The organism is Xanthobacter sp. SG618 (assembly GCF_012932745.1).
Taxonomy (GTDB): domain Bacteria; phylum Pseudomonadota; class Alphaproteobacteria; order Rhizobiales; family Xanthobacteraceae; genus Xanthobacter; species Xanthobacter flavus.
On the sequence record NZ_JABBHL010000011.1, the window covers coordinates 112,190 to 168,110 of the forward strand.

Annotated in this window: 52 protein-coding genes and 1 other RNA gene (2 of these 53 cut by a window edge); 35 read left to right on the forward strand and 18 right to left on the reverse strand. The window is 68.3% G+C overall.

The features are described 5' to 3' along the window. The 10 genes from FHT36_RS23410 to FHT36_RS23455 all read left to right on the forward strand — a co-directional run. A protein-coding gene (locus tag FHT36_RS23410) for a flagellar basal body L-ring protein FlgH (protein ID WP_169124864.1) crosses the window boundary here: on the forward strand, positions 1–303 show its end. It extends 435 nt beyond the left edge of the window; 303 of the gene's 738 nt are visible here — the last part of the coding sequence; the start codon falls outside the window, past its left edge; the stop codon is at positions 301–303. A gap of 4 nt (positions 304–307) precedes the next feature. Next, positions 308–817: a flagellar basal body-associated FliL family protein gene (locus tag FHT36_RS23415; RefSeq protein ID WP_169124865.1), complete on the forward strand. Its 510-nt coding sequence runs from the start codon at positions 308–310 to the stop codon at positions 815–817. Between the two features lie 116 nt (positions 818–933). Then, positions 934–1,641, forward strand: a complete 708-nt coding sequence (gene fliP / locus FHT36_RS23420) for a flagellar type III secretion system pore protein FliP (RefSeq protein WP_169124866.1) — start codon at positions 934–936, stop codon at positions 1,639–1,641. Positions 1,642–1,833: 192 nt separating this feature from the next. Beyond that, positions 1,834–2,877 carry a flagellin gene (locus FHT36_RS23425; protein ID WP_169124867.1) on the forward strand — a complete coding sequence of 348 codons (1,044 nt, stop codon included), beginning with the start codon at positions 1,834–1,836 and terminating at the stop codon, positions 2,875–2,877. Between the two features lie 305 nt (positions 2,878–3,182). Beyond that, positions 3,183–4,850 carry a flagellar basal-body MS-ring/collar protein FliF gene (gene fliF / locus FHT36_RS23430; protein WP_169124868.1) on the forward strand — a complete coding sequence of 556 codons (1,668 nt, stop codon included), beginning with the start codon at positions 3,183–3,185 and terminating at the stop codon, positions 4,848–4,850. Next, entirely contained in the window at positions 4,847–5,512 is a 666-nt protein-coding gene (locus FHT36_RS23435; RefSeq protein ID WP_169124869.1) for a hypothetical protein, read from the forward strand. Before fliF ends, FHT36_RS23435 begins: the two co-directional genes overlap by 4 nt. Before the next feature lie 12 nt (positions 5,513–5,524). Continuing rightward, positions 5,525–6,658: a flagellar motor protein MotB gene (locus tag FHT36_RS23440; RefSeq protein WP_169124870.1), complete on the forward strand. Its 1,134-nt coding sequence runs from the start codon at positions 5,525–5,527 to the stop codon at positions 6,656–6,658. Positions 6,659–7,641: 983 nt separating this feature from the next. Continuing rightward, entirely contained in the window at positions 7,642–8,973 is a 1,332-nt protein-coding gene (locus FHT36_RS23445) for a chemotaxis protein MotC (protein ID WP_169124871.1), read from the forward strand. Then, entirely contained in the window at positions 8,970–10,409 is a 1,440-nt protein-coding gene (locus tag FHT36_RS23450; protein ID WP_169124872.1) for a flagellar hook-length control protein FliK, read from the forward strand. The genes FHT36_RS23445 and FHT36_RS23450 overlap by 4 nt, the downstream gene beginning before the upstream one ends. Further along, positions 10,357–11,196: a lytic transglycosylase domain-containing protein gene (locus FHT36_RS23455; RefSeq protein WP_246702407.1), complete on the forward strand. Its 840-nt coding sequence runs from the start codon at positions 10,357–10,359 to the stop codon at positions 11,194–11,196. Before FHT36_RS23450 ends, FHT36_RS23455 begins: the two co-directional genes overlap by 53 nt. Before the next feature lie 241 nt (positions 11,197–11,437). Here FHT36_RS23455 and FHT36_RS23460 read toward each other — a convergent pair whose 3' ends face one another. Then, on the reverse strand, positions 11,438–12,136 hold the full coding sequence (locus FHT36_RS23460) for a protein phosphatase CheZ (protein ID WP_169124873.1): 699 nt from the start codon (positions 12,134–12,136) through the stop codon (positions 11,438–11,440). A gap of 181 nt (positions 12,137–12,317) precedes the next feature. Here FHT36_RS23460 and FHT36_RS23465 point away from each other — a divergent pair, with 181 nt between their 5' ends. Then, complete coding sequence (locus FHT36_RS23465; RefSeq protein WP_024276855.1) at positions 12,318–12,725, forward strand: response regulator; 408 nt, start codon at positions 12,318–12,320, stop codon at positions 12,723–12,725. Between the two features lie 416 nt (positions 12,726–13,141). Here the strand turns inward: FHT36_RS23465 and FHT36_RS23470 are convergent, their stop codons facing one another. From FHT36_RS23470 to FHT36_RS23480, 3 genes are all read right to left on the reverse strand, one after another. After that, a complete protein-coding gene (locus FHT36_RS23470; protein ID WP_169124874.1) occupies positions 13,142–14,263 on the reverse strand; it encodes a CVNH domain-containing protein in 1,122 nt (373 codons plus the stop codon). Between the two features lie 74 nt (positions 14,264–14,337). Beyond that, positions 14,338–15,306 carry a CVNH domain-containing protein gene (locus tag FHT36_RS23475; RefSeq protein ID WP_169124875.1) on the reverse strand — a complete coding sequence of 323 codons (969 nt, stop codon included), beginning with the start codon at positions 15,304–15,306 and terminating at the stop codon, positions 14,338–14,340. A 78-nt stretch (positions 15,307–15,384) separates the two neighbouring features. Further along, on the reverse strand, positions 15,385–16,047 hold the full coding sequence (locus FHT36_RS23480) for a CVNH domain-containing protein (protein ID WP_169124876.1): 663 nt from the start codon (positions 16,045–16,047) through the stop codon (positions 15,385–15,387). A 151-nt stretch (positions 16,048–16,198) separates the two neighbouring features. Here FHT36_RS23480 and FHT36_RS23485 point away from each other — a divergent pair, with 151 nt between their 5' ends. From FHT36_RS23485 to FHT36_RS23530, 10 genes are all read left to right on the forward strand, one after another. Continuing rightward, a complete protein-coding gene (locus tag FHT36_RS23485) occupies positions 16,199–16,819 on the forward strand; it encodes a ribonuclease D (RefSeq protein ID WP_169124877.1) in 621 nt (206 codons plus the stop codon). 177 nt (positions 16,820–16,996) lie between these two features. Further along, entirely contained in the window at positions 16,997–17,905 is a 909-nt protein-coding gene (locus FHT36_RS23490) for a hypothetical protein (protein ID WP_169124878.1), read from the forward strand. Between the two features lie 20 nt (positions 17,906–17,925). Then, complete coding sequence (locus tag FHT36_RS23495) at positions 17,926–18,558, forward strand: LptA/OstA family protein (protein WP_169124879.1); 633 nt, start codon at positions 17,926–17,928, stop codon at positions 18,556–18,558. Between the two features lie 214 nt (positions 18,559–18,772). Beyond that, a complete protein-coding gene (lptB, locus tag FHT36_RS23500) occupies positions 18,773–19,864 on the forward strand; it encodes an LPS export ABC transporter ATP-binding protein (protein WP_246702408.1) in 1,092 nt (363 codons plus the stop codon). Between the two features lie 37 nt (positions 19,865–19,901). Next, a complete protein-coding gene (gene rpoN, locus FHT36_RS23505) occupies positions 19,902–21,467 on the forward strand; it encodes an RNA polymerase factor sigma-54 (protein ID WP_169124880.1) in 1,566 nt (521 codons plus the stop codon). 138 nt (positions 21,468–21,605) lie between these two features. After that, positions 21,606–22,856 carry a DUF2254 domain-containing protein gene (locus FHT36_RS23510; RefSeq protein ID WP_169124881.1) on the forward strand — a complete coding sequence of 417 codons (1,251 nt, stop codon included), beginning with the start codon at positions 21,606–21,608 and terminating at the stop codon, positions 22,854–22,856. 240 nt (positions 22,857–23,096) lie between these two features. Continuing rightward, entirely contained in the window at positions 23,097–23,444 is a 348-nt protein-coding gene (gene rplU / locus FHT36_RS23515; protein ID WP_169124882.1) for a 50S ribosomal protein L21, read from the forward strand. 21 nt (positions 23,445–23,465) lie between these two features. Then, positions 23,466–23,738, forward strand: coding sequence for a 50S ribosomal protein L27 (gene rpmA / locus FHT36_RS23520; protein ID WP_169124883.1), 273 nt, complete (start codon positions 23,466–23,468; stop codon positions 23,736–23,738). 147 nt (positions 23,739–23,885) lie between these two features. Next, a complete protein-coding gene (locus tag FHT36_RS23525; RefSeq protein ID WP_169124884.1) occupies positions 23,886–24,515 on the forward strand; it encodes a GNAT family N-acetyltransferase in 630 nt (209 codons plus the stop codon). A gap of 106 nt (positions 24,516–24,621) precedes the next feature. Further along, the gene (locus FHT36_RS23530) at positions 24,622–25,155 is read left to right on the forward strand and encodes an RNA pyrophosphohydrolase (RefSeq protein ID WP_169124885.1); all 534 of its coding nucleotides are present in this window, start codon (positions 24,622–24,624) and stop codon (positions 25,153–25,155) included. Positions 25,156–25,159: 4 nt separating this feature from the next. Here the strand turns inward: FHT36_RS23530 and FHT36_RS24240 are convergent, their stop codons facing one another. From FHT36_RS24240 to FHT36_RS23595, 13 genes are all read right to left on the reverse strand, one after another. Then, positions 25,160–25,966 (reverse strand): group III truncated hemoglobin, encoded by an 807-nt coding sequence (locus FHT36_RS24240; RefSeq protein ID WP_210257954.1) that lies wholly within the window; start codon positions 25,964–25,966, stop codon positions 25,160–25,162. After that, positions 25,963–26,148 (reverse strand): hypothetical protein, encoded by a 186-nt coding sequence (locus FHT36_RS23540; protein ID WP_169124886.1) that lies wholly within the window; start codon positions 26,146–26,148, stop codon positions 25,963–25,965. The genes FHT36_RS24240 and FHT36_RS23540 overlap by 4 nt, the downstream gene beginning before the upstream one ends. A 129-nt stretch (positions 26,149–26,277) precedes the next feature. After that, entirely contained in the window at positions 26,278–28,362 is a 2,085-nt protein-coding gene (locus tag FHT36_RS23545; RefSeq protein ID WP_169124887.1) for a HAMP domain-containing sensor histidine kinase, read from the reverse strand. Continuing rightward, the gene (locus FHT36_RS23550) at positions 28,355–29,755 is read right to left on the reverse strand and encodes a sigma-54 dependent transcriptional regulator (RefSeq protein WP_169124888.1); all 1,401 of its coding nucleotides are present in this window, start codon (positions 29,753–29,755) and stop codon (positions 28,355–28,357) included. Before FHT36_RS23550 ends, FHT36_RS23545 begins: the two co-directional genes overlap by 8 nt. A 219-nt stretch (positions 29,756–29,974) precedes the next feature. Next, a complete protein-coding gene (locus FHT36_RS23555) occupies positions 29,975–31,675 on the reverse strand; it encodes an OFA family MFS transporter (RefSeq protein ID WP_169124889.1) in 1,701 nt (566 codons plus the stop codon). Between the two features lie 293 nt (positions 31,676–31,968). After that, on the reverse strand, positions 31,969–32,805 hold the full coding sequence (locus FHT36_RS23560) for a molybdenum storage protein subunit alpha (RefSeq protein WP_169124890.1): 837 nt from the start codon (positions 32,803–32,805) through the stop codon (positions 31,969–31,971). Between the two features lie 11 nt (positions 32,806–32,816). Further along, positions 32,817–33,629: a uridine kinase gene (locus tag FHT36_RS23565; RefSeq protein WP_169124891.1), complete on the reverse strand. Its 813-nt coding sequence runs from the start codon at positions 33,627–33,629 to the stop codon at positions 32,817–32,819. Positions 33,630–33,938: 309 nt separating this feature from the next. Then, positions 33,939–35,510, reverse strand: coding sequence for a 2-polyprenylphenol 6-hydroxylase (gene ubiB / locus FHT36_RS23570; RefSeq protein ID WP_169124892.1), 1,572 nt, complete (start codon positions 35,508–35,510; stop codon positions 33,939–33,941). Positions 35,511–35,541: 31 nt separating this feature from the next. After that, complete coding sequence (gene ubiE, locus FHT36_RS23575) at positions 35,542–36,342, reverse strand: bifunctional demethylmenaquinone methyltransferase/2-methoxy-6-polyprenyl-1,4-benzoquinol methylase UbiE (protein WP_169124893.1); 801 nt, start codon at positions 36,340–36,342, stop codon at positions 35,542–35,544. 115 nt (positions 36,343–36,457) lie between these two features. After that, complete coding sequence (locus tag FHT36_RS23580; RefSeq protein WP_169124894.1) at positions 36,458–36,664, reverse strand: hypothetical protein; 207 nt, start codon at positions 36,662–36,664, stop codon at positions 36,458–36,460. Positions 36,665–36,886: 222 nt separating this feature from the next. Further along, a complete protein-coding gene (locus tag FHT36_RS23585; protein ID WP_169124895.1) occupies positions 36,887–40,390 on the reverse strand; it encodes a PAS domain-containing hybrid sensor histidine kinase/response regulator in 3,504 nt (1,167 codons plus the stop codon). A 106-nt stretch (positions 40,391–40,496) separates the two neighbouring features. Next, positions 40,497–41,198 carry an alpha/beta hydrolase gene (locus tag FHT36_RS23590; RefSeq protein WP_169124896.1) on the reverse strand — a complete coding sequence of 234 codons (702 nt, stop codon included), beginning with the start codon at positions 41,196–41,198 and terminating at the stop codon, positions 40,497–40,499. Positions 41,199–41,267: 69 nt separating this feature from the next. Beyond that, positions 41,268–41,681, reverse strand: a complete 414-nt coding sequence (locus FHT36_RS23595; RefSeq protein ID WP_246702412.1) for a MarR family winged helix-turn-helix transcriptional regulator — start codon at positions 41,679–41,681, stop codon at positions 41,268–41,270. Between the two features lie 220 nt (positions 41,682–41,901). Here FHT36_RS23595 and FHT36_RS23600 point away from each other — a divergent pair, with 220 nt between their 5' ends. Further along, a complete protein-coding gene (locus FHT36_RS23600; protein WP_169124898.1) occupies positions 41,902–42,330 on the forward strand; it encodes an organic hydroperoxide resistance protein in 429 nt (142 codons plus the stop codon). 274 nt (positions 42,331–42,604) lie between these two features. Here the strand turns inward: FHT36_RS23600 and ffs are convergent. After that, positions 42,605–42,703: signal recognition particle sRNA small type (ffs, locus tag FHT36_RS23605), an RNA gene on the reverse strand. Between the two features lie 121 nt (positions 42,704–42,824). Between ffs and FHT36_RS23610 the strand changes: the two genes are divergently transcribed. The 13 genes from FHT36_RS23610 to FHT36_RS23670 all read left to right on the forward strand — a co-directional run. Then, a complete protein-coding gene (locus FHT36_RS23610) occupies positions 42,825–44,927 on the forward strand; it encodes an AAA family ATPase (RefSeq protein ID WP_169124899.1) in 2,103 nt (700 codons plus the stop codon). Between the two features lie 166 nt (positions 44,928–45,093). Further along, complete coding sequence (locus FHT36_RS23615; protein WP_169124900.1) at positions 45,094–46,200, forward strand: hydrogenase small subunit; 1,107 nt, start codon at positions 45,094–45,096, stop codon at positions 46,198–46,200. Further along, positions 46,197–48,011 (forward strand): nickel-dependent hydrogenase large subunit, encoded by a 1,815-nt coding sequence (locus FHT36_RS23620; RefSeq protein ID WP_169124901.1) that lies wholly within the window; start codon positions 46,197–46,199, stop codon positions 48,009–48,011. Before FHT36_RS23615 ends, FHT36_RS23620 begins: the two co-directional genes overlap by 4 nt. A 12-nt stretch (positions 48,012–48,023) precedes the next feature. Further along, positions 48,024–48,779 (forward strand): Ni/Fe-hydrogenase, b-type cytochrome subunit, encoded by a 756-nt coding sequence (gene cybH / locus FHT36_RS23625; RefSeq protein ID WP_169124902.1) that lies wholly within the window; start codon positions 48,024–48,026, stop codon positions 48,777–48,779. Between the two features lie 410 nt (positions 48,780–49,189). Beyond that, positions 49,190–49,909 (forward strand): HyaD/HybD family hydrogenase maturation endopeptidase, encoded by a 720-nt coding sequence (locus FHT36_RS23630; protein ID WP_169124903.1) that lies wholly within the window; start codon positions 49,190–49,192, stop codon positions 49,907–49,909. A gap of 3 nt (positions 49,910–49,912) precedes the next feature. Continuing rightward, positions 49,913–50,245, forward strand: coding sequence for a HypC/HybG/HupF family hydrogenase formation chaperone (locus tag FHT36_RS23635; protein WP_169124904.1), 333 nt, complete (start codon positions 49,913–49,915; stop codon positions 50,243–50,245). Beyond that, a complete protein-coding gene (locus FHT36_RS23640) occupies positions 50,245–50,649 on the forward strand; it encodes a hydrogenase (RefSeq protein ID WP_169124905.1) in 405 nt (134 codons plus the stop codon). The genes FHT36_RS23635 and FHT36_RS23640 overlap by 1 nt, the downstream gene beginning before the upstream one ends. A 12-nt stretch (positions 50,650–50,661) precedes the next feature. After that, a complete protein-coding gene (locus tag FHT36_RS23645) occupies positions 50,662–51,516 on the forward strand; it encodes a hydrogenase expression/formation protein (RefSeq protein WP_169124906.1) in 855 nt (284 codons plus the stop codon). 8 nt (positions 51,517–51,524) lie between these two features. Continuing rightward, on the forward strand, positions 51,525–52,421 hold the full coding sequence (gene hybE / locus FHT36_RS23650) for a [NiFe]-hydrogenase assembly chaperone HybE (RefSeq protein ID WP_169124907.1): 897 nt from the start codon (positions 51,525–51,527) through the stop codon (positions 52,419–52,421). After that, positions 52,418–53,392 carry a nickel-dependent hydrogenase large subunit gene (locus FHT36_RS23655; RefSeq protein WP_169124908.1) on the forward strand — a complete coding sequence of 325 codons (975 nt, stop codon included), beginning with the start codon at positions 52,418–52,420 and terminating at the stop codon, positions 53,390–53,392. Before hybE ends, FHT36_RS23655 begins: the two co-directional genes overlap by 4 nt. Then, entirely contained in the window at positions 53,385–53,726 is a 342-nt protein-coding gene (gene hypA / locus FHT36_RS23660) for a hydrogenase maturation nickel metallochaperone HypA (protein WP_169124909.1), read from the forward strand. The genes FHT36_RS23655 and hypA overlap by 8 nt, the downstream gene beginning before the upstream one ends. Then, positions 53,726–54,721 carry a hydrogenase nickel incorporation protein HypB gene (gene hypB, locus FHT36_RS23665; RefSeq protein WP_169124910.1) on the forward strand — a complete coding sequence of 332 codons (996 nt, stop codon included), beginning with the start codon at positions 53,726–53,728 and terminating at the stop codon, positions 54,719–54,721. The genes hypA and hypB overlap by 1 nt, the downstream gene beginning before the upstream one ends. Further along, positions 54,718–55,921, forward strand: partial view of a sigma-54 dependent transcriptional regulator gene (locus FHT36_RS23670; protein ID WP_169124911.1) — the 5' portion only. It continues 272 nt past the right edge of the window; the window shows 1,204 of its 1,476 coding nt (coding positions 1–1,204); the start codon lies at positions 54,718–54,720; its stop codon lies off the right edge, out of view. Before hypB ends, FHT36_RS23670 begins: the two co-directional genes overlap by 4 nt.

Here is a 55,921-nt window from a genome sequence, read left to right on the forward strand (position 1 = left end):
AAGGGCAAGGGCAATATCGATCGGTCCGAGAAGCTGCGCCTCTCGGTCGCCGTGGTGGTGACGGAGATCCTGCCGGACGGCAATTTCGTCATCCGCGGCTCACAGGAGATCCTCGTCAATTACGAGGTGCGCGAGCTGACCATCGCCGGCATCGTGAACCCGCTGGACGTATCGTCCACCAACATCATTCCCTACGACAAGATCGCCGAAGCCCGCATTTCCTATGGCGGACGCGGCCGGCTCACGGACGTGCAGCAGCCCGCCTGGGGCCAGCGCATCTATGACGTCGTGACGCCCTGGTGACGTGATGGCGACCGCAGCCCCCGCCAAAGCCCTCGCCCCGAACGGAGCGCCGGAGAAGAAGCCGGGGCTCCTCATGCCCCTTCTCATCGTCACGCTGCTGGCGCTCGCCGCCGGGGCGGGGCTCGGCCTCCAGCTCGCCGGCACCGTGGAGCAGGCGGTGACGAAGAAAGTGGCGACCGAGCCGGAGAAGAAGCCGGCGCCGCCGCTGCGCCATTCCGGCGACCTGGCCCTGAAGGACTTGAAGCCGGTGGTGGTGAACCTCGCCGCGCCCTCCTCCACCTTCATCCGCGTGGAGGCGGCCATCGTGTTCAAGAACGGCGCGCTGGTGAACCCGGACGTGACCGCCGCCGAGCTGCGCGAGGACATCATGGCCTACATGCGCACCCTGGCGCTGAGCCAGCTCGAAGGCCCGAGCGCGCTCCAGCACCTGCGCGAGGACCTCAACGAGCGGGCCCGCGCCCGCTCCGACGGCAAGGTGGACGAACTGATCCTCTCCACGCTGGTGGTGCAGTGAGGGCGCCCGCGCGCCATCCGGCACTCGTGTCGGCGCTCCTCGCGACATTGCTCCTCTCCGCCGGGCCGGCCTTTGCGCAGGGCGCGGCCCAGGGCATAGCGCAGGCGGCATCGCAGATGCCTGCGCTGGAACAGCTCCTGCCCGAAGGCGGCGGCAGCACCGCCGGGCGGGTCATCCAGATGGTGGCCCTGCTCACCGTGCTGTCGGTGGCGCCGGGGCTGCTCATCATGGTCACGAGCTTCACCCGCTTCGTGATCGCCTTTTCCTTCCTGCGCTCGGGCCTTGGCCTGCCCTCCACGCCGGCCAACCTCGTGCTGGTCTCGCTCTCCCTGTTCATGACCTTCTACGTGATGGGGCCGACCTTCGACCGCGCCTGGCAGGACGGGGTGAAGCCCCTCACCGAGAACCGAATGGGCGAGGAAGAGGCGCTTCAGCGCATCGCAGACCCGTTCCGCGACTTCATGCTGACCCACGTGCGCGGCAAGGACCTGAAGCTGTTCGCCGACATCGCCTCCCGAGACAAGCCTGCGGAGGAGGCCGCGAATGCCCCGGCAGCGCCGGAAAAGGCCGGGGAAGAGAAGGTACCCATGCGGGTGCTCATTCCCGCCTTCATGATCTCGGAGCTGCGCCGCGGGTTCGAGATCGGCTTCCTGATCGTGTTGCCCTTCCTCATCATCGACATGATCGTCGCGACGCTGGTCATGTCCATGGGCATGATGATGATGCCGCCGGCGGTCATCTCCCTGCCGTTCAAAATCCTGTTCTTCATCCTCATCGACGGCTGGAACCTGTTGGTCGGGGGGCTGATCCGCTCGTTCTTCTGAGGGCGGCAGCCCGCGCAAGCCTCGCGCAAGCTTGCGCGTTTAACGTCTCTTCCATGGCAGGTTGACCGGCTCCGAAAGGGCCGGGTGCCGGACCCCGAACGGGCCGGCCATCCAAAGGCATGACGCCGCCCTGCCATGCCGGTGTGAGCCCGGCATGTCCCCCTTCATTCCAAGTCACAGAGGGACATTCCCATGACCAGCCTGATCACCAACAACTCCGCCATGGTCGCCCTGCAGACCCTGCGGACGATCAACTCCAACCTCGACACCACCAACGCCCACGTCTCCACCGGCAAGCGGATCAACTCCGCCAATGACGGCGCGGCCTACTGGTCCATCGCCACCACCCTGACCTCCGACAACGGGGCGCTCGGCGCGGTGAAGGATGCCATGAGCCTCGACAAGAACTCGGTGGATGCCGCCTCCAGCGGCGTCAACGCGGTGGTCGCCTCGCTCGCGAAGATCAAGAACAACCTGACGGCCGCCCTCTCGCCGAACGTCGACCGGGCCAAGCTGCAGACGGAAATCTCGTCCTACGTCAGCGAAATCAAGACCACCGCCGACAACACCGTGATGAACGGCAGCAACTGGCTGTCGGTGGATACCAGCGCCTCGGGCTTCAACGGCACCAAGAACCTGCTGTCGTCCTTCTCGCGTACCGGCTCGACCGTGACGGTGGGCTCCACCTCCATCGACACCGGCTCGTTCACTGTCTACGACGCCTCCACGACGGGCACCTCCACCGGCACCTCCACCACCCTCGACAAGGCCGTCACGGCCGTGGCGACGGCGGCGAACGTCACCGCCGGAGCGACCGTCACCGTGGATACGACCGCGGGTAGCCTCAAGGGCTTCATGGACACCAAGTACGTCATCGGCGGCACCGCCACGGCCGGCACCGAAGCCATCACGGACTTCGACGTGTCCGGCCTCGGCAACACCGATGCCGACCTCGCGAAGATCCAGGCCTATGTGAAGATCGTGGACGCCACCATGCAGCAGTTGCAGAACGGCGCCACCACGCTCGGCACCACCTCGACCCGGCTCGACTCGCAGCAGACCTTCGCCCAGAGCCTGATCGACCTCAACACCTCGTCCATCGGCACCCTCGTGGATGCCAACATGGAAGAGGAGTCGACCAAGCTGAAGGCCCTGCAGACGCAGCAGCAGCTCGCGGTGCAGTCCCTGTCCATCGCGAACAGCTCTTCGCAGAACGTGATGACCCTGTTCCGCTGATCGCGTCCGCCGCCGCGCCTCCGGGCGCGGCGGTCCGCGCGCCGGCGCCGCTCCCTCCGGCTGCGTTCCGGCGCGCTCTCCCTTTCAGCGTCCCCCCGACGCCTCCCTCGGCCACCTCCGCCCCCGGAGCGTGGCCACTTTTTTGCGCGCGTGCTCCCCCGCGGGAGCGGAGCTTTCCCGCAATGCTCAGGCAAGTTTGACCGTCGAGATTGCCGGCTAAGGCACATGAGCGCCCGCAAGCGCGTGCCCGGTCCCTGTCCCGGCCCCGCATAAGCGGACCGGCCGCAATCAGACGAGATCCGCCGATGATCGGCAAAGAGCAGTTGGAGCAACTCTGGCGCAACCTGCGCGACCTCGGCGTCCGGCGCCTGATCGCGCTGGCGCTGATCGGCCTCACCGCGGTGGCGGCGGTGGCGCTCGGCGCCTGGTATCTCGGCCAGCCGGAGCGCGAGCCGCTCTATGCCAACCTCACCCGCGAGGACGTGAACCGCATCGGCGGTGCGCTGAAGGACGCGGGCATCCCGTTCGACGTGAATGCGGACGGCACCACCGTCCTCGTCTCCCATTCCGACACCGCCCGCGCCCGCATGCTGCTGGCGGTGAAGGGCCTGCCGCAGAGCGGCAACACCGGCTACGAGCTGTTCAACGACGTCCGCGCCTTCGGCCTCACCTCCTTCATGCAGGAGGTGACGCGGGTGCGCGCGCTGGAAGGCGAGCTTGCCCGCACCATCCAGACCATGAAGGGCATCAAGGCGGCGCGGGTCCACATCGTTCTGCCCGAGCGCGGCTCGTTCCGCCGCGACCAGCAGAGCGCCTCCGCCTCCGTGGTCATCCGCACCGAGACGGCGGAGGACGCCTCCACCGCGCAGGCCATCCGCCACCTCGTCGCCGCGGCCATTCCCGGCCTCAAGATGGACCAGGTGACGGTGCTCAGCACCGAGGGCGCGGTGCTCTCCTCAAGCGAGGACGGCGCCAGCGCCGCCGCCGGCAAGAAGGCCATGCTCCAGCAGCAGGTGAGCCGCGAGACCGAGGAGAAGGTCCGCCGCACGCTCGCGCCCTATATCGGCCTCGGCAATTTCGAGGTGCAGGTGTCGGCCCGCCTCGACACCGACCGCGTCACCACTTCCGAGACCACCTTCGATCCCGCGTCCAAGGTGGAGCGCTCCGTGCGCGTGGTGAAGGAGCTGGGCCAGAGCCAGAACAAGACCAAGCAGCCCAACACCTCCGTGCAGCAGAACATCCCCGGCCAGACGCAGCAGGGCGACGGCGGCACGGATTCCAACGAGAACTCCTCCCGCCGCGAGGAACTGACCAATTTCGAGGTCTCCACCCGCACCGTGCAGACCGTACGCGAGGCCTTCGTGGTGCGCGGCCTCTCCATCGCCGTGCTGGTGAACAAGGAACGCCTCATGGGCGCGGCCGGCGGCGCCGATGCCATTCCGGTAGAGCAGCAGCTCTACGAAGTGGAGCAGCTGGTCGCCTCCGCCGCCGGCTTCGACAAGGAGCGTGGCGACAAGCTGAAGGTCGCGGCGGTCTCCTTCGCCAATGGCGGGGCGGCGCTGGAGCCGGTGCCGCCGCTGCCGTGGTCCGAGCTACTGCTGCGGCAGGCCGGCACCATGATCAACGCCGCCACCATCCTCATCGTCGCCGGCCTGGTGATCTGGTTCGGCCTGAAGCCCGCCGTGCGCGCCATCCTCGCCCGCCCCGAGCGCGACGAGGTGGAGGATGCCGAGACCATCGAGGCCGCCATGCTGGCGGGTGGCGCCCCGCTCGCCGCCGTCGCCGGCCCGTCCATGGTGTCGGGCGAGGGCGCGGCCGGTGAGGAAGCGCCGGGTGCGCTGAGCCTGATCGAGGATCTCACCAGCCGCCTCAACCGTTCGCCGCAGAAGCGGCTGGAGCAGATCGTCGAATTCGATGAGGAGCAGGTCGCCGCGATCCTGCGCCAGTGGCTGCATCAGGACGCCCGGGCATGAGCACCACCGCCCTTCTTCACCACCTGCCCCATTTCGGCGTCGCGCCGCGCGGCCCGGCCAAGGGCTCCACGCCGGTGAGCGCCGTGCCGCCCGTTCCGGCGATCACGCCGACGCCCGCCTTGCGCCCGCACGAGCACCCCGGCGCCGAGGCCATCCGCGCGGCGGCCGAGGAGGCCCGCCGTGTGGCGCTGAAGGAGGCGGCCATCGCCCTCGCCGCCTGCGAGCAGCAGCTCGCCGATGCCGAGGCCGCCTTCGCCGCGCGCCTCGAAGAGGAGATCGCCGAGGCCCGCGCCCGCTGGTGCATGGAGGAGGGCGACCGGCTCGCCGGCCTGATCGGCACCGGCCTCGACGAAGTGGAAACGCGCATCTCCGAAGCGCTCGCCGCCGTTCTGCGCCCCTTCGTAAGCGGGGCGGCCCGCGCCCGCGCTCTGGATGAGCTGGCCCGGCGCGTGCGCGACCTTCTGCGGGCGGGAGCAGCGGGGCCGGCCATCACCATCACCGGATCGGGGGACCTTGCTGCGGCGCTGCGCGCGCAGCTCGCCGACGTGCCGGGAATCGTCCTCGCGGAAGGCTCGGCGAGCGACCTTCGCATCACCTGCGACGACAGCGTGCTGGAGACTCAGCTCTCCGGCTGGGCGGCGGCCGCCGCCCGCGGCAACTGACGGGAGAGCGCCATGTCCGGCAAGGAGGGTCACGGCGAGATCATCATCGTCAAGCGCCACGACGATGACGAGCACGAGCACCATTCGAGCGCCTGGAAGGTGGCGCACGCCGACTTCATGACGGCGATGATGGCATTCTTCCTCATCATGTGGCTCATCAACGTCACCGACAAGGACACGCGCAAGGCCATCGCCAACTACTTCAACCCGGTGGACCTCGCCTCCAGCATCACCGACGTGCGCGGGCTCAACGATCCCGAGGACACCAAGGCCAAGGGCACGTCCTCGGACGGCGACAAGCAGTCCAGCCTGAAGAACACCACGGGTCGCGAGACCGGCGCGGGCGACGACCGCCAGCAGGGCGACAAGGAGCGCGCCGCCTTCCGCGATCCCTATGCGGTGCTGAACAAGCTGGCGGGGGATGCCGATGCGCGCCCGGGCGGCACATCCGACGCCGCCGTCGGCGATACCGGTTCTCCCGGCACGGGGGCAGGCGACGTGAACCGGGATCCGTTCGATCCCACTTACTGGCAGATGTCTTCCGGGCGGCAGGCCCGCAACCCGCAGGCCAAGCCCTCCAAGGTCGACCAGCCCGCCGGTCGACCCGACGCCACCACCGCCGCGGCGAAACCGGGGGAAGCAGAGAAGGCGCAGGCGGCCGCGCAGGCCGCAGCAGCCGGCAAGGCGGCGCGCGATCTGGAAGGCGAGCTGAAGCAGGTGGTCGCCGCCACCGTGGGCACGGCCGGTGCCGCCCCGCGTGTGGATGTGCGCGCCACGAAGGAAGGGCTCGTCGTCGATCTCACCGACGATCTCGACTTCTCCATGTTCCCGGTGGGCTCGGCCGTGCCGGATGCCCGCTTCGTGCGGGCCATGGGCGAGATCGCCAAGAAGCTCGGCGCACGACCGGGGGAGATCGTCATTCGCGGCCACACCGATGCGCGGCCGTTCCGCTCGGACACCTACGACAACTGGCGGCTCTCCAGCGCGCGGGCGCAGATGGCCCTCTACATGATGGTGCGCGGGGGCCTCGACGAGAAGCGCGTGACCGCCATCGAGGGCCTCGCCGACCGCAACCTCAAGAACACCGCCGATCCGAACGCGCCGCAGAACCGGCGCATCGAGATCCTGCTGAAGGCGCCCTCATGATCCGGCCCGGCCTTCTCCTCCTCCTTGCCGGATCGCTGCTGCTGCCCGGCACCGCCCGCGCCGAGGACGACGCCGACCCGTGGGACGGCCTGCGCGGCGAGGCCGCCGCCCCCGCGCGCCCCGCTGTGACCAGACCTGCGCCCGCGAAGCCGGCCGCGCCGAAGCCCGCCGCACCGAAACCCGCGGCGGGGACGACGACCTCCGGCGCCGCGGCCCCGGGCACGCCTGCGCCTGCGGCGGCCAACGCCGACAAGCCGGTGCCAAAGCCGGTCGCGCCCAACACTGTCGCACCGAAACCGGCACCGACGGCGGCCGCCCCCGCGTCAGCGCCGCCTGCCGCAGCTCCCGCCCAGCCCAAGGCCGCCGCGACGCAGAATGCAGCGGTGCCCTCCGGCACCTCGCCGAGGCCTCCCACTGCTGAAGCAAGCCCCGGCACCGCCGCCGCCCCGAAACCCGCTGCGCTGCCGCCCGCCCCCAAGCCCGTGGCATCCCCGGCACCGGCCGTGCGTCCGCCGGGCGCTACCTCCCCGGCGAGCTCGGCTGCGTCGGGAACATCCGTCCCGGCTGCGGCACCCAAGCCCACAGCAGCAACCCAACCGGCGGCGACAAAACCTTCACTCCCATCGAATCCCGTCGCGGCAACCAAACCCGCGACGCCACCTCAGGCCGCGCCCGGACGGACGCCCGACTCGGCGCCCGGACCGGCCCCCGCACCGGCCCCACGTCCCGCCGTGGCGCCGTCCGTGCCCGCATCGGCGGTCTCCGCCTATGCCCCCCTTGGGCCTTTCCCTATGCCGCTGCCGCCCCGCCGTCCCCTGCCGTCCGAGCCAGCGGTGCCGATGGCACCTGCGCAGGCTCCGACCGCTGCGCCGGTTCTTGCGCCATCCCCCGTCGCGGCGGAGGGGAGCGGAAACCCGGCCGGAACGCCGGCTCCCCTTCTCGCCGACACGACCGCGGCCGGCGCGCCCCCGGCGTCCGAGCCCATGGCGCCCATCACGGAGCCCGTCCCGACCGCCGCTCCCGCCGCCCATGCCGCTGCCGAGCCGTCTCACGACGCCCATTCCACCCCTGCGCCCGCGCAGGATCAGCCGGCCGAGCCCTCGCCCGCCCACGCGGACGCATCCGGGCCCCACGCCAGGTCCGCCGAGGCCGCGCCCCCTGTCGGGCGCACCGATATCTATCCCGTCACGCTGGTGCGCCGCCTCCAGCGGCTGCAGGATCTCATCGCCGCCGGCTCCACCGCCGGCATCGCCCAGCAGCGGGCGATGATCACCGAGATGGACGCCGCTTTCGGCGATGCCGATCCGTCCGTCTGGCAGGATCCGGCCAATGCCCGGGCGCTGGTCATGTATTTCCTCGGCGGCGGCAATCCGGCCGTGCTGCGCGCCATCATCAACCGCGAGCCGAAGCCCAACATCGACGAAAAGCTCCTCACCGGCAGCCTGCTCTATCTGGAGGGCCGGGAGGAGCCGGCCCTGCGCCAGCTCGGCGAGATCGACGCGCGGAAATTGCCCAACGGCATCGGCGGGCAGATCGCCCTTGCCCAGGCGGCGCTCACGGTACGCTCCGACCCGGCGAAGGCTTCGCGGCTGCTGGAGGTGGCGCGCCTCCTCATGCCCGGCACGCTGGTGGATGAGGCGGCCCTGCGCCGGGCCGTGCTGGTGGCGGCGCAGGCCGGCGACCTCGACCAGTTCGAGCGGCTGTCGGGGCAATATTTCAGCCGGTTCCGCCATTCCGCCTATGCCGGCAACTTCCGCCAGCGCTTCGCCGCCGCCTTGAGCCGCATGAACGTGCTGGCGACGCCGGACGGCCTTTCGCGGCTCGACGCCCTGCTCGCGCCCCTCGACGAGGATGCCCGGCGCGAGGTCTTCCTCCTGGTGTCGCGCTCGGCCATCGTCGAGGGCAAGACCGCGCTCGCCACCACCGCCGCCGAGCGGGCCATGATGCTCGCCCCGGCCGCGAGCCGCGATGCCGAGCGCGCGCGCGTCTATCTCAGCGCCGCGCAGGCGGCGACGCCGGATCGCTACAAGACGGCGGAGGAGGCGTTGAAGGCCATCGACCGCGCCCGCCTCGACCCCTCCGACCAGGCGCTGCTGGAGGCCGCGCGCCGCACCGCGGAGCTGATCCGCCGCGCCGACGAGGCGCCTTCCCAGACCACTTCGCCAGCCCCCGCGGCAGCCCCGTCCGCTCCGGCGGTGGTCGCCAGCGCCCAGCCCGCCCGGACGGCGGGAGACGAGAAGCCCTCGGCGGCGCTGACGAAGGCGCAGGCGAAGCTCGGGGAGATCGACTCCCTTCTGAAGGATGCGCCGCGATGAGGACCGCCGACGTCGCCTTGGCGGCCTTCGCCCTGAACCCCGACACCGCCGCCGGCCGCGAGCCGCTGCCGCAGGACGGCCCACCCTTCGACGACCTGCTCAGCCTGATGGAGGATGCCCGCCCCACGCCCCGCCGCGAGGAGGAGGCGCCCCGCGAGGATGCAACGGAGCCACCTCCCGCCGAGCCCCCGACCCGCCCCCCGGCGGTTGGCCTCGACCGGCTGCTCGCGCGCTGCGAACGCCCCGCCCCGCAGCGCGGCGGGATCGACGCCGCCCCCGCTCCGCGCGGCGCGCTGATCCTGCCGCAGCAGCAGACACGCCCCATCGACGCCGCCGAGACTGAGGTCGAGCCGCCCGCCGACACCCCCGCGCCCGACACACCTCTCCAGCCAGCCGCGATCCCGCTCCTTGCGATGCCGACCGCGCCAGTCATGGACGCCAGGGACACGCCGGCCACGGACATCGCGCCGAGCCCTCAGGCGATACCGGCTCCCGTTCCGCTGGCCGCGCCGACGGGTTCGGCGGAGGCGCCGCCGCCGATGCTGCTCGTCGTGCTGCGGCAGGAAACGCATTTCGCGCCGGTACGCGCCTTCACCCCGCCCGCAACCGCGCCCCTGCCCGTGGCGCGGGCCGACACGCAACGCGAGACGTCCACGAGCGAAGCGACCGACACGCCCGCGGTGGACGCCCCTCCCCGGCACCTCGACCCACGCGAAAACCGGATGCCCGTCCGGCCGCTGCCCCCGCGCGCCGCGCCCGATGACGCGCGGGGTGACCAGCCCCAGCCCCGTGGCACCGCCCCGGACCACAGCCAAGCGCCCGCCCGGCCCACCGCGCCCGTGGCGGAACCGCCGAAGCTCCAGCCCACCATCAAGGCGGAGGCATCCCCCGCGCTGCCCTTCGCCAGCCTTGCGCAGGTCGGCCGCGCCATCGCGGCGGAGGTGGCCCAGATCGATCCCGCCGCGGCGAGCGCCCCGGCGGGGAGCGCGGTCCAAGCCCCCGACAGCCCCAAGCCCACCGGCCCGGTGCGCGTGCTCGACATCGCGCTTTCGCCGGAGACGCTGGGGCGGGTGGTGGTGCACATGCGCCTCACCCCGCACGGCCTCTCCGTGCGCCTCAAGGCGGACAACCCGGCCACCGCCGAACTTCTCGGGGCCGAGAAGGACCATCTCTCCGCCATCCTCAGATCGGCCGGACTGCCGGACGTGGAGCTGGAGGTGGGCGGCCCTGTCCTGTCGCAACTCGATGCACCGGTGCGCAGCCTTGCCGCCATGGAGGGCCCGCCCCGGCAAGAGCGCGCGGACGAGGGGCAAGGCGGCGGTCGCGGCAACACCGACCCCGGCCGGCAGGGCCGGAACAGCCGGCAGGACAGGACATTTACCGATGACGACTCTGCGCCTTCTTTTGCTGACGAGCCTCGCGCTGGCGCCGGCTGAGGCGCTCTGCGGCGACGCATCCGCCGCGTTCGGCCCACCCGTCGCCGACGAGACGGGGGACATGGCCGCCGAGCCTCAGCCCCCGATGTCCGCCCCCTCTGCCCCCACACGGCCCATCTGGGGGGAACGGCACGCGCCTGAGCCGCGGCAACCGGCGCCCCAAAAGGCCGCACCGGCGCCGCCCGTCTCAGGCCAGGCGACGGCTTCACCGCCGAAGAAAGACGCCGGCCGAAAGCCCGTCCCCCAGGGCATCTGCGAGCGCGAGCTGGCGCGGGCGGCGGCGAAATTCCAGATCCCGCTGCAGATCCTCTACGCCGTCGCGCTCACCGAGAGCGGCATGGGCAGCGGGCTTCAGCCGCTGATGCTGCATATCGAGGGCAAGGACCATATCCCCGCGACACTGCCTGAGGCGCTGAGGCTGTTCCACGAAGCCAACGGGCGCGGCGTCAAGCTGATCGACATCGGCTGCATGCAGGTGAACTGGTACTGGCACCGGCACGAGTTCAATTCGCTGGAAGAGATCTTCGATCCGCGCCTCAATGTGGAGCAGGGAGCCCGCTTCCTACAGGTCCTGCGCAAGCGGCACGGCAGCTGGACCATGGCGGCCGCGCGCTACAATGCAGGCCCCAAGAACACGGTGGCGCAGCATCGCTATGTCTGCCGGGTGATGAAGAATCTGGTGGCTGCGGGCGTCGGCCAGTGGACCGGGACGGCCGAAGCCTTCTGCGCGGCGCCGCCGGTTCCGGCGGCCGCAGCGCCCCCGGCCGGGGCCGGTCGGCTCTACTGAGCCAGGCTGCCCACGCCCCGGGGCGGAGCGAGGCCGAAGTGGAAAGTCACACACCGTGAGGACCGGGGTCACCCCCGCTCCCCCGTCATCGCCCTCCGCACCCCCGGCATCGCTCACCCACTGCGTCGTCGCCCGGCTTGTGCGGGCGATCCACGGCGCGGCTGGAGGGGTGCGAAGCGGGAGAGGGCCGGACGGCGGACGCGTGGATCGCCCGGACGAGCCGGGCGATGACGGCGGCGGTTCAGGCGAAGAGGCTGTCGATGTCGTCCTGCGAGACCACGCCTTCGTCGCTCCTGAGGGCAGGGCCATTGAGCAGGGCCTCGTCGCCCTCGCGGGGGATGATGCGCGCGCCCTGCGCCACGAGGTCGGCGCCGCCCCAGATGTCGGTCATGCGCGCCACCCGCTCCTCGATGAACAGCAGCAGCTTCACCACCTTGCGGATGCGCTGGCCGGTGATGTCCTGGAAATTGCAGGCCTCGAAGATTTTGGTCGTCTCGTTCTGGATCTCGGAGGCGAGGTCCGCCGCATCGCCGGTCAGCAGCGTGTGCATCTGGAGCATCAAGGCATCGACGCGCTCGGCAGAGGAGAGGATGGCCTCGGTGGCCTCCTCCGTGTCGGTGACGACCGCCTCCAGTTCGCTGGTGGCGCGCAGCAGCTTCTCGCCCCGCGCGCCCTCGGCGTGCAGGCTCGCAATCTCGTGCTTGGTGTGCTGGATCGCATCCTGGATGGTCTCGATGCCGGCCCACAGCACGTTGCGGTCACGCTCGCGATCAACAGCGGGATCGCGCGCCTTGAACCGCGAGATTTCTTCCCGCACCTCGGCGAGCTCGCCGAAGATGCGACGCAGATGGTCGTCGAGGCCATCCACCGCGAAGAGGTCGACGGCGGCGCCGGCGGAACTCGGGGTCTCAATCCTGAAGGGTCGCCGGGCAGCCGACATTAGGGCCTCCTGAAAGCACTATGCTTGCACCCTCCTATAAATCGTCCGCCTTGATTGCGGAAGACGACACGAATTCTTGATGCAAGCCTCGCACAAGCCCGGGACATCAGAACATTTCTCGTCGTTGCGCTCGCCAAACATGGAAAGAGCGCGTTCATCGTCCCCGTTTCTGGAGTGTGTCATGGGGGTTGATCTTGGGATGCCCGTCCTTGTGGTGGACGACTACAAGACCATGGTGCGCATCATCCGAAACCTTCTGAAGCAGATCGGCTTCGAAGATGTGGACGAGGCCTCCGATGGCACCGAAGCGCTGGCCAAGCTGAAGGAACGCAGCTACGGCCTCGTCATCTCCGACTGGAACATGGAGCCGATGACCGGCTACGAGTTGCTGAAGCAGGTGCGGGCCGACGGCGCGCTCGGCCAGATCCCGTTCATCATGGTGACGGCGGAAGCCAAATCCGAGAACGTGATCGCCGCCAAGAAGGCCGGCGTCAGCAACTACATCGTCAAGCCGTTCAATGCCCAGACGCTGAAGGGCAAGATCGACGCGGTGTTCGAGAACCTTGGTGCCGAGGTGGCGGTCGACTGAGCCTTTTAGGCTCCCGATCCGGTCAGCCGGCCGCGCCGCGACGACAATGGTCGCGGCCGCCGGCCTTCGCCGCACGGAGCGCGGCATCGGCCGCCACGAACGGGCCGCCCAGGCCGCAGTCCCGCGCGGTGGCGCCGCCGGTCTTCGCGGTGAGGCGTCCGCCCGAGGGTGAGGAAGATTTTCCGCCCTCAACGCCGCCAGGAGCGCCGCGCCCAGCGCATCACATCCCGCCTATTCGGTCTCAGGATGACCGCGAATTCCTCGCCGCCAGTACGTGCGATGAGGTCCAGCGTGCCGGCGCGGTGCCGCGCGAGCAAGCAGCACCGCATCCCCGCCTTGATGGCCCACAGGTCGTTCACCACCCTTGAAATGATCGGCGCGAAAAGCCGGCAGGGACCCGCCGGCGAACCCACCCGCTACCGGCAGGTCAGCCGGCCATTGTCGTTGGCGATGTCGCGGCCGGGGCTGCACCAGGAGACGGCGGTGGTGGCTTCGGACCAGCGGCCGTTGCGGTCCTGGCAGGAGGCCTTCAGCCAGCCGGCCACCACGCGGATCTCGCGGCAGCTCGCCATATAGGAGCCGGGCGGCGGACGGTCGCTGAAGCCGGAGGAACCGCCGCGCGAGCAGCGCAGGTCGCTGTTGTCGTTGTAGATGTCCGCCCCCTGCAGGCACTGGGAGAGCTGGAGCGGCACCGAGGTGCGCCACGTGCCGCCGCGGTCCTGGCACATGGCGCGCAGGAAGCCGCCGCTCACCGTCACGTCCCGACAGGTGGAGCGATAGGAGCCGTAGGGTGCGGGCGTCGTGTTCCAGCCCGATCCGGCTGACGACGCGGAGGAGGCGCAGCGCAGGATGCCATCGTCATTCACCACCTCGCGGTTGCTGCACCAGGAGAGATAGAGCGACGAGGAGAGCCATGCGCCACGGCGGCTGAGGCAGGTGCCGCGCAGGGTGCCGGATTCCAGCGATATCTCGCGGCAGGTCTCCTGATAGGAGCCGGGCGGCGGATAGTCGCCCGCGTGCTGGGAGGTGAAGGAGCGGCAGGCGAGCCGGCCTTCCACATTGGCGATGTCGGCGCCCAGCGGGCAGCCGGTGAGGGAGAGGCCGGCCTCGCGCCAGTTGCCCCAGCCGTCGCGGCAGGTGGCGGAGAGCCAGCTGCCTTCGAGCCGCAGGTCGCGGCAGGTAGAGGTGTAGGTGCCGGCCGGCGGGCGCTGGACCACGGGCGGCGGGGCCGGCGGCTGGGGCCGGGGCGGCGGCGACGGGGCGAGCGTGCCGTAGAGCGATCCCGGTGCCGGGGTCTCCTTGCAGATGAGCTGCCCGTTGCGGTTGGCGATGTCGCCGTCGCAGGAGGGGAAATCATCGAGGCGCGACACCACCCACTCGCCGGCGCGGGTTGCGCAGAACGCGGCGAGGTCCCGCCCCCAGCGCACCTGCACCTGTCGGCAGCTCTCCAGATAGCTGCCAACCGGAATGTCGCCGGCCGCCGCGGCCGGCGTGGCGGACAGGCACAGCAGGGCTGCCGCCCAAACCCGGAAGTTCATCATGCGGCATCCTTCGCACGAGGATTGAGGATGAGGCGCGGCCCCGCGGGCGGCACCGAACTACCGCAGCGAACCTAACGGCATGTCAGGCGCCCGTCCACATTGGCGATGTCGTGAGAGCCGCCCGAGCACCAGCTGGCGAAGGTGCTGCTGTTGGTCCACGTGCCCGACGTGCTCTTGCACGAGGCCTTCAGCCAACCGGCGGACATGCTGATATTGCGGCAGGTGGCGCGGTAGGAGCCGGAGGGAAGGGAGCCGCCCCAGCTTCCGCCACCGCTTCCGCCGTTTCCACCCCAGCTTCCGCCGCCCCATGTCTTGTCATCCGGTACGGGCGAGCCCTCCGGCCGGCAGGTGAGGCTGCCGCCCTCGTTGCGGACGTCGCGGCCATGGCCGCACCAGGATGTGGCGAGCGTGGTGGGCACCCAGCTGCCGAAGCTGTTCCGGCAGGTGGCCCGGATGAGCCCAGCGGCATAGCTGATGTCACGGCAGGACGCACGGTAGGAGCCGGCCGGGGGCCGGTCGCCGCTGAAGCCGGAGCCGCCGCAGGAGAGCCGCCCATCCTCGTAGACGATGCCCTTGCCGGGAATGCAGCCGGCCGGCATCAGGCTCGCATCCCGCCAGCCGCCCCCGTCGTCCCGGCAGGAGGCGCGCAGCCACGGGCCATCCATGCGGATGTTGCGGCAGGACGCCTTATAGGGCCCTGCAGGGACTTGCTGGAACGACGGCGTGGGCGAGGGGGCGATGCCGCCGGGGCCGAGGATGCCTCCGCCGCCGCCGGCCGCGCAGGTCAGCCGCCCGTCCACATTGGCGATATCGCCGCGGCAGGCGGGGAAATTGTCGAGGCGGGTCACCACGTCCCGGCCGGCACGGTTCGGGCAGAAGGCCGCGAGGTCGTGTCCGAACCTCACCTGAACCTGCCGGCAGCTGTTGAGATAGCTGCCCGGAGGCACCGACTGCGCCGCGGCGGGCGAGAGGCCCGCCGCCAGCATCCATCCCAGTGCCGCCAGCGCCCCGCCCAGCAGCCTGTCACGCGCCCCCGCCATGGCATCACTCCCCGACCGAATCGATCGGGGCGATGATACCAGTGACGAAAGGTTAGCTCACCTCGCGATACGCGAACCTCAGAAGCAGGCGAGGTTGCCGTTCTGGTTCGAGATGTCGCGGTAGTTGCCGCAATTGTTCATGTTCAGCGCGGTCGGGTTCCACGAGCCGTTCACCCGCTGGCACTGGGCGCGCAGGACGCCGCCGAGACCCAGCGAGATATTGCGGCAGGTGCGCATGTAGGACCCCGGAGGCGGCTGCACCTGCTGGCGCGGGCGGCACCACAGCTGGCCGTTCTGGTTCGAGATGTCGGTGCCCGGCTGGCAGGTCAGAGTGTTGAGCACCGAAGGCTGGTAGTTGCCGGCGCGGGTCAGGCAGAAGGCGCTGAGCACGCCGTTGCGGAATTCCACGCGAGTGCAGGTCTGGCGATAGGAGCCGGGCGGGCCGAAGCCGGGCTGCGGCGGAGGCGGCACCGGGCGGCGCTCGCACCAGAGCTGGCCGTTCTGGTTGGAGATGTCGCCCCGGCAGGAGGGGAAATCGTTGAGCCGCGTGACCACCCACTGGCCGTTGCGGGTGGCGCAGAAGGCCGCGAGGTTGACGCCGTCGCGTACCTGCGCGTCACGGCAGGAACGCAGGTAGCTGCCGGGCGGCACCGACCGCGCTTCGGCCACCGTACCGGCCATCAGGCCGAACGCCAGAATGAGGCCCGCAAGGCGCAGGCCTGTCGCCAAAAACGAACGCATATCTCCCCCCAGGCTTTTCGTAACGGTCGAACGGCGCAGCTTCTAGCACGGCGAACCGCGGCGCGCACCGGGCGCCTGTCCTGCGCTGCGGCATCGACAGGGCAGCGGGCGTTCGCTAAAAGCCGTGCTCGAACAAGGCAAAAGACATCCGATGACCATCCGCCTCCACCGCGGCGACCTGCCCGCGGACTTCGTGGCCTCCTCCGTCGTGGCCATCGACACCGAGACCATGGGTCTCGACCCGTTCCGCGACCGGCTCTGCCTCGTCCAGCTGTCCAACGGCGACGGCAGCGCCGATCTCGTGCAGATCCCGCAGGGCGCCGGCCCCGGCAGCGCGCCCAATCTGGTGCGGCTGCTGACCGACCCGAACGTGACCAAGCTGTTTCACTTCGGCCGCTTCGACATCGCCGTGCTCCAGCACACCTTCAAGGTGATGCCGCAGCCGGTGTGGTGCACCAAGATCGCCTCGCGGTTGGTGCGCACCTATACCGACCGGCACGGCCTGAAGGACCTGCTGCGCGAGCTGATCAACGTCGACATCTCCAAGCAGCAGCAGAGCTCGGACTGGGGTGCCACCGACCTTTCCGACGCCCAGCTCTCCTACGCCGCCTCGGACGTGCTGCACCTGCACGCGGTGAAGGCCAAGCTGGAGGACATGCTGGCCCGCGAAGGCCGCACCGGGCTCGCCGCCGCCTGCTTCGCCTTCCTGCCGGCCCGCGCCGCCCTCGACCTCTCCGGCTGGGCGGACGAGGACATCTTCGCCCATTCGTGATCCGGGCGCGCGCAAAAAAGCGTTGCACATGAGAGGCTTGGGCACGGCTCTTGCCTCAAGCCGCCATTTCGGACACCTTGGACCCCGCGCGTGGGGCGACGCGCCGGACGCCCGCGTCAGGGGGCGTGCAGCCGAGAACAGGCGCCAGCGGGGCAGGCCCGCCGCCGGAACAGGGCCATGAACCGACACGTGCCGCCACACGATTTCGATGCGCGGGAGGCCGAGGCCTTCACCCCGCCGCCTCCGCCGGACTTCACCAAGGCGCGGCGGCATAGCGCACGTGTGCGCTGGATCAAGCGGCTGGTGCCGCTCACCATCGTCGTCGCGGTCATCGGCATCGGCGCGGTATCCATCCTCTCCCGGCTGAAGCTCTCCATCGACCTGCCGTTCGACATTGGACACCTCACCCTGTCGGGCTCTCGCCTGACCATGGAACTGCCCAAGCTCTCCGGCTTCACCGACGACAATCGCGGCTACCGAATTACCGCCCGCACCGCGGTGCAGGACCTCACCCGGCCCGACGTGATCGAACTCTCCGACATCGAGGCGCGCCTGGAGCTGGCTGATAAGGGCTGGGCCAGCGTCAACGCCAAGACCGGCAGCTTCGACACCAAGAAGCAGTTCATCACGCTCGGCGACGGCGTGGACCTCGCCATGAACGGCGGCTACGGCGGCAAGCTGGAAGACGCCGACGTGGACATCAAGGCCGGCACCATCGCCACTTCCCATCCGGTGGTCTTCACCTATCTCGACGGCAAGCTGGTGGCCGACCGGCTGGATGTGACCGATCGCGGCGCGCGCGCCTTGTTCCAGGGCCATGTGCAGCTCGACTTCCGCATGAGCAACCTGCCCGGCCAGAAGCCCGACGGCGCCCATGCGGGCGCCAACCCGGCCGCAGCCGCGCCTGCCGCACCCGCGGCGACCGCCCCGGCCCGCGCAGCTGATGCGACGCCCGTTGCCCCTCACACCACGCCCCCTGCCCCGGCGGCCACCGGAACCATTACTGTCCCGCCCGCACCTACTCCCGCGGCCCCGGCGCTGGTGCCGGCGCCCCTTCCCCCGCGACGCCCGGTCCCTGCTCAATGATGTTTCATGCGACGGCCCTCATGGGCCGCCTCCCGGTTTCGAGCCTCGCACCCGCCTGCATTCTTGCGCTGGCGGCCTTTCTCGTCGCCGGTCCTGCGGCCGCGCAGGCGCCCAGCACCAGCGTGCCCAACGCGCTGCAGGGCTTCGCCCGCAACCGCGACCAGCCCGTGCGCATCAATGCCGACGGGCTGGAGGTGCGCGACAAGGACAAGGTCGCCGTCTTCTCCGGCAACGTGCTGGTGACGCAGGGCGACACCACGCTCCGGTCCAAGGACCTGCTGGTCTATTACGAAGGCTCGATGAACGAGCAGGCTGGCGGCACCCCGCAGGCCGGCACCGATCCGGCGCAGAAGGGCCAGATCAAGAAGCTGGAGGCCACTGGCGGCGTGGTGGTGAAGACCAAGGAGCAGACCGCCACCGGCGACAGCGGCGTCTTCGACATGAAGACCAACACCGTGACCATGGTGGGCAAGCCCGTGGTGCTGACCCAGGGTCCCAACGTCATCCGTGGCCAGAAGCTGGTGGTGGATCTCGTCAGTGGCGTGTCCAAGTTCGAGGGCGGCCGGGTGGAGAGCCTCATCGTCCCGGGCAGCCTGAAGGAGGCGGACAAGCCCAAGACCGAACAGGGCGGCCAACAGCCCCCCAAGCGCTGACCGGCCGAGGCGGCCCTGCGGCCGCCTCCTGCAGCCTTCATGCGTCTGTCAAGTTAAATTATTTCTCTTTCGTTTCAATTGACTATTCCCACTTCCGCGCGTTCGGGGGACTCCCACCCCGGAAATCGGCCCGCCTCTTGCATGGAGGCGTTGCATCCCCGGCTGGGACGTTCTAAACCTTCCAATCTGGGGGCCGGGTTTTCCGGAGGTCGCGTTGAACGTCCTGTCCATGTTCGGCAAGTCGAAGTCGGGAGACTCGAAGTCGGGGGGAAAGTCCGGCTCGGGCAGCACCCGTGGCGGGCAGGATGCGCGCCAGTACGACCCCCGCGAAGACGATCCCCGTGAAACGGATGGCGGCCCCCTCACGGCGGGCGATCGGGATTCCCGCGAGTGGGAAGAGGACGATCCGCGCAGCGATGCGGGATATGATGCGGGCTACGAGACACCCGCCCGCACCGCACCTGATCCCCGCCACCGCGCCTACATGCCGCCGGACGCCGCCTATGGCGACGACGCCGATGCGGGCGACGACTATCCCTCATCCTATCCCGGCGACGGGCGGGACGCCCTGCCCTTCAATTCCACCGGCGCGCTGGCCGCCTTCGGCCTCGCCAAGTCCTATGGCGGCCGCAAGGTGGTGAAGGACGTGAGCATGAACGTCCGCCGCGGCGAGGCGGTCGGTCTGCTCGGTCCCAACGGCGCCGGCAAGACCACCTGCTTCTACATGGTGACGGGCCTGGTGAAGGCCGATGCCGGCCGCATCGAGCTGGACGGCCACGACATCACGCCTCTGCCCATGTATCGCCGCGCCCGCCTCGGCGTCGGCTACCTGCCGCAGGAAGCCTCCATCTTCCGGGGCCTCTCGGTGGAGGACAACATCATGGGCGTCCTCCAGGTGTCGGAGCCCAACCGGGCCCGCCGCCGCGAGGAGACAGAGGCGCTGCTCGAAGAGTTCAAGATCACCCACGTGCGCAAGTCGCCCTCCATCGCCCTGTCGGGCGGCGAGCGGCGGCGCCTCGAGATCGCCCGCGCGCTCGCCACCAAGCCGGCCTTCATGCTGCTGGACGAGCCCTTCGCCGGCATCGACCCTATCGCGGTGGGCGACATCCAGGCGCTGGTGCGCCACCTCACCTCGCGCGGCATCGGCGTGCTCATCACCGACCACAATGTACGCGAGACGCTGGGCCTCATCGACCGCGCCTACATCATCCATTCCGGCGCGGTGCTTATGGAGGGCGATCCGGAAGCCATCGTCTCCAGCCCCGACGTGCGGCGGCTCTATCTGGGCGAGGAGTTCCGCCTGTGAGCACGCGCAGCGCCATCAACATGAAGGGGCCCGCATCATGGCGATGAGCCCCAAGCTGGAGTTCCGGCAGAGCCAGTCGCTGGTGATGACGCCGCAGCTGATGCAGGCCATCAAGCTGCTGCAGCTCTCCAATATGGAGCTGGTGGCCTATGTCGAGGCCGAGCTGGAGCGCAACCCGCTGCTGGAGCGCATCACCGAGGGCGACACGAGCGGGTCCGATCCGCAGCCCGAGGTGCGCGAGACCCGCGGCGAGGAGATGGCGCGCGGCGGCCTCGATGGCGAGCCGCCCCCGGCCAGCGACTGGACGGGCAACGACAACGAGCAGAGCCGGGCCGCCATGGAGACCCGGCTCGACACCGACCTTGGCAACGTCTTTCCCGATGACGTCCCGGCAGATCGCGGCGTCACCGGCGGTGGCTCCACCGCCTCCAGCCCGTCCATGGGCGAATGGAGCGGCGGCGGCGAGCGCGGCGAGGACTACAATCCCGAAGCCTTCCTGACGGCGGAGACCACCCTCGCCGACCATCTGGAGGCGCAGCTTTCCGTGGCGGTGAGCGATCCGGCGCGGCGGCTCATCGGCATCAACGTCATCGGCCTCATCGACGAGACCGGCTATTTCACCGGCGACCTTGATCTTCTCGCCGGGCAGTTCGGCGTGCCGCGCGCCGAGGTGGAAGCCGTCCTCAAGCTCATCCAGACCTTCGAGCCCTCCGGTGTCGGCGCCCGCAACCTCGCCGAATGCCTCGCCATCCAGCTGCGCGAGCGCGACCGCTTCGACCCCGCCATGCAGGCGCTGGTGGCCAACCTCGAACTCCTCGCCCGCCACGACCGCAACGCGCTGAAGCGCGTCTGCGGCGTGGACAACGAGGACCTCGCGGACATGATCGGCGAGATCCGCCGCCTCGACCCCAAGCCGGGACTGGCCTTCGGCTCCGGCGTGGTCCACCCGCTGGTGCCCGACGTCTATGTGCGCCCCGGCGCCGACGGCACCTGGCTGGTGGAGCTGAATTCCGAGACCCTGCCCCGGGTTCTGGTGAACCAGAGCTACCACGCCACCGTGGTGAAGCACGCCAAGTCGCAGGAGGAGAAGAGCTTCCTCGCCGATTGCCTGCAGAGCGCGAGCTGGCTTACCCGCTCGCTGGACCAGCGCGCCCGCACCATTCTGAAGGTGGCGAGCGAGATCGTGCGCCAGCAGGACGCCTTCCTGCTGCACGGCGTGCGCTTCCTGCGACCCTTGAACCTCCGCACGGTGGCGGATGCCATCGGCATGCACGAATCCACCGTCTCGCGCGTGACGTCGAACAAATACATCTCGACCCCGCGCGGCGTGGTGGAGATGAAGTTCTTCTTCTCCTCCGCCATCTCCGCCTCGGGCGGCGGCGAGGCCCATTCGGCGGAATCGGTACGCCACCGCATCAAGATGCTGATCGAGGCCGAGGCGCCGGAGGATGTGCTCTCCGACGACACCCTCGTGCAGAAGCTGAAGGACGACGGCATCGACATCGCCCGCCGCACCGTCGCCAAGTATCGGGAGGGCATGAACATCCCCTCCTCGGTCCAGCGCCGCCGCGAGAAGATGGCCATGCGCAGCGAGGCGAGCTGAGCGCGTCCCGGCGCGATCACGGCCTCGTGATCGACCTCATGCAACCGAAGACCTCCAGCCAAGCTTCCCCTTCCTGACGAGAAGCGGGGCGTGCCGTCGGCGCGACCAACCTGCGCGAGGCCGCAGTCCGGAGCTTGCATGGTCCCCCCGATCCTGAGCGAGCGCGTGCGCTTCCAGCTCAAGCGCCTCGCCCACCGGCTGTGGTTCTGGCCCAGCGCCTACAGCCTCACGGCCGTGGCCGTGGTGCTGGCAGCGGCAGCCCTGCCATCGGGATATTCCCTGCCCGATTACCTCACCTTTGCCTCCGACAGCCTGGAACCGGTGCTCACGGTGATGGCGTCGAGCATGCTGGCGGTGGTCACGTTCAGCCTGTCCGCCATCGTCTCGGTCCTCGCGGCGGCCGCACAGGCCGCGACGCCGCGCGCCACCGGCCTCCTCATCGAGGATGCCGGCCTGCAGCGCACGCTCAGCGTCTTCGTGGGCGCCTTCCTGTTCTCCATCGTGGCGCTGGTGGGGAGCGTGGGCGGTGTCTATTCAGACGCCGGCCGGCTGCTGCTGTTCGCCGCGACGGTGGTCCTCATCGCCGTCGTCGTCGGGACGCTCCTGCGCTGGATCGACCGGGTCTCACGCCTCGGGCGCATGGGCGAGATCATCGACCGGACCGAGGAGGCGACCGCCGCGGCGCTGAAGGATTTCGCGCGCCGGCCCGGCCTCGGCGCAACCGTCCGCGACGGCCCGGCACCGGCCGGCTATCCGGTCTTCGCGAGCGCCATCGGCTACGTCCAGCACATGGATGTGGGGCAGCTCTCGGCGGCCCTGCCGGAGGGCGTGACGTGCCATCTGGCCGTGCGGCCGGGCGCCTTCATGGATCCGGTCCGCCCCCTCGCCATCTTCGATGTGTCACCCGACGACGTGCTGGCGGAAGCCCTGCGGCGGGCCATCACCATCGGCGACATCCGCAGCTTCGAGCAGGACCCGCGGTTCGGCATGGTGGTGCTTGCGGAGATTGCATCGAAGGCGCTGTCGCCGGGGGTCAACGACCCCGGCACCGCCATCGACGTCAGCGGCACCCTGACCCGCCTCCTGTGGGGCTGGCGCGCGGATCTCAACCTGCCCGTCCAGGATGCGGCGACGAACGTGACCATTCCCGCCCTGTCGATGGGCGACATGCTGGAGGACGCCTTCCGGCCCATCGCCCGCGACGGCGCCGGGCAGGTGGAGGTGGGGCTCCGGCTCGTGGCGGCCCTGACATCGCTCTCCGAGATGGATGAGCCTCGCCTCGCCGCCGCGGCCCGCGCGCGCCTCGCCGACGTGCTGCACCGGGCCGAGGCCGTGCTGCTGCCCGTGGATGCCGAAGCCCTGAAGCGATCCGCCGCGGCCTGCACTTGAGGCTTGCAGAGGCGGCGCGCGAGCGGCATGTGCGCCATTCCGTGGCGCCCTTTGTCGAGAGGGAAGCGGCGGCGCCGCCGCCGGGGTTTCGCCGCCCGGATAAAGGCCAGCGGCGTTGACTTTTCGGGCCACGGCGTATATCGGACCACCTTCGCGTGGGCCAATGGGCTCGCATCCCGAAAAACCCGACCGAAAGAAGCCCGCCCTTGAGGCGCGGCGGAACACGAAAGCGAGACAAGAATGTTCGCGGTCATCAAGGCAAACGGCAAGCAGTATCGCGTTGCCGCCGCCGACGAGATCACCATCGACCACCTCGAAGCCGAGGTTGGCTCCATCTTCACCTTCCCGGTTCTGATGCTGGGCGGCTCCTCCGTCGCCATCGGCGCGCCCCATGTGGATGGCGCCACCGTCACCGGCGAAGTGATCGAGCACACCCGCGGCGACAAGGTGATCGCCTTCAAGAAGCGCCGCCGGCAGAATTCCCGCCGCAAGCGTGGCTTCCGCGCCGACCTCACCGTCGTGCGTATCACCGAGATTTCCGGCCTGGGCGAGACCGTCAAGGCTGATGCCGCCGGCACCGGCGCCTGATCGAGAACGAGGAGAGCAACAATGGCTCATAAAAAGGCAGGCGGCTCGTCCCGTAACGGTCGCGATTCCGACGGTCGCCGACTTGGCGTGAAGCGCTTCGGCGGCCAGGACGTCATCGCCGGCAACATCATCGTGCGCCAGCGCGGCACCAAATGGCATCCGGGCACCAACGTGGGCATGGGCAAGGACCATACCCTCTTCGCGCTCGTCGAAGGCAAAGTGGCCTTCCGCACCAAAGCCAACGACCGCACCTACGTATCGGTCGTTCCTGCCGCCGCCGAGGCGGCCGAATAAACGGCGAGACCTGATAAATGCAGGATCCCGCCGGTCTCGTTGATCCGGTGGGCGCCTGAGCAGGCCTCTCAACGCTCAGACACGAACCGGGGAGACGGGACAACCCTCTCCCCGGTTTTCGTTTGTCTGTGCCTTGAGGAGCCCGCCATGACCCTGTGCGAATCCCAGTCCGGAGTGCCGCTCGCGGAGAGCTGTATCCCCGTCCTCGAAACCGAGCGGCTCGTGCTCCGCGCGCCGCATATCGAGGACGTCGCTGCCGTCGCGGAGCTCGCCAACAACCGCCGGATCGCGGAGATGACCGCGAACCTGCCGTTCCCCTACAAGCCCTCCGACGCCCACGCCTTCGTCGAGACGCTGGCCGCCGTGCCCGATGCCGCCACCTTCGCCGTCTTCCTCAAGGGCGAGGGGCACAGGACCTTTGCCGGCATGGTCAGCTACGGCCGCCGCCCCCCCGAGCCCGCGCCCGAGATCGGCTACTGGATCGGCGAACAGTTCTGGGGTCGCGGCATCGCCACCGAGGCCGTGCGCGCCGTCATCGACTACGCCTTCTCCGAGACCGACGTGTCGCTCCTCCTCGGCTCCGCCCGCGTGGTCAATCCGGCCTCGCGCCGGGTGCTGGAGAAGTGCGGCTTCCAGTGGTCGGGCGTCGGCCTGTGCCGGGTGAAGGCGCTGCGCGCGTCCGTGCCGGTGGACCAGTTCCAGCTGGAGCGGCGCACCTGGGCCTCGATCCGCGCGTGGGGCTCCACCGCCCTCCCGCAGCATCGCGCGGCCCACTGACGGCGCGCCCGGAGCGCCACCTGTTTCCAACTTGCGCCCGCCGCATCTTGCGCGGCGCGGCGGGGCGCGCCATCAGGGGGCACGTCATCTCATCAGGGCCGCCGCCATGTCCAAGAAGCACCACGAGGGCAAGCACGAGAAACACGAGGATGCGCCCTACCGCCCGTGCGTGGGGCTCTGCGTGTTCAACCCCGCCGGCAAGGTGTTCGTGGGCCGCCGCCTCGGCGGGCCGGAGCATGTGGACGCCACCCATTCCTGGCAGATGCCCCAGGGCGGCATCGACAAGGGCGAGGAGCCGTACGCGGCCGCCCTGCGCGAGCTTTACGAGGAAACCTCGATCCGCTCCGTGACCAAGCTCGGCGAGGTGGAGCAGTGGCTCTCCTATGACCTGCCCGGCCGCATCGCCGGCGAGGCCTGGAAGGGCCGCTACCGGGGCCAGACGCAAAAATGGTATGCCCTGCGCTTCACCGGCGTCGACGGCGAGATCAACATCCTTCGGCCCGGCGGCGGTCAGCACAAGCCGGAATTCATGGACTGGCGGTGGGAGGATCTCGACGCGGTCGTCGACCTCATCATCCCCTTCAAGCGCGACGTCTATGTGGAAGTCGTGAAGCAGTTCCGCCGCTTCGCGCAGGGCTGAACGCTCACCCCGCGTGCGGATGCGCCGGTTGCGGGTGCGCCCCGTGGGCGTGGCCCGCACCGAGGTCGGGCGGGAACAGCCCGGCCTGGAAGCAGGTGCTCATGTGCTCCACCTTGGCGATAGCGCGCGCCGCCGCCACGGGCTCCAGCACCTCCGCCGCCGTCTCCTTGAACAGCGCCACCCAGCGGGTGAAGTGCTCCGGCTTCAGCTGGAGCGGGATGTGCGCGGCGAACGGCATGCCCGAATAGCGCGCCGTGCCGAGCAAGGTGCGCGACCAGAAGTTCTGCACGATCTGGTAGTGGCCCGCCCGATCGGGAATGGCGCGGGCGAAGACGGGGCCGAGCAGCGGGTCCGCGGCGGCGCGGCCATAGAAGCTCTCCACCAGCCGCTTCAGATCATCCTCGGTGACGGAGAGCGGCGCCCCCGGCTGCTCGTTGAGCCCGCCCAGCCCCGCGCCGTGATCCTCCACCAAGGCCGCGAGTTCCGGCGCGGCGGGGGCCTTGCGGTGCTCCACGTTCAGCGGCGGGTCGAAGCGGGAGACGATGTCGCGCAGCGTGTGCAAGCGCACCCGCGCCATGGGGCGGTCGAGCACGAACAGGCCGTCCGCCACGCCCGCCTCCTTCGGGTTCGCCACGCGGAAGGCCGCGAGGGCTGCGGCCATGTCCTCCCCCTCGCCCACATAGAGCGGCAGGGGCCGGCCGGCGACCGTACGGGTGAGGATGAAGAGGCCGGGGCGGGCGGGCGCGGTCTCGGCGGGGGTGAAGGCGTAGCCGGCGAAGTCGGTGGCCGCGTGCTCCGCATCCACTTTCATGGCTTCTTCTCCGGCGCAACCGGCGCGGCCTCGGGCCGCTCGGTCTCGATCACGCGCAAAGCGGGGCCGCGCAGGGGGTTGGCGCGCTTCTGCCCGGTCTTCTGCCACGGCGGCAGGATGCGAATCATGGTGCCGGGCACGATGCGCGGCATGATGGGCGTGTTGCCCTTGTCCCACTTCATGAAGCTTCCCCCGTCCTGACGGGAGCCGGTACCGGACCGCCTCTTGTATACGAACGGTACGAACGCTCTCCCGCCCGCGCAAGGCCCGCCGCGCGCCCGAACCGCTCATTTGTTGGGCTCGCCTGAAATTCAGGCGGAATGTGGAGCGACCTCCTCCACCTCGCTCCCGGCCTCCGGCAGCCAGATGGAGAAGATGGCGCCCGATCCCGGGGGGCTCTCCACCGCCATCGTGCCGCCCGCGCGCTCGATGAGCGTGTAGCTGATGGAGAGGCCGAGGCCGGTGCCGCCCTGCGGCTTGGTGGTGAAGAAGGGATCGAAGACGCGGCCGATCCGCTCCTCGGGGATGCCCGTGCCCGTGTCCGCCACCTCGATGCCGACGCCTGCCTGCCGGCCGCGCGTCTCGTCCCGCGTGGTGACGGTGAGGGTGCCGCCCCCGGGCATGGCGTGGACGGCGTTGACCATCAGATTGATGAGCACCTGCTGCAATTCCACCCGGTTCATCATCACCAGGCGGGTTGCCGCATCGGTGCGGGCCACCTGAATCTCGCTGCGCGAGAGCAGATGCTGCACCAGCAGCAGCGCGTCGCCCACCACCTCGCCCGGGGCAACCGGATCGAGATGGCCGGCGAACTCGGCGGGCCGGGCAAACTGCAGGAGCTTCGAGACGATCACGTTGATGCGGTGGACCTGCTGGTCGATGAGGTTGAACTCGGTCTTCACCGGTCCCGCCGCCGACCCCAGCACGTCGCGCGCCACATCCAGATTGCCCTGGATGACCGCCACCGGATTGTTGATCTCGTGGGCGACGCCGGCGGTGATTTCGCCGATGGCGGCGAGCTTCTCGGACATGACGAGCTGGCGCTGGGTGGCCGCCAGCTCGGCATTGGCGTCTTCCAGCTCGCGGGTGCGCTCGGCGACGCGGCGGTCCAGTTCTTCGGTCCACCGCCGCAGCTCCGCATCGCGCTCCTGCAGGAGGTCCAGCATGTCGTCGAGATGATGGGCGACACGGCCGATCTCGTCGGAGGTCGCAGCGACGCCGGTGCGGGCGGAAAGGGTGCCGCCCTCCACCGCCGAGATGGTGGCGTTCATCGCCTCAAGTGGGCGGAAGATGGCCGCCGCCCAGCGCAGCAGCACGGGGATCGCCACCATCGCCACCAGCAGGAAGCCCACCGCCACGGCGGCAAGGCTCGCCCGCTTGAGCGCGAGGAACGGCGCTTCCAGAAAGCCCACATAGAGCATGCCGATGCGCTTGCCGTGGCTGTCCACCACCGGCTCGTAGGCGGAAATGTACCAGTCGCTCACCACGAAGGCCCGGTCGAGCCACACCCGCCCCTCGCTCAGCACCGCGTTGCGCACCTCCTGCGACACGCGGGTGCCCAACGCTCGCCGGCCCTCGAACAGGCGGACATTGGTGGAGACGCGCACGTCGTCCACGAACAGGGTGGCGGTGCCGGCCGAGCCCTCCGGCAGGCTGCCGGGGCGGTAGACGAGATCGTTGATGGTGTCGATGAAATCGAGGTTCTGGTTCAGCAGCACGCCGCCCACCAGCGCCGCCCGCTGGCCGCCCGGCATCTCCACCGGCGTGCCGGACTGCACCACCATGCCCCTGTCCTCCGCCTCCCGGCTGGTCGGAACGGCGCCGGGAGTGGGCACGAGTGCGATATGGGCGCGCTCCGCCAGTTGCGGCGAGAGCCGTTCCAGCTGCTGCGGGCCGAAGATGTCGATCTCGGTGGAGGCGGTGCCCGCGAGCGCGCGACGCTCCACTGACCACATCTCCCGCGCCTCGCGCGCGGCCCCGGCGGGCGCTGCGGCAAGGCTGTGGCCGTCGGCATCGATGAGATAGAGGAAATCGAGCCCCATCACCTTGCGCCGGGCATCGAGAAAGTCGGCGAGGGCCGCGCTGTTGCCGGCCCCGGTGACGCGGGCGAAGGCCACCGAATCCCCCAGCGCGTGCAGCGTCTCGTCGGAGCGCTCCCGCAGCCGGTCGAGATACTGGCGAGCGATCGTGAGGTCGCCGTTGACCTTGGAGATGAGGAGGCGGTCGAACTGCCGCGTCCACCAGGTGACCACCAGCGCCAGCACCGCCGGCAGGATGATGAGCGTGGGCAAAAGCGCGATGGCGAGGAGCCGCATGCGCACCGAGCGCAGCCGTCTGAGGAAGCCGCGCGGCGGATCTGCACCCGTGTGGGCTGGCTTGCGCGCGGCCTCAGCCATTCCAGGCCTTCAGTTTGCGGTCCAGCGTCTTGCGCGAGACCTTGAGGCGGCGCGCCGCCTCGGCCCGGTTGCCGCCGGCTTCGGCCAGCACCTTCAGCATGTGCGCCTTTTCCACCGCGTCGAGGGCGGTGCCGGGTGCGTCCTCTTCCTCGGCGACGCCCTCGGGCACCACGTCGCGCGGGAAGTCGCCGAGGATCAGCGAGCGCTCGATCACGTTGCGCAGCTCGCGCACATTACCCGGCCAGGGATAGCGCGTGAGAAAGGCGAGCACCGGCTCGGTGAGGTCGAGGGGCGGCACCCCGAGCCGCGCGCTCAGCTCGGCGATGAATAGGTGGGCCAGCGGCGCCACATCCTCCGGCCGCTCGCGCAGCGGGGCGAGGTGGATGTTCACCACATTGAGCCGGTAATAGAGATCCTGCCGGAAGCGGCCGGCCGCCACCTGCGCGGTGAGGTTGGCGTTGGTGGCGGCGACGAGGCGCACGTCCACCGGGATTTCCCGCTCCGCCCCAACCGGGCGCACCTTCCTGTCCTCGATGACCCGCAGCAGCTTCGACTGCATGGCCGGCGGCAGCTCGCCCACCTCGTCGAGGAAGAGCGTGCCGCCCTGGGCATAGAAGAAAAGCCCCTCGCGGGAGGAGGCGGCGCCGGTGAAGGCGCCCTTGAGATGGCCGAACAGCTCGCTCTCGATGATCTCCGGCGCGATGGCCGCGCAATTCACCGGCACGAAGGGCTTGGCCGCGCGGGCCGAGACGGCGTGCAGGGCGCGGGCGGTGACTTCCTTGCCGGTGCCGGATTCCCCCGTGATGAGGACGGTGGAGGGCATGGGGCCCACGCGCTCGATCATGGCCCGCACGGCGCGGGTCGAAACACTGTCGCCGGCCATCAGCGGCGCGGCGGCGCCGGGCATGGCCTTCAGCTCGCGGCGGAGCACGAAATTCTCGCGCATCAGCCGGCCGCGATCGAGGCAGCGGGCGATGGCGTTGAGGATCTGGTTAGAGCGGAACGGCTTCAGCACGAAGTCGGCCGCGCCGGCCCGGAGCGCGGTGATGGCGGTCTCCAGGTCGGCGAAGGCGGTGATCAGGATCACGTCGCGGTAGAAGCCGGAGCCGCGCAGTTCCTCCAGCCACTGCAGGCCCGTGCGCCCGGCCATGATGTTGTCGAGGATGATCAGGTCGAACGGCGCCGCTTCCAGCAGCCGCGAGGCGGCGGCCACATCGGCCGCCTCGGCGACGTGGCGACAGCGCGTCTGGAGCATCCGCACCAAGAAGTTCCGCATCCCCGGCTCGTCATCCACCACCAGGATGGAGGCGCCGGCGAGATGCGGGCTGAAGGCGACGTCCTCCGATGCCTCGGAGCCGCCAGGAGCGGCGGGATCGGGAATGGAAGGGGGCATAAGAGGGCGCATCTGCAATCGGCCGTCCGTCTCGGACCCTCGCCGTCACGCGACAAAGGCCGTCCGCGAAAGACGATGGGCGTGACCTGAGGTCCCCGGCCGTCTCGCCTGCTCTTCTCGGCATCCATTGCGCAAATCAGCCGGCTCCGCAAACCGGAAAAGGGCGTGCCCCGCCGCCCGGAAGACCGGCGACGGAGCACGCAGCGGGAGCCGGGAGGCTCAACGAAAGAGGATCACCGCCTTCTGCAGGGTGATCCAGATGCCCCAGGCCAGCGGCAGGCCGACCACCAGCCAGGCCAGCACCACCACGGGCAGCGCGGTGGTGCCGCTCGCCACGGGGGTGGAGGAGCGGGCGGAGGCGGCGAGCGGACCGTCCTTGGCCTCTTCCTCGAAGTCCTCGAAGTCGGCGTGGGTGGCATCCTCGCGGGCCACCTGGGTTGCCTTCTTCTTCAGCTCGTCGTCCTTCATGTAGAGATGCTCGGCCACGGGCTTCACCAGAAGGTTGGCGACGAGGCCGACCACGAGCAGGCCGGAGAGGATGTACATGGTCTGGTCGTAGGCTGCCTGCTGGGGAATGCCCGAGGCGATCTGGTATTCGCGCAGATAGTTCACCAGCACCGGGCCGATGATGCCCGCCGTGGCCCAGGCGGTGAGCAGCCGGCCGTGGATGGCGCCCACCATATGGGTGCCGAAGATGTCCGCGAGATAGGCCGGGATGGTGGCGAAGCCGCCGCCATACATGGACAGGATGATGCAGAAGGCGGCGACGAACAGCACCACCGAGCCCATATGCGCCAGCGAGGGGATCGAGGCGTAGAGGGCGAAGCCCAGTACGAAGAACACCGCATAGGTCATCTTCCGCCCGAGCTTGTCGGAGAAGGAAGCCCAGGCGAAGCGCCCGCCGATGTTGCACAAAGAGAGCAGCCCGGTGAAGCCCGCCGCGATGGCGGCAATCTGCGCCTTCTGGCCCGCATCGAGCTGCGAGAAGGTGAGGTCGAGGCCGATGAGCTTGCCGCCAAACACTTCCTGCAGCATGGGCGAGGCCATGCCGATGACGCCGATGCCGGCCGACACATTGAGACAGAGCACCGCCCACAGCAGCCAGAACTGGGGGGTCTTCCACGCCACGTCGAGATGGACATGGCGGTGGGTGACCATGGCGTTCGCGGAGGCGGCCGGCGGGGTCCAGCCCTTCGGTGCCCAGCCCTCGCGCGGCACCCGGTAGCCCAGCGCACCGCCGACCATGAAGACGAAATAGATGGCCGCCATGGCGAGGAAGGTCTGCCACACGCCCACCGAGGTCGGGGTGGCGAAAGACTGCATCAGCATGTTGGCAAGCGGCGCGCCGATCATGGCGCCGCCGCCGAAGCCCATGATGGCCATGCCGGTGGCCATGCCGCGGCGGTCGGGGAACCACTTGATGAGGGTGGAGACCGGCGAGATGTAGCCGAGCCCGAGACCGATGCCGCCGATGACGCCGGAGCCGATCCACAGCATCCAGATCTGGTGGAGATAGACGCCCAGCGCCGAGATCACGAGGCCGCCGCACCAGCAGAAGGCCGAGACGAGGCCCGCCTTGCGCGGCCCCGCCGTCTCCAGCCAGCCGCCCCAGATGGCGGCGGAGGAGCCGAGCAGCACGAAGAACAGGGTGTACATCCAGCCGAGCTGGGAGATCTGCCAGTCGCAGGACGTGGCGAACAGGCCAGCGACGAAACTCATGTCGGCCGGGCAGGCCACCGGCTTGGTGACGCCCACGGCGCGCGACAGCGGCAGCCAGAACACGCTGAAGCCGTAGGCCATGCCGATGCACAGATGGATGGCGAGGGCGGCCGGCGGCACAAGCCAGCGGTTGAAGCTGGCCGAGGCGATGGTGCGCTCGCGGCTCAGGAACGGCGGCGGCGCAAATGTGGTGACGCTCATGTCTCCTCCACGGTGTTTCCGCGCCAATTGGCTTGACGCGCTTTGCGCGCAGCCGGAGCCGCGCGTGGCGCCGCTCCCTCAGCAAGGGCGGGGCCAAAGGGGAGACATTCAGAATTTCAATGACTTGATAGGAGACGCCGGGGGCGATCTGGACAAAATGTCCATCCCGTCGTTCGCATGCAGGGTCAAAATGGCCATCCCGCCACGATCTCCCGGCGCAAAAAACCCCGCGCAGCCGGGCTGCGCGGGGTCATTGCCGGGGCGATCGTCCGGCCGCCGGCCGGACGCGAAGATCAGCCCTGCCGGGCGGCCGTGTGGACCAGTGTGCCCACGTGCTCGCCACGCAGGGCGGCGGTGAGGCGGCCGGGAACGAGACCGTTCACCACCTGCACGCGCTCGATATGGCGGGCGGTGGCCATCACCTCGACCAGCGCGCGGTCGAAGGGCAGCGTCGCCGGGCCGTTGGCCTTGGCGAGCTCGGCATAGCTGGTCTCAGCGATCAGCTCGGCCTTGGCCCCTTCCGCGCCGTTGGGATCGGCGGTGTACACGCCGTCCACGTCCTCGACGATGGTGAGGCCGGCCGCGCCCAGCGCATCGGCAAGCAGGAAGGCGCCGGTATCGGCCCGGTGGACCGGGAGGCGGCTGCCCGTGAACTCGTGGTGATGATAGGGCGGGAAGGCGCTGCCCACCACCGCGCGGGTGGCGGTGAGGTGGATGGCAAGCTGGCTCGCGATGGTCGGGTGCTCGATGTACGAGACACCCTCCGGCGCCAGCAGCGAGGCGAGGATGTGGCCGTTCTGGCCGGCCTCACTGGCGGCGAGCGGGGCGAGCGAGCCCACCGGTAGGCCGAGGTCGAGTCCGACGCCATAGAGATGGCGGGCGCGCACGCCGGCGCCGGTGAGGATCAGCAGGCGATGCTCGGGCAGCACCTTGCGGATCTCCTCCACGATGGGAAGGATCGCGGCGGCGCCCTTGTCCATGATGGACCGGCCGCCGATCTTCACCACCTGCAGCCAGGGCAGGAGACGGATGGGGCGCACGCCCGCGACGGGCCGGGTCAGCGAGCCGTCGAGAAGGGTCTGGCTCGCGAGCGGCGAGGCGACGTGCTTGATGGTGGAAGCTTCGGTCATGATCGTGCCTCTCAGCTCGCGGTGATAATGGTGCCGACGTGCTCGCCGGCGAGGGCGCGGGTGAGGTTGCCGGGCACGAGCCCGTTGACCACCTGGACCTCGCGCACATGGCGCGCCTTCTTCAAAAGGTCGAGCATGGGGAATTCGAGGATGGAGTCGGCAAGCCCGCGCGAGAGCATCTCGTCCACCGAGATCTTCGGGATGAAGGTGGCGGCGGCGTCGGTCTTCGGGTTGGCCGTGTAGAGGCCGTTCTCGTCCTTCACATAGATCATGGCCTTGCAGCCGAACTGCTCGGCGAGCAGGAAGCAGCCCGCGTCGGTGCGATAGGGCGGGATCACGCCGGCCGGGGCCGGGCGGGTCCACAGGCCGTAGGGCGGCATGCCGGAGAAGACGACGCCGTTCACCTGCTCCAGATAAAGCGGCACGGCCGACATGCCGGCGCCGTCCACCATGGAGATGCCGTGCTTGGCGAGGAGCTGGCCGAGCATGGCGGCGTTCTGGTCCGCCACCGAGGCGCCGAGCTGGGACAGCACGCCCGCCGGCAGGTTGAGGCCGGCCGCGATGGAATAGAGGTGGCGGGCGCGGGTGCCGGCGCCGGTGCCGATCAGCAGCTTGTGCTTGGCGCGGGCGGCGACGATCTCGTCCACCAGCGGGTAGAGCGCGGCGCGGCCGCGGTCGATCACACTCTGGCCGCCGATCTTGATGACGGTGGCATCGGGGAGGATGCGGAAGTCCGCCGCGGCATCCGCCGCCGCCAGAAGCTCCGCGTCCGTCAGCGAGCGCTGCATCAGCAGCGCGTCGAGCTCGGCCGTCGTGTTCGCCATTTGAGATGTCCTTCTTTGCTGGCCCGTGGACCTCGGCCCGCCCGAGGGGCGGTGCGCCGGTCCGGGGCTCCTGACCCTGCGCAAGCAGCCGCTGGACGGGATGCTTGAACGGGACCGGAGCCGTCTTGGGGCCTGAATTAGTTTTGCTGGAAGGACAAAGCAATACGCGAAAAATATGCGAGTTGTTCTCAAGGCGGCGCAGATGCTGCCCCGTCTCCGGAAAGAATTCGCGGTTTCCGGAACGTCCGGAAAGAACGACACGAAACGCAGGAATTCACATCCCGCAGCGGCAGGCTGCCGGTATCAGCGTCAGCCGAGCCAGATGCCGAGCAGCGCCGCGGCGATCACCCACAGCGCCAGATTGCCCCAGAAGGCGCGCTTCGCCTCGGCGCGGCCGATGCCCTCCAGTGAGCCGGGAGACAGGCGGATGCCGTCCCGCGTCACCTCGTCCAGTTGCTCCACCACGCGCGCGGTGCGGGTGAGGAGGCCGGGCAGCGTGGCGGCGAAATGGCCCATCTCGCCAAGGCCGGAGCCGGCGCGCTTCAACTGGCCGATGGGGCCGAGATTGCCGGCGATCCAGTCTTCCACCACCGGCTTTGCGGTTCGCCACATGTCGAGCTGCGGATCCAGCGAGCGGGCGACGCCCTCCACCACCACCATGGTCTTCTGCAGCAGCAGCAGCTCCGGCCGGGTCTGCATGTCGAACAAGGCGGTGACTTCCAGCAGCAGCGCCAGCAGGCGCGCCATGGAGATCTGGTCGGCGGTGCGCGAGTGGATCGGCTCGCCGATGGCGCGGATGGCAAGGGCGAAATCGTCCACCGAATGGTGGAAGGGCACGTAGCCCGCCTCGAAATGCACTTCCGCCGTGCGCCGCCAGTTGCGGGTGATGAAGCCGTAGAGGATTTCCGCGAGGAAGCGACGCTCCTTCACGCCGAGCCGGCCCATGATGCCGCAATCCACCACCACGAGGCGGCCCTGCGCATCCACGAACAGGTTTCCCGGATGCATGTCGGCATGGAAGAAGCCGTCGCGCATGGCCTGCCTGAGGAAGGTCTGCATGACGATGCGGGCGATCTCCTTGGGATCATGCCCGGCGGCGATGATGGCCTCCTTGTCGGAGAGCTTGATGCCGTCGATCCACTCGGTGGTCAGCACCTCGCGGCCGGAGCGGTCCCAGTCCACGCGGGGAACATGGACTTCCGGATCATCCTGCGTGTTCTCGGCCAGCTCCGCATAGGCCGCGGCTTCCAGGCGCAGGTCCATCTCCATGGAGACGGAGCGCGCGAGGGTGTCCACCACCGTCTCCAGCCGCAGGCGGCGGGCCTCGGCGAAATTGTGCTCGGCGAAGGCCGCGATGCGGCGGAAGGTGCCCATGTCGGAGGCGAAGCGGCGGTTGACGCCGGGCCGCAGCACCTTCACCGCCACCACGCGGCGCTCACCGTCCGGCTCGATCACTTCCGCCTTGTGCACCTCGGCGATGGAGGCGGCGGCGACGGCCGGGCCGAACACGGCGAAGACGTCCTTCACCGGCCGCTCGAACGTGTCGGCGACGGTCGCCTCGGCCACGGCCTGCCCGAAGGGCGGCATGCGATCCTGCAGCACCTCGAGGTCGCGTGCCACGGAGGCGCCCACCACGTCCGGCCGGGTGGCGAGGAACTGGCCGAGCTTCACATAGGACGGGCCAAGGCGCGACAGCGCGGCGGAGAAGCGCGCGCGCCGGTCGCCGGCATCCTTGCGGGCAATCAGCTTGGAGATATCAAGCAGCGGGCGCGCCAGCGGCGGCGCGGCGGCCGGCGAGACGAGCGAGAGCACGCCCTCGCGGGCGAGCACATAGCCGGCGCGGGCGAGACGCCAGGCATCGGCGACGAGAAGGAAGATCATGGCCGAAGCCTCCGGCCGCAGGGAACCGCCATCAGATGCGGAAGCCCGAGTGCAGGGCCACCACGCCCCCGGTCATGCGGGTGAAGGTGACGCGGGCGAATCCCGCCTCCCGCATCATGCCCGCGAACGCTTCCGCGGTGGGGAAGCGGCGGATGGATTCGACGAGATACTGGTAGGGCTCGGCATCCCCCGCCACGCGCTTGCCGATCTCCGGGATCACGCGGAAGGAGAAGGCGTCGTAGACCTTGTCCAGCAGCGGCACGTCCACCTTGGAGAATTCCAGCACGAAGGCGCGACCGCCCGGCTTCAGCACGCGGCGCATCTCGCGCAGGGCAAGGTCGATGCGCGGCACGTTGCGGATGCCGAAGGCGATCGTGACGGCATCGAAGCTCATGTCCGGGAAGGGCAGCGCCTCGGCGTTGGCTTCCTGGAAGGCGACGCGATCGGCAAGGCCGCGCTTCTCGGCGCGCTCGCGGCCCACCGCCAGCATGTCGGTGTTGATGTCGGCGACGATGGCGTCGGTGCCCGGCCCGCCCGCCTCGACCACGCGGAAGGACACGTCGCCCGTGCCGCCGGCGAGGTCGAGCAGGTGGAAGGGTCGCGCGCCCTGCGGCGGGCGCACCTTGGACACCAGCGCATCCTTCCACGCCCGGTGCAGGCCACCGGACATGAGGTCGTTCATGATGTCGTAGCGCCGCGCCACCTTGTGGAACACATCGTCCACCAGCGCCTGCTTCTCGGCGAGGGGCACCGTGCGATAGCCGAAATGGGTATCGGCCGAGGTGCTGCGGGTCTCGTCGCCTGTTGCCGGGGCGGAATTGAAGTCCGTCATCTTGTTTCTGGCCGCGCGCTGTTGCCGTTCGGGCGCGACCTTATCGGATGATGCCGCACGGCGCCATAAAGCCGGCGTCGCAGCCGGACCGGCCCTGAGGGGCCGGCCTCAAGCGTCAGTTGCCCTTGGGGCCGCGGGGGTGCCGGGCGATGCCGGTCACGTCGAATTCGAGTCCAGCCTCGGTGTAGCGGGAATTGGCCGGCGCCTCATCCGCGGCCTTGCAGCCACGCGAGGAGAAGCTCAGGGGGAAGCGGAGACGGCGCTTGCGGGCGTCGATCTCTTTCCGCAGCGGGAAGACGGGAACGTTGATCGTGATCGTCATAGCCACGCTCCAAAAGTATTCGCGCGTCGAGTTAAGCGTGGAAGTGTTACAAATCTTAACGAGCTGTTAACACTTCCATGCCGCGGAGGCGTGCTTCTATGGCACGTCCCCATAACGCTGGCTGAAGGCGGCGTTTATTGGGCGTTCATGGGGATGAACGAGGGCTTAATCGCGAAGGCGGGCGCCTGTGGCCGAAAGGGCGCCCGTAAAGCCGGCGAAAGACTATTCGGCGGCGGCGCGCGCGATGCGCCAGTGGGCGAGAATCGCCCGGAGCGCCGCGGGCTTCAGCGGCTTGTTGAGGATCTCCATGTCCGCCGCGCGGGCCGCGTCGCGCACCTTCTTGGAGCGGTCGGCGGTGATGAGGACGGCCGGTATTTTCCCCAGTTTCCACCTCAGCGACATGATCGCCTCGATGCCGTGGCCGCCGTCGAGATGGTAGTCCACCAGCGCCACGTCGGGCTTCTTACGGCGGTGACGCACCGCCTCGATGGCGCCCTGTGCATTGGCGGCGGTGATGACGTCGCAGCCCCATCCGGTGAGCAGCATCTGCATGCCCTCGAGGATGGTCGGCTCGTTGTCGATGGCGAGGATGGTGAGGCCATCCAGTTGCGCGCCGCGGCGGGCGGGGCTGGGCGCCGCCTCGCGCTCCTCCGGCATGGAGACGGCCACCGGCAGTTCCACCGTGAAGGCCGAGCCCTTCCCGTGCGTGGAGCGCAGCGCCACCGGATGCTCCAGCACCCGCGCGATGCGCTCGACGATGGAGAGGCCGAGGCCGAGGCCACGCGCCGCCTTCGCCCCCTGGTCGAGGCGCTGGAACTCCTGGAACACCAGCTTGTGCTTGGAGCGCGGAATGCCGACGCCGGTGTCGTAGACCTCCACCCGCAGCTTGCCCCCCACCCGCCGGCAGCCGACAAGGATGCGGCCGCGCTGGGTGTACTTCACTGCGTTGGAGACGAGGTTCTGCAACAGGCGGCGCAGCAGCCGCCGATCAGAGCGCACGGCCAGCGAGCAGGGCAGGAAGGTGAGTTCGAGATTCTTCTCCCGCGCCAGCGGGGCGAACTCCGTCTCCAGCGGCTTCAGCACGTCGGCGATGCGGAAGGCGGAGAATTCCGGGCGCATGACGCCGCTGTCGAGGCGGGAGATGTCGAGCAGGGCGCCGAGGATCTCCTCCACCGATTCCAGCGAAGCATCGATGTTGCCGGCGAGGCGCTCCTCCTCCGATCCCTTGGCCCGCTCCACCATGCTGGTGGCGTAGAGGCGGGCGGCGTTGAGCGGCTGGAGGATGTCGTGGCTGGCGGCGGCGAGGAAGCGCGTCTTGGAGAGATTGGCCTCGTCCGCCTCGGCCTTGGCCAGCTCCAGCGCGCCGTTGAGGCGCTCCAGTTCCTCGGTGCGCTCGCGCACGCGCTTTTCCAGCGTCTCGTTGGCGCGCTCCAGAGCGAGCGCGGCCTCCACGCTGGCGGTGATGTCGGTGAAGGTCACGGCGATGCCGCCGTCGGGCATGGGGTCCGAGCGCGCCTCGATGACCGCACCGCGCTGGTGCAGGCGCTCGGAGAAATCAGGGTCCGGGGTCACATAACGGGCGACGCGGGCCGAGATGTCGCCGGCCACATCCTCGTCGGCGGGGGCGGCGGCGAGAATGTCGGTGAGCGGCACGCCCACCGCGTAGCATTCGCCGGGCAGGTCGAGCATCTGGCCGAACTGGCGGTTCCAGCAAACGAGGCGCAGGTCGCGGTCGAACACGGCGATGCCCTGGCGCACATGATCGATGGCGCTCTGCAGCAGCTCGCGATTGTACTGGATGGCGGCGGAGGCATCGTCCAGCAGCTTCAGGGCCGCCTTGGTGGACACCGCGCGCTTGCGCAGCAGCAGCGAGAGCACGAGGCGGGAGGAGGCCGCGCCGACAGCCGAGGCGAGCAGGTGCTCGGCATGGCGCACCATGCCCGCATCCGCCTCGCGGTGGGTATCGAGCGCAAAGCCGTGCTGGCGGGCGTAGCTGTCGAAGGCGGCGCGGGCGCGCTCGGCGCCGAGATAGCGCTCCACCGTCGCCATCAGCTCGCCGAGGGAGACCGAGGAGCGCCAGCGCAGGAAGGCGGGTCGCGCCGGCGGCCGGTCGCCCGTCCCCGCGAACAGACGCGCCTGCGTGCGCTCGATCTGCGAGGGGCGGGTGAGGAAGGAGACGATGACCAGCACCAGCGTGTTCAGTCCGAGGCTCCAGGCGACGCCGTGGGCCAGCGGCCCGGCGGTGAGGCCGAGGAGCGCGGTGGGGCGCAGCAGGGAGATGCCGAACGGCCCGTTCTGGAGCACGCCGGCGGAGATCAGACCCGCCTCGGCAAGGCTCGGCATCATGAGCGTATAGGCCCAGGTGGCGCCGCCCACGACGATGCCGGCGATGGCCCCGGCCGCGGTCGCGCGCTGCCAGATCAGCCCGGCGGCGAAGGCCGGCCCCACCTGCGCGATGGCGGCGAAGGAGAGCAGGCCGATCTGCGCCAGCTGCGCCTCGCCGGTGGTGCGGTAATAAAGATAGGCGAGCAGGACGATGGCGAAGATGGAGATGCGCCGCACCATCAGCAGCAGGCCGGTCATGTCTTCGCGCGGCTCGCCCTCCGGCTTGGCGGCGCGACGGCGCAGCACCAGCGGCATCACGAGGTCGTTGGAAACCATGATGGCGATGGCCACGCACTCGACGATCACCATGGCGGTGGCCGCCGAGAGCCCGCCGACGAAGGCGAGCAAAGCGAGGCTGTCGAAGCCGGCGGCGAGCGGAACGGCGAGCACATAGACGTCGCTGTCCACGAGGTTGAGCGGAAACAGAGTCATGCCCGCGAGGGCCAGCGGCACCACGAACAGGTTGATGAGCACGAGATAGAGCGGAAACAGCCAGCGGGCGCGGCGGATCTCGCTCTCGCCCTTGTTCTCCACCACGGCCACATGGAACTGACGCGGCAGCAGCATGAAGGCGCCGCCGGACAGGATGGTCATGGTGAGCCAGTTTTCCAGCGACAGCCCGCGCTCGAACGGCGCCACCGCGCTCGCCTCCCGCGCCGCGTACCAGAGCGAGAACGGCCCGTCGAAGATGACGAAGGTGACGAGCAGGCCGACGCCCAGGAAGGCCGCGAGCTTCACCAGCGATTCGGTGGCGATAGCCAGCATCAGGCCGTTCTGGTGCTCGGTGGCGTCGGTGTGGCGGGTGCCGAACAGGATGGCGAAGGCCGCCATGGCGCAGGCGACGAACAGCGCGAGGTCGCCCACCAGCGTGCCGCGCCCGTGCTCCCCGGCGAAATGCCCGAGCAGCGCCACCAGCGAGGCCGAGACCGCCTTCAGCTGCAGCGAGATGTAGGGGATGGCGGCGATGATGGCGACGATGGCCACCAGCGCCGCGATGCCCTGGTTTTTGCCGTAGCGGGCCGCGATGAAGTCCGCGATGGAGGTGATGTTGTTGGCCTTGGCGAGCCGCACCACGCGCAGGAACAGGGGCGCGCCCACCGTCATCAGGATGATGGGCCCGAGATAGATGGTGAGGAAGTCGAAGCCCTGGGTGGTGGCGAGTCCGACGGAGCCGAAGAAGGTCCACGAGGTGCAGTAGACCGCAAGCGACAGGGAATAGATCATCGGCCGCGCGGCGCCGCGGCCCGCGTCCGGGCGCAGCCGGTCGCCATAGCTCGCGATGGCGAACAGAAGGCCGATATAGGCCAATGCCACGAAGATGACGACCGAAGCCTGAAGCATATCCCCCGTCCGGCCTCCCCAAACCGGAAACCGCCCGTTCTTGCTCTGTTTAGGGCGACCTCATCACTTCGTAGGGGGCTTGTCCAGCGACTGTATCAAGGCCGGCTCACGACGTGGCGCTGGCGGGTACAGGTTCGAGGAAGAAGGCGACGGCGAGGCCCACCACCGGCGGCTGCCAGGCGTGGGGGCCGTTATATTCCATATAGGTCACGTCATAGCCCGCGTCCTTGAGCAGGGCCGCGTGGGCCCGGCCGGAGCGCTCGATCGGGATCTGCTCGTCATTCACCCCGTGGGAGATGAACACCCGCGGCGCGCCGCTCTGGCGCTGGACGGACATGAAGCCCGCCGAGGAGACGATGAGGTGGGTGACGAAATGGCCGTTGGTGAGGCCCAGCGAGAGGGTGTAGCTGCCGCCGTCGGAATGGCCGGCGAAGCAGATGCGCGCGGGATCTATGGCGAAATGCCGGGTGACGATGGCGAGCGCCGTCTCCAGCCGCTCCCGGTCCGGCCCATTGCCGGCGATCACGATGTCCCAGGTGGGGAAGACCGATTGGGGCACCAGCAGCAGGAAGCGGTGGGTGAGCGCGTGCTGCTCCATCATGGGCAGGATCTTCTGCGCGCTGCCGCCGCCGCCGTGGAACAGCACCATCAGCGGCACGGATTGCCCCGGCTCCAGCCCCTCCGGCACCACCAGCAGCGCATCACGCTCCGCCGACAGGCCGAGAGTGTGATAGCCGGGGGCGAGGGGCGGCAGGTCCGGCGGGGCGGGGGCGAAGGTGATGTGGCCGGCGAGTTGGGGATCGAGCATGGCGGCGTCCGGAGCAGCTGGCGTTTCCGCATCCGGTGTACCGTATACAAGAGCGAAAATGAAGCCGCCTCAGGCCTTTGCGGCCTTCTCCAGCGTCTCGCGCAGGGCGGTGACCTCGCGCTGGAGGCGGACCACGTCGGCGAGGTCGAGGCCGGTGGCGGCGAGGATGCAAGCGGGGATGTGGCGGGCCTTTTCCTGCAATGCCAAGCCTTTGGGGGTGAGCTTCACCCGCACCACCCGCTCGTCGGCGGGGTCGCGGCGGCGGGAGACGTGGCCGAGGGCTTCCAGCCGTTTCAGCAAGGGCGTGAGGGTGCTGGATTCCAGCCCCAGAGCGGTGCCGAGGCTGCCGACGGTGCGGTCGTCCTCGGTCCACAGGCTCACCATGGCGAGATATTGCGGATAGGTGAGGCCGAGGTCGTCCAGCAGGGGCTTGTAGACCCGGTTGAAGGCGTGGTTCGCCGCATAAAAGGCGAAACACACCATGTTTTCCACCGGGATCAGCCCGGGTTCAGCAGGTGTCAGCTGGGGTGTCAGCTCGGGTGTCAGTTCAGGCGTCGGTTCGGACATGGCGGGCCTCGTGGGCTTCCCTTCAGATAAATCGCGCACGATAGGATCGCAACCGCTTGACGGCCGCCATCGGTTCGGCTATTTAAATCGTACACGATTTAATCGTTCACAAGTTAATAACCCGCAGGAGAGCCCCATGCCCGTCAACGTCCTCTACTCCACCTCCGCCCGCGCCACCGGTGGCCGCGATGGCCGCTCCGGCACGCTGGACGGCAATCTCGAAGTGAAGCTCGTCACCCCGAAGGAGCTGGGCGGACCCGGCGGCGAGGGTGTGAACCCCGAGCAGCTGTTCGCCACCGGCTATGCGGCCTGCTTCCTCGGCGCCATGAAGTTCGTGGCCTCGCAGGGCGGTACCGCCAAGGTGCCGGCGGATGCGACCGTCACCTCCACCGTGGGCATCGGCCCGCGCTCGGAAGGCGGCTTCGGCCTGGAGATCGCGCTGGCGGTGTCCCTGCCCGGCGTGGACCGCGAGGCCGGCGAGGCGCTCATCGCCAAGGCGCACGAGGTGTGCCCCTATTCCAATGCCACCCGCAACAATATCGACGTGAAGCTCAGCCTCGTCTGACTCTTTCCCGCTTTGCTGCCCCGACCCGGCGCCGCCGCCCTCCCCCCGGAGGGCGGCGGTGTTGTTTTACGTGGTGTGTTTGCGTGGCCTTCGCTCAGGCGCCGCGCGGGCTTTCGTTGGCTCCGCTCAGGCGCCGCGCGGGCTTAAGGGGGGCTCCGCTCCCACGCCGCGAAGGCTTGGCGCGCCCCCGGACGCGCGGCGGCCGAGGCCCGAAACGCCATCAGGCGCGACGGCCATCAAGGCCGCGCGCCGGTGCGTGTTCTCTAAGGAAAGGGGTGGGAGGCTGGACGAAGACCCGAGACCGGGCTCGTTGGGGCTGCTTCCTTCCGGACCTGACCCGGTTGGCGAGTGGCTCGTCCACCGCCAACCTCCCACGCGCTATATGGCAGGGGGAGGAGTGGGATGCAAGGGGGAGGGGCCACTGCTAAATTTCGTTTGCGACCGTGCCGTAGCCATGCACTATCAGGAGTTGCAGGGCAATCGGCGAGCAGAACATGAAGATTAACACGCTTTCGATAACCAATTTTCGTGGGATCGCGCGTGCTGAAATTCAGAACGCTGGAAATACGATCATAATCGCCGGCCAAAATGGGTCGGGTAAATCATGTGTTTTCGACGCAATTCGCCTTTTAAAGTCGGTATATGGAGGGTACCATCAAAATGAATGGCAAAATTGGTTCGGCGAATTTCAGGTTAATCCAAATTCCAGATCGGACGAACTCAGGGGACTGTTCAATGACCCATCTTTCGATGTGACGATAGATTGCTATTTTAAACTAAGTGAATCTGAAAAAATTTTCATCAGTCAGCAGGCCCGTTTTTTGTTGGAAGAGTGCATTTGGAAGGTGCTGCTCCCCGAGGCTTTCCAGTGGGGCGGCTATCGCATGGCTATGTTTGCAAGCCAATTCAGAGAACGCCAAGCGGAGGTCAATGATACGGTTGCGGAACAGCTGCCGGACCTCCAGCAAGAGCTTCAGCAAGATCTAATTTTTGGACACGTCGAGATGCAACCGGGAGGTCGGTTACAGCTATCTAATTCTAGACTTCTTTCAGTAATTTTTAGCACCTATCGACCTAACGATGTCGGTGTTGTCGACTATCACGGCGCGCAACGACATTATGGGCGAGAGCTTGTCCAGGGAATTAATTTAAATCTTGATCAAAGCAGCCAGTCACATAGCCAACACGCTCTGTATAATTATTCGAACAAATATGCCAATGTTAAAACAGAAATGGCATCTGGATTTGTGAGAGAGCTTTTGGCGGAGAAGGCTGGACTAGAAAATCCCACCAAAGTTGGACTAACAGATGCGTTAAAAGAATTATTCAACACGTTTTTTCCCGGAAAGAAGTTCCTAGGTCCGCAGCCAACGCGAGATGGAAGAATAGAATTTCCGGTCGAAACCGCCAACGGCGGTATTCACGATTTGGACGAACTATCGGCCGGCGAAAAAGAAATATTGTATGGATATCTCAGGATAAGAAGTTCGGCCCCCAGAAATTCAATTATCTTATTGGATGAGCCTGAGCTTCACTTAAATCCACGCTTGATTCGCAATTTGCCCGAATTTTATAGGAAACATTTAGGAGAATCTTTGAATAATCAGCTTTGGTTGGTTACACACTCTGATGCGTTGTTGAGAGAGGCCGTTGGAAAGCCAGGATTTTCTGTTTTCCATATGTTCCCCTGCACCAAAGATCGCAGAGTAGATCAGCTTAGAGAGTTGAGCGCCTCCGAAGATCTAGCTCTAGCAATGGCTGATCTTGTTGGCGATCTTGCCTCTTATAGCCCAGACGGAATGGCCATTTTGTTTGAAGGTGGAGGAGACACTGATTATGACCAGAGTATGGTGTCTCGTCTTTTCGCAAAGGAGACGGCAGGTTTCAATCTTCTATCTGGAAGCAATAAAGCTCGCGTGGGAGCACTACACGATATACTGGATCGTGCCTATACGCGCGGCGAGATACATATGAGATTTTTTGCCATTGTCGATAAAGATTTTGAATCTGGCCCTCCAGCGAAGGGAGTGCGGAGGTACCAATGGGATGTTTATCATATTGAGAACTATCTTTTAGAGCCAAAATTTATAGCGGACGCGATAAATTCAATCGACCATAATCGCAATATTGACGAGGAATCAGTTTTAGATTCCTTAAGAACCTCAGCTAGAAAAGTGGTTCCACGCGTACTTCGTCACAAAATGCGGGAATTCGCTAACTCCAAGATTGTCTCGTGTATCGATTTAGGATTTGATCCGGCGGCTGAAGACGTCGCTCAACAGACATATTCGGCAATCCAGCGATCTTTCAAGCGCATAGATGTTATTAACAATTCAGATTTGACGGTTAACTCTCTGCAAATAAAAGAGAATGAACTAAAAAATGAAATAGATGAATCTTTCTCAAATGGAACTTGGAGATCTGTTCTGCCGGGAAGAGAAATAATTAGGGCATTTGTAGATGAGCAAAGACTATCACTGCCATACGAATCCCTGAGAAATCTTATCGTTAGTCGCATGGTAGACGCAGGCTTTCAGCCGCCGGGCATGAAAAGGGTTATTGACGATATCCTGGAAGCAAGTGAACAAGCCAAGTGACCTGGAAAGTTGGCAGCCATCTTTCCGCTCGATAGAGGCTGGCCTCATTCGAAACCCCTGAAATCCCTCGCACTCCCCCTCTGGCACACGCCTTGCTGAAACGGTTCCAATCCCCCGGCCTCGACGTCGGTGGGGAGGACAAGGTCAGCCAAGGGGGGACGCCTTTATGGCCCTCGAGACGTTCTATGAGGTCATGCGGCGGCAGGGCATTACTCGCCGTTCGTTCCTGAAATACTGCTCGCTCACCGCCGCGGCCCTCGGCCTCGGGCCGGAGTTCGCGCCGCAGATTGCCATGGCCATGGAGACCAAGCCGCGCACCCCGGTGCTGTGGCTGCATGGCCTGGAATGCACCTGCTGCTCGGAGAGCTTCATCCGCTCCGCGCATCCTCTGGTGAAGGATGTGGTGCTGTCGATGATCTCGCTCGACTATGACGACACCCTCATGGCCTCCGCCGGCCATCAGGCGGAAGCGATCCTCGACGAGGTGATGACCAAGTACAAGGGCAACTACATCCTCGCGGTGGAGGGCAACCCGCCGCTGAACGAGGATGGCATGTATTGCATCATCGGCGGCAAGCCCTTCGTGGACCAACTGAAGAAGGTGGCGAAGGACGCGAAGGCCATCATCTCCTGGGGCTCCTGCGCCTCCTATGGCTGCGTGCAGGCCGCGCGCCCCAACCCCACCCGCGCCACGCCCGTGCACGAGGTGATCTTCGACAAGCCCATCATCAAGGTGCCGGGCTGCCCGCCCATCGCCGAGGTGATGACCGGCGTCATCACCTACATGCTCACCTTCGACCAGCTCCCCGCGCTCGACCGCCAGGGCCGGCCGCTGATGTTCTATTCCCAGCGCATCCACGACAAATGCTATCGCCGGCCGCACTTCGACGCCGGCCAGTATGTGGAGAGCTTCGACGACGAGGGCGCGCGCAAGGGCTATTGCCTCTACAAGGTGGGCTGCAAGGGCCCCACCACCTACAACGCCTGCTCCACCGTGCGCTGGAACGACGGCGTCTCCTTCCCCATCCAGGCCGGCCACGGCTGCATCGGCTGCTCGGAAGACGGCTTCTGGGACAAGGGCTCGTGGTATGCGCGCCTCGCTGACCTGAAGGGCTCCGGCTTCGGCGTGGAAGCCAATGCGGACCAGGTGGGCCTGATCGCCGCCGGCGCGGTGGGCGCGGGCGTTGCGGCCCATGCCGCCATCAGCGCGCTGAAGCGCGCCCAGCACAAGAATACCGACGGTGCCCAGAAGACCGAGGGAGGCGAGAAGTGACCATCCAGACGCCGAACGGCTTTTCCCTCGACACATCAGGCAAGCGCATCGTCGTCGATCCGGTCACCCGCATCGAAGGCCACATGCGCTGTGAGGTGAATGTCGATTCCAACAACATCATCCGCAACGCGGTCTCCACCGGTACCATGTGGCGCGGGCTGGAAGTGATCCTCAAGGGCCGCGACCCGCGCGACGCCTGGGCCTTCGTGGAACGCATCTGCGGCGTGTGCACCGGCTGCCACGCGCTCACCAGCGTGCGCGCGGTGGAGGATGCGCTCCAGATCAAGATCCCCAACAACGCCTTCCTGATCCGCGAGATCATGGCCAAGGTGCTGCAGTGGCATGACCACGTCGTCCACTTCTACCATCTGCACGCGCTGGACTGGGTGAACCCGGTGAATGCGCTCAAGGCGGACCCGAAGGCGACTTCGGTGCTGCAGCAGTCCATCTCCGCCCACTCCAAGTCCTCGCCCGGCTATTTCCGCGACGTGCAGAACCGGCTGAAGAAGTTCGTGGAGAGCGGGCAGCTCGGCATCTTCAAGAACGGCTATTGGGACAACCCGGCCTATCTGCTGCCGCCGGAAGCCGACCTGCTGGCGGTGACGCACTATCTGGAGGCCCTCGACTTTCAGCGCGAGATCGTGAAGGTCCACACCATCTTCGGCGGCAAGAACCCGCATCCGAACTACCTCGTGGGCGGCGTGCCCTGCGCCATCAACATGAACGGCGACATGGCCGCCGGCGCCCCGCTCAACATGGAGCGGCTGAACTTCGTGAAGCTGAAGCTTCAGGAGGCCTTCGAGTTCTCGCAGAACGTCTATGTGCCCGACGTGATCGCCATCGCCTCCTTCTACAAGGGCTGGCTCTATGGCGGCGGCCTCTCCGGCCAGAACGTCATGGACTATGGCGACTACGAAGCCATCCAGGGCCAGAAGAAGACCGACCGCCTGCCCGGCGGCGTCATCCTCAACGGCAACTGGAACGAGGTCCACCCCATCGACCCGCGCGACCCGGCGCAGGTGCAGGAGTTCGTGGCGCACTCCTGGTACACCTACGGCGAGGGCAACAACGACAAGGGCCTGCACCCGTGGGACGGCGTCACCGACCCGCAGTACAAGCTCGGCCCCAACGCCAAGGGCACCCGCACCAACATCGAGGCGGTGGACGAGAACGCCAAGTATTCCTGGATCAAGGCGCCGCGCTGGAAGGGCAATGCGGTGGAGGTGGGCCCGCTTGCCCGCTACATCCTCGCTTATGCCCAGGGCGTCGATTACGTGAAGGGGCAGGTGGACGAGGCGCTCGGCACCTTCAACACGCTCGCCGGCACCAACCTCACCGCCAAGCAGGCGCTGCCCACCACCATCGGCCGCACCCTCGCCCGGGCGCTGGAGGCGCATTACTGCGCCAAGATGATGCTGGACGACTTCGACCACCTCATCGCCAACATCAAGGCCGGCGACACCTCCACCGCCAACATGGAGAAGTGGGACCCCGCCACCTGGCCGAAGGAAGCCAAGGGTGTCGGCACCGTGGCGGCGCCGCGCGGCGGCCTCGGCCACTGGATCAAGATCAAGGACGGGCGGATCGAGAACTACCAGTGCGTGGTGCCCACCACCTGGAACGGCGGTCCGCGTGATCCCAAGGGCAATATCGGCGCGTTCGAGGCCTCCCTCATGAACACGCCCATGCAGCGCCCCGAGGAGCCGGTGGAGATCCTGCGCACCCTCCACTCCTTCGACCCGTGCCTCGCCTGCTCCACCCACGTCATGTCCGACGACGGGGCTGAGCTGGCGCGCGTCACCGTGCGCTGAGGGGAGGCGGCCATGACGGACACCTCCCTCTCCCCCGGCACCGCCCCTCCGGCGGCGCCCCCCACCGAGGTCGCGCGGGTGATCGCCGGTGGAAAGAAGCTGACCACCGTCTATGTCTATGAGGCGCCGGTGCGCCTGTGGCACTGGGTGAATGCGCTCTGCATCCTGGTGCTGTGTGTCACCGGCTATTTCATCGGCTCGCCCTTCCCGACGCTCTCGGGCGAGGCGAGCGCCCATTACCTCATGGGCACCATCCGCTTCGTGCACTTTTCGGCGGGCTACATCCTCGCCGTGGGCTTCCTGGGGCGCATCATCTGGGCGTTCTTCGGCAACAAGTACTCCCGGGAGCTGTTCACCTTCCCCTTCTGGCGGAAGAGCTTCTGGAAGGGCTTCTTCACCGAGGTGCAGTGGTATGCCTTCCTCAAGCCGCGCCCGCTGAAGTTCGTGGGGCACAATCCGCTGGCGCAGGTGTTCCTGTTCTTCGTGATGGTGCTGGGCCTCGCCTTCATGATCCTCACCGGCTTCGCCCTCTATTCCGAGGGCACGGGGCTCGGCTCGTGGCAGGCGAAGCTGTTCGGCTGGGTCATCCCGCTGCTGGGCGGCTCCATGCAGGTGCATACGCTGCATCACCTGGGCATGTGGGTGATCATCGTGTTCATCATCATCCACGTCTATTCGGTGATCCGCGAGGACATCATGTCCCGCCAATCCATGGTCTCGGCCATCACCAACGGCCACCGCACCTTCCGGGACGACGATCCGGACTGATCGGCCGCGGCCGACCGGACAGGGCCAGAACGACAAGAGGGCGCGGCTTCGGCTGCGCCCTTTTTCGTGGGCCGGCATCCGGCGCAGGACGGCCGGAAGACATGGTGCGACGCATTCCACTTCGCGCTGCACCTGCTAACGATCGTCGCAGGTGCGCCCTCTCCCGGACCGGCGAAAACCCATCCCGGATGGCGGAATATGGAAATCGAGATTCCATTTTAGAGCAAGATCGATCACACTCCTTACAATATTGGCCAGCAACCCCGCCCCCCCCTCTCTGCCCACTGTTGATCCGAATCAACCGGTTGGCCGGCTTCCTGCCGGCTTGGCACGGTCCTTGATTTAGTCGAACTCGAAATCAGACGGCGGCAGACCGTCGTGGGAGGCCATCGCAGGGAGGGCGGCGTCGCATGGACGGCGAACGGATTTGCGCGCGCATTCTGGTGCTCGGCATCGGCAACATCTTGTGGGCCGACGAGGGCTTCGGCGTGCGGGTTCTGGAAACCCTGGACCGCGCCTACACCTTCCCCGAGCCGGTAACGCTGCTCGATGGCGGCACCCAGGGCCTCTATCTCCTGCCCTATCTCGAAGAAGCCGAAGGCGTCGTCATTGTCGACGCGGTGGATTTCGGCTCCCCGCCGGGAACCGTCCACATCCGCGCCGATGCCGACGTGCCCGCCGTGCTCGCCGCCCGCAAGGTGAGCCTGCACCAGACCGGCTTCCAGGAAATCCTCGGCCTGCTCGCGCTGCGCGGTCACACGCCGGGCCGCATCGTGCTGGTGGGCGTGCAGCCGGAAGTGCTGGACGATTATGGCGGCGGCCTCACCGCCACCGTCGCCGCGCAGATCGAGCCCGCCGCGCGCAAGGTGCTCGCCATCCTCAAGGACGAGTTCGGCATCGTGCCGGAACCCCGCGCGGGCGAAGGATCTCTCGTCACCGCCGCCGTCGCCCGCGATCCCTACGAGACCGAGCGCCCCAGCGCCGAGGACGCCTGCCGCATCGGCGATGCGCGCGTGCTCGTGCGGCACGAGGGTGATCCGATCGGATCACCCTCTGAATCCAACGACAGAGAACGCGTTATCCGATCCGATTGCGCTGCAATCGGATCGGCGCGTGCTCTGGGGGCCTGACCCATGTGCCTCGGCCTGCCCATGCGCATCGAACGCCTCGAAAGCCCCTACGCGCTCTGCTCGGCCGAGGGGCGGGAGGAGCGGGTGGATCTCTCCCTCGTGCCCGAGGCCGGGGTGGGCGATCACGTCCTCGTCTTCCAGGGCGCCGCCCGCCGCCGCCTCGATGCGGAGGAGGCGCAGCTGATCACCGAAGCCCTCTCCGGCGTCGCCGCCATCATGGCGGGGGAGGCCGACACCGCCCTCATCGACCGCGCCTTCGCCGACCTCGTGGACCGCGAGCCGGTCCTGCCGCCCCATCTCGCCGCGGCCTATGCCGCCGGCCGAAAGGAAGCCTGATGCCCCCGGTCGCCGCCCCCGATCTCCACCCCCTCGTGCGCCGCCTCAGCGAGGCCGGCGCCTGGCCCTCCGTCGAGACGCTGGAGGATGCCGCAACCCTCGATGCGCGCGACCACTTCCTGTTCCTGCCCTCCCACGGCAAGGCGCACCTGGAAAGCCCGGACATCGCCGTGGTGCTGCCCGAGCTGGTGAAGGCGCTGGGCGGCCAGGAGGCCATCGGCATCGCCATTGCCGGCCCCAAGGCGGAAGCGGCGCTGCGGGAAACCATGAGCCTCGCGCTCCCCGCCATCGTGGTGCTGCGCGCCGGCCAGCCGGTGGGCGCCATCGCCCGCATGCGGGACTGGGACGAATATCTCGACAAGCTCCGCGCCCTGCTCGCCGCCCCCTCCGCCGCCACCCACTGAAGGCTGCCCCAAATGTCTTCGTCCCCCTTCGCCACACAGCCCCCCATCGGCTTCGGCCCCGGCAGCCAGTCCACCTCCGAGGACGAGGGCCTCGCCTATCTCCAGATGCCCTCGGGCATGCGCACCTTCGAGGCGCCCTTCATCGAGGTGGAGGACAAGGACCGCTACGCCCCCGCCTTCGCCGTGCTGGAGGAGGTGATCGCCGCGCTGGAAGGCTGGCAGCCGGGCGAGAGCCGCATCATCGACCTCGCCCATCTCGACGCCGCCAACGTCGCTTTGGTGGACGAGGCCATGGGCGAGGGTGAGGTGGCGGTGAAGGTGGAAGGCCGCGGCGATGCCCGCGCCATGGAGATCCAGGAAGCCACCTTTGCCGGCGTCTGGCGCCTGCGCGGCGCGGCGGGCACCGACCGCATCGAGATCGGCGCCTTCCCGCGCGGCGCGCTGGTACGGGCGTTCGGTGGTGGCGCGGGCATCGACCTCTCCGGCCTCGATGTGCCCGCCCCCGGCATCTTCAACGCCCCGGCTCTGCTGGTGGAGATCGACGACCGCTCCCGCAACCGCCAGCCCGGCGATGGCGCGCACGTCATCAACCTCTCCCTTCTGCCGCACACGCCGGAAGACCTCGCCATGCTGGACGCGCGCCTCGGCCCCGGCGCGACCACCGTGCTCTCACGCGGCTACGGCAATTGCCGCATCGACGCCACCGGCACGCGGCACGTCTGGCGGGTGCGCTTCTACAATTCGCAGGACATGCTCATCCTCGACACCATCGAGGTGAGCGAGGTGCCGGAAGTGGCCTGCGCCGCCCGCGAGGACATCGCCGATTCCGCCGAGCGCCTCGTCGAGGTGCTGGCGGCCATGCGGTGAGGCAAGATATGTCCCAGCACAGCTTCTTCGACGGCTCCTATCTCGGCGATCGCGCGCGGCTTGCCCCCACCGCGCGGCTGGAATGCAAGGTCTGCTGGCACGTCTACGACCCCGCCGAGGGGTGCGAGGCGTGGCAGATTCCCCCCGGCACGCCGTTCAACGCGCTGCCTGATCACTGGCGCTGCCCCGTCTGCGACGGCGCCCGTGATGCCTTCATGGTGCTCGATGGCGGCACGCCGGACCTGCCGGCCGTGATGCGCCCCTCGCTTGTCGATCCGGCGCTGGAGCGCCAGCTCGCAGAAGCGCCCGGCCTGTTCGAGGCGGTGTTCCGCGAGATCCATGCGGCGAAGATGAAGGGGGTGCCCTTCGTCAACGGCACCCTCGGGGTGAAGGCGGTGGGCTTCCGCATCCATGCAGGGCGGGTGATGGGCGTGCTGGTGACGCCCTGGTTCATGAACATCGTGCTCCTGCCCAACGCCGCCGACGACTGGTCGCAGCTGCGGACCGGCGAAAAGGAGCTGATCGACTTTCCATCGGGCACCTACGAGTTCCTCGCCGCCAACCGGCCGGAGACCGGCCCCTACAAGGCCTGCTCGCTGTTCTCCCCCATGTTCGATTTCTCCTCCATGCTGCAGGCGGTGGAGACGGCCGAGGCGGTGATGCCCGGCCTGCTCGATGCCGGCAACCGGGAGGACGGCACCCGCTCCGGCGAAATCCGCCGCCGGGCGGAGGCGGAGGAAGCCGCCCGTGTCGCGGCCGAGACAGCCGCGGCTGCCCCGGAGCCCGAGACTCCCCGCCGCGAGGCGCCGGCGGAACTGTCCCGCCGCTCGCTCATCCTCGGCCCGCGCGCCGGCGCCGAAGACCTGCGCGCCCGCGCGGAAGATCTGCGGGACGGCGCGGCATGAACTCGCGCGCGCCCCTGCCCCGCGCACTCCGCAGCCTCACCCTCGTGCCGGACGGGCGCGCGAGCGGCTGGCGCGTGACGCGGGAGGAGGGGCCGGACCCGGCCGCGGCTCTTATCGGCCGCACGCCGGAGGAGGCGGCGCGGCTCGCCCCCCTCGTCTTCAACCTGTGCGGCGCGGCCCACGCCTTCGCCGCCCGCTCCGCCCTCGGCCTGCCCGCCGCAGCCGATGCCGAGACGATGGCGCGCGAGACGGTGCGCGACCACGCGCTCGCTTTGCTCCACACCGTGCCCGTGGCGCTCGGCATGGCGCCGGACCGCGCCGCCCTCGCTTTCCTCGCCCGGCCGGGCGGCACCGCCTTCCATGCCGCTCTGGTAGGGGATGCCAGCAACCTGTCCTCTTTCTCCCCCTCCGAGCTGGAAGCGTGGCTCGCTTCAGCGCCGACGCCCACCGCCCGCGCCTTCGCCCGCATCCGCGAGGCCGATCCCGCGGAAGGGCGCGTGCATCTGCCGGAGCTGAGCGCCGACGTGCTCGCTGCCACCCTCGCGCGGCCTGCCGCCGCCATCGGCTCCCACCGCGAGACCGGGGCGCTGGGGCGCGTCGCGGCGACGCCGCTCATGGCCGCGCTGCTGAAATCTGAAGGGCCGAGCCTGTTCGTGCGCCTGCTTGCCCGGCTGGTGGATGGCCTTGCCCATCTGGCGCCTCGCCCCGCCCCTCCCCTTCCGGCCGGGATCGCGCCGGCCGCGCGCGGGCTGCTGGGGCATCGGGCGGAGGTGGAGGCGGGGCGCGTGAAAGCCTATCGCATCCTCTCCCCGAGCGCCTGGAACCTCGCCCCCGGCGGACTTCTGGAGCGGGCCTTCGCCGCCCTTTCCCCCGGCTGGCGGACGCGGTGGCTTGCGCCGCTGCTCGTTTGCGCCATCAATCCCTGCGTGCCCGTCACCCTCTCCTTCGCCACGGAGCCCGCTTATGCATGAGATGGCCGTGTGCGAGAGCCTGCTCTCGGCAATGGAAGAGGCGGCGAAGGCGCAGAATTTCTCGCGCGTCACCCGCGTGCGCCTCGCCATCGGCCGCTTCGCCGGCATCGAGGTGGAGGCGCTGCGCTTCGGCTTCGACGTGGTGACGAAAGGCTCGCTGGCGGACGGCGCCGAGCTGGTGGTTCTGGAGGAGGAGGGCACCGCCTGGTGCTTCGACTGCTCCGACACCGTGCCGCTGGCCCACCGCCTCGCCCCCTGCCCGAAATGCGGCGGGGAACGGCTCGTGCCCAATGGCGGCACGGAGATGAAGATCAAAGACCTGGAGGTGATGTGATGTGCACGGTCTGCGGCTGCAGCGGCGACGGCGCCACCATTTCCGAGGCCCACGGCCATTCCCACGATCACGCCCATCCGCACACCCACACCCATGCGGACGGCACCACCCACAGCCATGCCCATGGACACGGGCACGAGCACGGCCATGACCATAGCCACGACCATGGTCACCACCATCATCGCCACGACGATCACGCCCCCGCGCCCGATGCCGGCACGCTCGACTATGGCACCGGCCCCGCCCGCGCCCACGCGCCGGGGCTCTCCCAGGCGCGCATGGTGGAGATCGAGACCTCCATCCTCGCCAAGAACGACGATTATGCCGGCCGCAACCGCACCCGGCTCGATGCTGCGGGCGTGCTGGCGCTGAACCTCCTCTCCGGCCCCGGCGCCGGCAAGACCACCCTTCTGGTGGAGACGTTGAAGGCGCTTTCCGGCCGCATCCCCTGCGCCGTCATCGAGGGCGACCAGCAGACCGACAACGACGCCGCCCGCATCCGCGCGGTGGGCACCCCGGCGGTGCAGATCAACACCGGCAAGGGCTGCCACCTCGACGCCCACATGGTCGGTCACGCGCTGGAAAAGCTGCCCTTGCCGCCCGGCGGCGTGCTGTTCATCGAGAATGTGGGCAACCTCGTCTGCCCCGCCGCCTTCGACCTCGGCGAGACCAAGCGCGTCACCCTGATCTCGGTGGCCGAGGGCGAGGACAAGCCGCTCAAATATCCCGACATCTTCGAGGGCGCCGACCTCGTCCTCATCACCAAGGCCGACCTTGCGCCTTATGTGGATGCGGACATGGCGACGCTGGAGGCCAACATCCGCCGCATCAACCCGACGGCGGACATCCTCACCACCTCCTCGCGCGGCGAGATCGGCCTCGCCCGCTGGATCGCCTGGCTCGAAGCCGCCCGCGCCGTCCGCCTCAACGACCTTGCGAGCGCCCGCGAAGCGGAAGCCTCGGCCCTGCGCGCAGCCGCGGGAGGGGCGCGATGAACCGGCGCCCGGCCATCCTCGTGGTGGATGACGAGCCCCGCTCGGTGGAGGTCATCGCCCGCGTGCTGGACGAGGAGTTCGACGTCTTCACCGCCCTCAATGCGGAGGAGGCGCGGCGCATCCTGGAGAATGAGTGGATCCAGGTGATCTTCTGCGACCAGCGCATGCCGCAGACCTCCGGCGTCGCGCTGCTCACCGAAGTGCGCGAGCGCTGGCCGGACATATTGCGCATCATCGTCACCGGCTACACCGAGCCGGAGGACATGATCGGCGCCATCAACGACGCCGGCATCTATCAGTTCATCCCCAAGCCCTGGCATCCCGACCAGCTGCTGCTCGCCGCGCGCAACGCCGCGCACCTGTTCCAGCTCCAGCGCGACCATGAGCGGCTCAATCTGGAGATGAAGCTCACCGCCTCCAATGCCGAGGCCCGCCTCGGCGCGCTGGAAGCGCGGGTGAAGCAGAATTTCCACTTCGACACCTTGGTGCGCGCCCCCGGCAGCCCGCTCTCGCAGGTCTGCACCCGCGCCGCGCAGGTGGCGACCTTCGACGTGCCCGTGCTGATCCATGGCGAGACCGGCACTGGCAAGGAACTGCTCGCCCGCGCCATCCACTATTCCAGCCTGCGCTCGGACCGCCCCTTCTTCGCGGTGAATTGCGGGGCGATCCCGGACGAGCTTCTGGAATCCGAGCTGTTCGGCCACAAGAAGGGCTCGTTCACCGGAGCCCACGTGACCCGCATAGGCCTCCTCGACCAGGCCGATGGCGGAACCATCTTCCTCGACGAGATCGGCGACGTCTCCCCCGCCTTCCAGGTGAAGCTGCTGCGTTTCCTGCAGGAGGGCGAGATCCGCCCCGTGGGCTCCAACGAAGCGAAGCGGGTCAACGTCCGCGTGCTCGCCGCCACCCATCGCGACCTCAAGGGCGAGGTGGCCCGAGCCCGCTTCCGCGAAGACCTCTATTATCGCCTCTCGGCCATGGTGCTGACCCTGCCGGCGCTGCGCGAGCGGCGGGCGGACATTCCGGTCCTCGCCCAGAGCGTGCTCGATGCGCTCTCCAGCCAGCACGGCAAGCGCGTGCGCGGCTTCAGCGAGGAGACCCTCGCCTGCATGTCCGCCTATGACTGGCCGGGCAACGTGCGCGAATTGCAGAACGAAATCACCCGCATGCTGGTGCTCGCCGAGCGCGACAGCCTCTCCG

Bases quoted from the DNA above. Each gene is read 5' to 3' on its own strand.
- FHT36_RS23415 (WP_169124865.1), top strand. From the start codon at position 308: ATGGCGACCGCAGCCCCCGCCAAAGCCCTCGCCCCGAACGGAGCGCCG.
- fliP (WP_169124866.1), top strand. From the start codon at position 934: ATGCCTGCGCTGGAACAGCTCCTGCCCGAAGGCGGCGGCAGCACCGCC.
- FHT36_RS23425 (WP_169124867.1), top strand. From the start codon at position 1,834: ATGACCAGCCTGATCACCAACAACTCCGCCATGGTCGCCCTGCAGACC.
- fliF (WP_169124868.1), top strand. From the start codon at position 3,183: ATGATCGGCAAAGAGCAGTTGGAGCAACTCTGGCGCAACCTGCGCGAC.
- FHT36_RS23435 (WP_169124869.1), top strand. From the start codon at position 4,847: ATGAGCACCACCGCCCTTCTTCACCACCTGCCCCATTTCGGCGTCGCG.
- FHT36_RS23440 (WP_169124870.1), top strand. From the start codon at position 5,525: ATGTCCGGCAAGGAGGGTCACGGCGAGATCATCATCGTCAAGCGCCAC.
- FHT36_RS23445 (WP_169124871.1), top strand. From the start codon at position 7,642: ATGGCGCCCATCACGGAGCCCGTCCCGACCGCCGCTCCCGCCGCCCAT.
- FHT36_RS23450 (WP_169124872.1), top strand. From the start codon at position 8,970: ATGAGGACCGCCGACGTCGCCTTGGCGGCCTTCGCCCTGAACCCCGAC.
- FHT36_RS23455 (WP_246702407.1), top strand. From the start codon at position 10,357: ATGACGACTCTGCGCCTTCTTTTGCTGACGAGCCTCGCGCTGGCGCCG.
- FHT36_RS23460 (WP_169124873.1), bottom strand. From the start codon at position 12,136: ATGTCGGCTGCCCGGCGACCCTTCAGGATTGAGACCCCGAGTTCCGCC.
- FHT36_RS23465 (WP_024276855.1), top strand. From the start codon at position 12,318: ATGGGGGTTGATCTTGGGATGCCCGTCCTTGTGGTGGACGACTACAAG.
- FHT36_RS23470 (WP_169124874.1), bottom strand. From the start codon at position 14,263: ATGAACTTCCGGGTTTGGGCGGCAGCCCTGCTGTGCCTGTCCGCCACG.
- FHT36_RS23475 (WP_169124875.1), bottom strand. From the start codon at position 15,306: ATGGCGGGGGCGCGTGACAGGCTGCTGGGCGGGGCGCTGGCGGCACTG.
- FHT36_RS23480 (WP_169124876.1), bottom strand. From the start codon at position 16,047: ATGCGTTCGTTTTTGGCGACAGGCCTGCGCCTTGCGGGCCTCATTCTG.
- FHT36_RS23485 (WP_169124877.1), top strand. From the start codon at position 16,199: ATGACCATCCGCCTCCACCGCGGCGACCTGCCCGCGGACTTCGTGGCC.
- FHT36_RS23490 (WP_169124878.1), top strand. From the start codon at position 16,997: ATGAACCGACACGTGCCGCCACACGATTTCGATGCGCGGGAGGCCGAG.
- FHT36_RS23495 (WP_169124879.1), top strand. From the start codon at position 17,926: ATGGGCCGCCTCCCGGTTTCGAGCCTCGCACCCGCCTGCATTCTTGCG.
- rpoN (WP_169124880.1), top strand. From the start codon at position 19,902: ATGGCGATGAGCCCCAAGCTGGAGTTCCGGCAGAGCCAGTCGCTGGTG.
- FHT36_RS23510 (WP_169124881.1), top strand. From the start codon at position 21,606: ATGGTCCCCCCGATCCTGAGCGAGCGCGTGCGCTTCCAGCTCAAGCGC.
- rplU (WP_169124882.1), top strand. From the start codon at position 23,097: ATGTTCGCGGTCATCAAGGCAAACGGCAAGCAGTATCGCGTTGCCGCC.
- rpmA (WP_169124883.1), top strand. From the start codon at position 23,466: ATGGCTCATAAAAAGGCAGGCGGCTCGTCCCGTAACGGTCGCGATTCC.
- FHT36_RS23525 (WP_169124884.1), top strand. From the start codon at position 23,886: ATGACCCTGTGCGAATCCCAGTCCGGAGTGCCGCTCGCGGAGAGCTGT.
- FHT36_RS23530 (WP_169124885.1), top strand. From the start codon at position 24,622: ATGTCCAAGAAGCACCACGAGGGCAAGCACGAGAAACACGAGGATGCG.
- FHT36_RS24240 (WP_210257954.1), bottom strand. From the start codon at position 25,966: ATGAAAGTGGATGCGGAGCACGCGGCCACCGACTTCGCCGGCTACGCC.
- FHT36_RS23540 (WP_169124886.1), bottom strand. From the start codon at position 26,148: ATGAAGTGGGACAAGGGCAACACGCCCATCATGCCGCGCATCGTGCCC.
- FHT36_RS23545 (WP_169124887.1), bottom strand. From the start codon at position 28,362: ATGGCTGAGGCCGCGCGCAAGCCAGCCCACACGGGTGCAGATCCGCCG.
- FHT36_RS23550 (WP_169124888.1), bottom strand. From the start codon at position 29,755: ATGCCCCCTTCCATTCCCGATCCCGCCGCTCCTGGCGGCTCCGAGGCA.
- FHT36_RS23555 (WP_169124889.1), bottom strand. From the start codon at position 31,675: ATGAGCGTCACCACATTTGCGCCGCCGCCGTTCCTGAGCCGCGAGCGC.
- FHT36_RS23560 (WP_169124890.1), bottom strand. From the start codon at position 32,805: ATGACCGAAGCTTCCACCATCAAGCACGTCGCCTCGCCGCTCGCGAGC.
- FHT36_RS23565 (WP_169124891.1), bottom strand. From the start codon at position 33,629: ATGGCGAACACGACGGCCGAGCTCGACGCGCTGCTGATGCAGCGCTCG.
- ubiB (WP_169124892.1), bottom strand. From the start codon at position 35,510: ATGATCTTCCTTCTCGTCGCCGATGCCTGGCGTCTCGCCCGCGCCGGC.
- ubiE (WP_169124893.1), bottom strand. From the start codon at position 36,342: ATGACGGACTTCAATTCCGCCCCGGCAACAGGCGACGAGACCCGCAGC.
- FHT36_RS23580 (WP_169124894.1), bottom strand. From the start codon at position 36,664: ATGACGATCACGATCAACGTTCCCGTCTTCCCGCTGCGGAAAGAGATC.
- FHT36_RS23585 (WP_169124895.1), bottom strand. From the start codon at position 40,390: ATGCTTCAGGCTTCGGTCGTCATCTTCGTGGCATTGGCCTATATCGGC.
- FHT36_RS23590 (WP_169124896.1), bottom strand. From the start codon at position 41,198: ATGCTCGATCCCCAACTCGCCGGCCACATCACCTTCGCCCCCGCCCCG.
- FHT36_RS23595 (WP_246702412.1), bottom strand. From the start codon at position 41,681: ATGGTGTGTTTCGCCTTTTATGCGGCGAACCACGCCTTCAACCGGGTC.
- FHT36_RS23600 (WP_169124898.1), top strand. From the start codon at position 41,902: ATGCCCGTCAACGTCCTCTACTCCACCTCCGCCCGCGCCACCGGTGGC.
- FHT36_RS23610 (WP_169124899.1), top strand. From the start codon at position 42,825: ATGAAGATTAACACGCTTTCGATAACCAATTTTCGTGGGATCGCGCGT.
- FHT36_RS23615 (WP_169124900.1), top strand. From the start codon at position 45,094: ATGGCCCTCGAGACGTTCTATGAGGTCATGCGGCGGCAGGGCATTACT.
- cybH (WP_169124902.1), top strand. From the start codon at position 48,024: ATGACGGACACCTCCCTCTCCCCCGGCACCGCCCCTCCGGCGGCGCCC.
- FHT36_RS23630 (WP_169124903.1), top strand. From the start codon at position 49,190: ATGGACGGCGAACGGATTTGCGCGCGCATTCTGGTGCTCGGCATCGGC.
- FHT36_RS23635 (WP_169124904.1), top strand. From the start codon at position 49,913: ATGTGCCTCGGCCTGCCCATGCGCATCGAACGCCTCGAAAGCCCCTAC.
- FHT36_RS23640 (WP_169124905.1), top strand. From the start codon at position 50,245: ATGCCCCCGGTCGCCGCCCCCGATCTCCACCCCCTCGTGCGCCGCCTC.
- FHT36_RS23645 (WP_169124906.1), top strand. From the start codon at position 50,662: ATGTCTTCGTCCCCCTTCGCCACACAGCCCCCCATCGGCTTCGGCCCC.
- hybE (WP_169124907.1), top strand. From the start codon at position 51,525: ATGTCCCAGCACAGCTTCTTCGACGGCTCCTATCTCGGCGATCGCGCG.
- FHT36_RS23655 (WP_169124908.1), top strand. From the start codon at position 52,418: ATGAACTCGCGCGCGCCCCTGCCCCGCGCACTCCGCAGCCTCACCCTC.
- hypA (WP_169124909.1), top strand. From the start codon at position 53,385: ATGCATGAGATGGCCGTGTGCGAGAGCCTGCTCTCGGCAATGGAAGAG.
- hypB (WP_169124910.1), top strand. From the start codon at position 53,726: ATGTGCACGGTCTGCGGCTGCAGCGGCGACGGCGCCACCATTTCCGAG.